The sequence below is a fragment of the Microbispora bryophytorum genome, assembly GCF_043197435.1.
In the GTDB taxonomy this organism is placed as follows: Bacteria; Actinomycetota; Actinomycetes; order Streptosporangiales; family Streptosporangiaceae; genus Microbispora; species Microbispora bryophytorum.
This window is the reverse complement of record NZ_JBICTF010000014.1, coordinates 173015-230094: the sequence shown is the minus strand read 5'-3', so window position 1 is coordinate 230094 and position 57080 is coordinate 173015. Positions and strand designations below refer to the sequence as shown.

General features: G+C 72.3%; 51 protein-coding genes (2 of these 51 running past the window's edge). 28 read left to right on the top strand and 23 right to left on the bottom strand.

What is annotated here, in order from left to right:
* The 4 genes from ACGFIB_RS34905 to ACGFIB_RS34890 all read left to right on the top strand — a co-directional run.
* Positions 1–215: the final stretch of a peptide ABC transporter substrate-binding protein gene (locus ACGFIB_RS34905; protein ID WP_357247358.1), read on the top strand. Its footprint begins 1390 nt before the window's first position; the window shows 215 of its 1605 coding nt (coding positions 1391–1605); the start codon falls outside the window, past its left edge; the stop codon is at positions 213–215.
* Positions 216–222: 7 nt separating this feature from the next.
* Entirely contained in the window at positions 223–1152 is a 930-nt protein-coding gene (locus ACGFIB_RS34900; RefSeq protein WP_357247360.1) for an ABC transporter permease, read from the top strand.
* Positions 1139–1978: an ABC transporter permease gene (locus ACGFIB_RS34895; RefSeq protein ID WP_142572637.1), complete on the top strand. Its 840-nt coding sequence runs from the start codon at positions 1139–1141 to the stop codon at positions 1976–1978. Before ACGFIB_RS34900 ends, ACGFIB_RS34895 begins: the two co-directional genes overlap by 14 nt.
* Before the next feature lie 130 nt (positions 1979–2108).
* On the top strand, positions 2109–4271 hold the full coding sequence (locus ACGFIB_RS34890; RefSeq protein ID WP_393377639.1) for a tetratricopeptide repeat protein: 2163 nt from the start codon (positions 2109–2111) through the stop codon (positions 4269–4271).
* A gap of 49 nt (positions 4272–4320) precedes the next feature.
* On the opposite strand, the gene ACGFIB_RS34885 is transcribed toward ACGFIB_RS34890, so the two are convergent.
* The 4 genes from ACGFIB_RS34885 to ACGFIB_RS34870 form a co-directional block, all read right to left on the bottom strand.
* Positions 4321–5601 (bottom strand): M20/M25/M40 family metallo-hydrolase, encoded by a 1281-nt coding sequence (locus ACGFIB_RS34885; protein WP_142572641.1) that lies wholly within the window; start codon positions 5599–5601, stop codon positions 4321–4323.
* Complete coding sequence (locus tag ACGFIB_RS34880) at positions 5598–7427, bottom strand: S9 family peptidase (protein WP_393377636.1); 1830 nt, start codon at positions 7425–7427, stop codon at positions 5598–5600. Before ACGFIB_RS34880 ends, ACGFIB_RS34885 begins: the two co-directional genes overlap by 4 nt.
* Complete coding sequence (locus ACGFIB_RS34875; protein WP_393377635.1) at positions 7424–8545, bottom strand: C39 family peptidase; 1122 nt, start codon at positions 8543–8545, stop codon at positions 7424–7426. Before ACGFIB_RS34875 ends, ACGFIB_RS34880 begins: the two co-directional genes overlap by 4 nt.
* Before the next feature lie 76 nt (positions 8546–8621).
* A complete protein-coding gene (locus ACGFIB_RS34870; RefSeq protein WP_393377633.1) occupies positions 8622–9743 on the bottom strand; it encodes a DUF5925 domain-containing protein in 1122 nt (373 codons plus the stop codon).
* A 163-nt stretch (positions 9744–9906) separates the two neighbouring features.
* On the opposite strand from ACGFIB_RS34870, the gene ACGFIB_RS34865 reads away from it, so the two are divergent.
* The 5 genes from ACGFIB_RS34865 to ACGFIB_RS34845 all read left to right on the top strand — a co-directional run bounded on the left by ACGFIB_RS34865 (position 9907) and on the right by ACGFIB_RS34845 (position 17776).
* A complete protein-coding gene (locus ACGFIB_RS34865; protein ID WP_393377630.1) occupies positions 9907–10692 on the top strand; it encodes a peptidoglycan recognition protein family protein in 786 nt (261 codons plus the stop codon).
* Between the two features lie 72 nt (positions 10693–10764).
* Positions 10765–12561: a methylmalonyl-CoA mutase subunit beta gene (locus ACGFIB_RS34860; RefSeq protein WP_393377628.1), complete on the top strand. Its 1797-nt coding sequence runs from the start codon at positions 10765–10767 to the stop codon at positions 12559–12561.
* On the top strand, positions 12558–14699 hold the full coding sequence (scpA, locus tag ACGFIB_RS34855; RefSeq protein WP_393377626.1) for a methylmalonyl-CoA mutase: 2142 nt from the start codon (positions 12558–12560) through the stop codon (positions 14697–14699). Before ACGFIB_RS34860 ends, scpA begins: the two co-directional genes overlap by 4 nt.
* The gene (gene meaB, locus ACGFIB_RS34850) at positions 14696–15700 is read left to right on the top strand and encodes a methylmalonyl Co-A mutase-associated GTPase MeaB (protein ID WP_393377623.1); all 1005 of its coding nucleotides are present in this window, start codon (positions 14696–14698) and stop codon (positions 15698–15700) included. The genes scpA and meaB overlap by 4 nt, the downstream gene beginning before the upstream one ends.
* Before the next feature lie 99 nt (positions 15701–15799).
* Positions 15800–17776, top strand: a complete 1977-nt coding sequence (locus tag ACGFIB_RS34845; protein ID WP_393377621.1) for a CehA/McbA family metallohydrolase — start codon at positions 15800–15802, stop codon at positions 17774–17776.
* Between the two features lie 18 nt (positions 17777–17794).
* Here the strand turns inward: ACGFIB_RS34845 and efeB are convergent, their stop codons facing one another.
* Genes efeB through efeU form a run of 3 tightly spaced genes read right to left on the bottom strand, consistent with a single transcriptional unit; the run spans position 17795 to position 21039 of the window.
* On the bottom strand, positions 17795–19048 hold the full coding sequence (gene efeB, locus ACGFIB_RS34840; protein ID WP_393377619.1) for an iron uptake transporter deferrochelatase/peroxidase subunit: 1254 nt from the start codon (positions 19046–19048) through the stop codon (positions 17795–17797).
* Complete coding sequence (gene efeO / locus ACGFIB_RS34835; protein ID WP_142572658.1) at positions 19045–20181, bottom strand: iron uptake system protein EfeO; 1137 nt, start codon at positions 20179–20181, stop codon at positions 19045–19047. The genes efeB and efeO overlap by 4 nt, the downstream gene beginning before the upstream one ends.
* Before the next feature lie 15 nt (positions 20182–20196).
* A complete protein-coding gene (gene efeU, locus ACGFIB_RS34830; RefSeq protein WP_357161626.1) occupies positions 20197–21039 on the bottom strand; it encodes an iron uptake transporter permease EfeU in 843 nt (280 codons plus the stop codon).
* A gap of 352 nt (positions 21040–21391) precedes the next feature.
* Between efeU and ACGFIB_RS34825 the strand changes: the two genes are divergently transcribed.
* Both ACGFIB_RS34825 and ACGFIB_RS34820 read left to right on the top strand, forming a co-directional pair.
* Positions 21392–22975 (top strand): ABC-F family ATP-binding cassette domain-containing protein, encoded by a 1584-nt coding sequence (locus ACGFIB_RS34825; protein WP_393377615.1) that lies wholly within the window; start codon positions 21392–21394, stop codon positions 22973–22975.
* Between the two features lie 43 nt (positions 22976–23018).
* Positions 23019–23996 carry a hypothetical protein gene (locus tag ACGFIB_RS34820; RefSeq protein ID WP_357247401.1) on the top strand — a complete coding sequence of 326 codons (978 nt, stop codon included), beginning with the start codon at positions 23019–23021 and terminating at the stop codon, positions 23994–23996.
* 72 nt (positions 23997–24068) lie between these two features.
* Here ACGFIB_RS34820 and ACGFIB_RS34815 read toward each other — a convergent pair whose 3' ends face one another.
* On the bottom strand, positions 24069–24326 hold the full coding sequence (locus ACGFIB_RS34815) for a TFIIB-type zinc ribbon-containing protein (protein WP_191053935.1): 258 nt from the start codon (positions 24324–24326) through the stop codon (positions 24069–24071).
* A gap of 19 nt (positions 24327–24345) precedes the next feature.
* Positions 24346–25191: a phosphotransferase family protein gene (locus ACGFIB_RS34810; protein ID WP_393377612.1), complete on the bottom strand. Its 846-nt coding sequence runs from the start codon at positions 25189–25191 to the stop codon at positions 24346–24348.
* A 22-nt stretch (positions 25192–25213) separates the two neighbouring features.
* Here ACGFIB_RS34810 and ACGFIB_RS34805 point away from each other — a divergent pair, with 22 nt between their 5' ends.
* Positions 25214–26107 (top strand): TIGR03619 family F420-dependent LLM class oxidoreductase, encoded by an 894-nt coding sequence (locus ACGFIB_RS34805; protein WP_191053937.1) that lies wholly within the window; start codon positions 25214–25216, stop codon positions 26105–26107.
* Here the strand turns inward: ACGFIB_RS34805 and ACGFIB_RS34800 are convergent.
* Both ACGFIB_RS34800 and ACGFIB_RS34795 read right to left on the bottom strand, forming a co-directional pair.
* Entirely contained in the window at positions 26013–26681 is a 669-nt protein-coding gene (locus tag ACGFIB_RS34800; protein ID WP_357247407.1) for a DedA family protein, read from the bottom strand. The two genes, ACGFIB_RS34805 and ACGFIB_RS34800, sit on opposite strands and share 95 nt — an antisense overlap.
* Positions 26674–27288, bottom strand: coding sequence for a class I SAM-dependent methyltransferase (locus tag ACGFIB_RS34795; RefSeq protein ID WP_357022586.1), 615 nt, complete (start codon positions 27286–27288; stop codon positions 26674–26676). Before ACGFIB_RS34795 ends, ACGFIB_RS34800 begins: the two co-directional genes overlap by 8 nt.
* Before the next feature lie 135 nt (positions 27289–27423).
* Here ACGFIB_RS34795 and ACGFIB_RS34790 point away from each other — a divergent pair, with 135 nt between their 5' ends.
* Both ACGFIB_RS34790 and ACGFIB_RS34785 read left to right on the top strand, forming a co-directional pair.
* Positions 27424–28689 (top strand): sensor histidine kinase, encoded by a 1266-nt coding sequence (locus ACGFIB_RS34790; RefSeq protein WP_393377608.1) that lies wholly within the window; start codon positions 27424–27426, stop codon positions 28687–28689.
* Entirely contained in the window at positions 28668–29327 is a 660-nt protein-coding gene (locus tag ACGFIB_RS34785) for a response regulator transcription factor (protein ID WP_357247413.1), read from the top strand. The genes ACGFIB_RS34790 and ACGFIB_RS34785 overlap by 22 nt, the downstream gene beginning before the upstream one ends.
* On the opposite strand, the gene ACGFIB_RS34780 is transcribed toward ACGFIB_RS34785, so the two are convergent.
* Positions 29324–30367: an LLM class flavin-dependent oxidoreductase gene (locus ACGFIB_RS34780; protein WP_393377606.1), complete on the bottom strand. Its 1044-nt coding sequence runs from the start codon at positions 30365–30367 to the stop codon at positions 29324–29326. The two genes, ACGFIB_RS34785 and ACGFIB_RS34780, sit on opposite strands and share 4 nt — an antisense overlap.
* A gap of 89 nt (positions 30368–30456) precedes the next feature.
* Between ACGFIB_RS34780 and ACGFIB_RS34775 the strand changes: the two genes are divergently transcribed.
* Positions 30457–31236, top strand: coding sequence for an HAD-IIA family hydrolase (locus ACGFIB_RS34775; RefSeq protein WP_142572683.1), 780 nt, complete (start codon positions 30457–30459; stop codon positions 31234–31236).
* A 42-nt stretch (positions 31237–31278) separates the two neighbouring features.
* Positions 31279–31914: a hypothetical protein gene (locus ACGFIB_RS34770; protein WP_393377603.1), complete on the top strand. Its 636-nt coding sequence runs from the start codon at positions 31279–31281 to the stop codon at positions 31912–31914.
* On the opposite strand, the gene ACGFIB_RS34765 is transcribed toward ACGFIB_RS34770, so the two are convergent.
* Positions 31911–32039, bottom strand: a complete 129-nt coding sequence (locus tag ACGFIB_RS34765) for a hypothetical protein (RefSeq protein ID WP_357247420.1) — start codon at positions 32037–32039, stop codon at positions 31911–31913. The two genes, ACGFIB_RS34770 and ACGFIB_RS34765, sit on opposite strands and share 4 nt — an antisense overlap.
* Before the next feature lie 7 nt (positions 32040–32046).
* Between ACGFIB_RS34765 and ACGFIB_RS34760 the strand changes: the two genes are divergently transcribed.
* Together ACGFIB_RS34760 and ACGFIB_RS34755 are read left to right on the top strand one after the other, a co-directional pair.
* On the top strand, positions 32047–32289 hold the full coding sequence (locus tag ACGFIB_RS34760) for a hypothetical protein (protein ID WP_030507053.1): 243 nt from the start codon (positions 32047–32049) through the stop codon (positions 32287–32289).
* Positions 32286–32729: a hypothetical protein gene (locus ACGFIB_RS34755; protein WP_393377600.1), complete on the top strand. Its 444-nt coding sequence runs from the start codon at positions 32286–32288 to the stop codon at positions 32727–32729. The genes ACGFIB_RS34760 and ACGFIB_RS34755 overlap by 4 nt, the downstream gene beginning before the upstream one ends.
* A 37-nt stretch (positions 32730–32766) precedes the next feature.
* Here ACGFIB_RS34755 and arfB read toward each other — a convergent pair whose 3' ends face one another.
* Positions 32767–33189, bottom strand: coding sequence for an alternative ribosome rescue aminoacyl-tRNA hydrolase ArfB (gene arfB, locus ACGFIB_RS34750; protein WP_393377597.1), 423 nt, complete (start codon positions 33187–33189; stop codon positions 32767–32769).
* A gap of 190 nt (positions 33190–33379) precedes the next feature.
* On the opposite strand from arfB, the gene ACGFIB_RS34745 reads away from it, so the two are divergent.
* The gene (locus tag ACGFIB_RS34745) at positions 33380–34213 is read left to right on the top strand and encodes a hypothetical protein (RefSeq protein WP_393377594.1); all 834 of its coding nucleotides are present in this window, start codon (positions 33380–33382) and stop codon (positions 34211–34213) included.
* 30 nt (positions 34214–34243) lie between these two features.
* Entirely contained in the window at positions 34244–34822 is a 579-nt protein-coding gene (locus ACGFIB_RS34740; RefSeq protein ID WP_357247432.1) for an HAD-IA family hydrolase, read from the top strand.
* Here the strand turns inward: ACGFIB_RS34740 and ACGFIB_RS34735 are convergent.
* A complete protein-coding gene (locus ACGFIB_RS34735; RefSeq protein ID WP_357247433.1) occupies positions 34803–36257 on the bottom strand; it encodes an MFS transporter in 1455 nt (484 codons plus the stop codon). The genes ACGFIB_RS34740 and ACGFIB_RS34735 overlap by 20 nt on opposite strands.
* Positions 36258–36411: 154 nt before the next feature.
* Between ACGFIB_RS34735 and lon the strand changes: the two genes are divergently transcribed.
* From lon to ACGFIB_RS34715, 4 genes are all read left to right on the top strand, one after another.
* Positions 36412–38775: an endopeptidase La gene (gene lon / locus ACGFIB_RS34730; RefSeq protein ID WP_393377591.1), complete on the top strand. Its 2364-nt coding sequence runs from the start codon at positions 36412–36414 to the stop codon at positions 38773–38775.
* A 106-nt stretch (positions 38776–38881) separates the two neighbouring features.
* Positions 38882–40021: a Fic family protein gene (locus ACGFIB_RS34725; RefSeq protein ID WP_357264067.1), complete on the top strand. Its 1140-nt coding sequence runs from the start codon at positions 38882–38884 to the stop codon at positions 40019–40021.
* 59 nt (positions 40022–40080) lie between these two features.
* The gene (locus ACGFIB_RS34720) at positions 40081–41616 is read left to right on the top strand and encodes an acyl-CoA synthetase (protein WP_393377589.1); all 1536 of its coding nucleotides are present in this window, start codon (positions 40081–40083) and stop codon (positions 41614–41616) included.
* 134 nt (positions 41617–41750) lie between these two features.
* Positions 41751–43055: a S1C family serine protease gene (locus ACGFIB_RS34715; RefSeq protein ID WP_357247442.1), complete on the top strand. Its 1305-nt coding sequence runs from the start codon at positions 41751–41753 to the stop codon at positions 43053–43055.
* A 51-nt stretch (positions 43056–43106) separates the two neighbouring features.
* On the opposite strand, the gene ACGFIB_RS34710 is transcribed toward ACGFIB_RS34715, so the two are convergent.
* The 7 genes from ACGFIB_RS34710 to ACGFIB_RS34680 all read right to left on the bottom strand — a co-directional run bounded on the left by ACGFIB_RS34710 (position 43107) and on the right by ACGFIB_RS34680 (position 51687).
* Positions 43107–43937, bottom strand: coding sequence for a carbohydrate ABC transporter permease (locus ACGFIB_RS34710; protein WP_393377586.1), 831 nt, complete (start codon positions 43935–43937; stop codon positions 43107–43109).
* Positions 43934–44896 (bottom strand): carbohydrate ABC transporter permease, encoded by a 963-nt coding sequence (locus ACGFIB_RS34705; protein WP_393377584.1) that lies wholly within the window; start codon positions 44894–44896, stop codon positions 43934–43936. Before ACGFIB_RS34705 ends, ACGFIB_RS34710 begins: the two co-directional genes overlap by 4 nt.
* Positions 44875–46149, bottom strand: coding sequence for an extracellular solute-binding protein (locus ACGFIB_RS34700; RefSeq protein WP_393377583.1), 1275 nt, complete (start codon positions 46147–46149; stop codon positions 44875–44877). Before ACGFIB_RS34700 ends, ACGFIB_RS34705 begins: the two co-directional genes overlap by 22 nt.
* Positions 46150–46309: 160 nt before the next feature.
* The gene (cydC, locus tag ACGFIB_RS34695; RefSeq protein ID WP_393377580.1) at positions 46310–48049 is read right to left on the bottom strand and encodes a thiol reductant ABC exporter subunit CydC; all 1740 of its coding nucleotides are present in this window, start codon (positions 48047–48049) and stop codon (positions 46310–46312) included.
* Complete coding sequence (cydD, locus tag ACGFIB_RS34690) at positions 48046–49728, bottom strand: thiol reductant ABC exporter subunit CydD (RefSeq protein ID WP_393377579.1); 1683 nt, start codon at positions 49726–49728, stop codon at positions 48046–48048. The genes cydC and cydD overlap by 4 nt, the downstream gene beginning before the upstream one ends.
* A gap of 10 nt (positions 49729–49738) precedes the next feature.
* A complete protein-coding gene (locus tag ACGFIB_RS34685; protein WP_142572706.1) occupies positions 49739–50485 on the bottom strand; it encodes a cytochrome d ubiquinol oxidase subunit II in 747 nt (248 codons plus the stop codon).
* A gap of 14 nt (positions 50486–50499) precedes the next feature.
* On the bottom strand, positions 50500–51687 hold the full coding sequence (locus ACGFIB_RS34680) for a cytochrome ubiquinol oxidase subunit I (RefSeq protein WP_393377576.1): 1188 nt from the start codon (positions 51685–51687) through the stop codon (positions 50500–50502).
* Positions 51688–51769: 82 nt separating this feature from the next.
* Between ACGFIB_RS34680 and ACGFIB_RS34675 the strand changes: the two genes are divergently transcribed.
* Positions 51770–52093, top strand: coding sequence for a PadR family transcriptional regulator (locus ACGFIB_RS34675; protein ID WP_142572710.1), 324 nt, complete (start codon positions 51770–51772; stop codon positions 52091–52093).
* Here the strand turns inward: ACGFIB_RS34675 and ACGFIB_RS34670 are convergent.
* Positions 52053–52769, bottom strand: coding sequence for a permease prefix domain 1-containing protein (locus ACGFIB_RS34670; RefSeq protein ID WP_357247465.1), 717 nt, complete (start codon positions 52767–52769; stop codon positions 52053–52055). The two genes, ACGFIB_RS34675 and ACGFIB_RS34670, sit on opposite strands and share 41 nt — an antisense overlap.
* 401 nt (positions 52770–53170) lie before the next feature.
* Here ACGFIB_RS34670 and ACGFIB_RS34665 point away from each other — a divergent pair, with 401 nt between their 5' ends.
* The 3 genes from ACGFIB_RS34665 to ACGFIB_RS34655 all read left to right on the top strand — a co-directional run.
* Positions 53171–53641, top strand: coding sequence for a universal stress protein (locus ACGFIB_RS34665; RefSeq protein ID WP_357247468.1), 471 nt, complete (start codon positions 53171–53173; stop codon positions 53639–53641).
* An 87-nt stretch (positions 53642–53728) separates the two neighbouring features.
* Positions 53729–54607 (top strand): universal stress protein, encoded by an 879-nt coding sequence (locus ACGFIB_RS34660; RefSeq protein WP_191053959.1) that lies wholly within the window; start codon positions 53729–53731, stop codon positions 54605–54607.
* A 192-nt stretch (positions 54608–54799) separates the two neighbouring features.
* Positions 54800–57080, top strand: the 5' portion of a protein-coding gene (locus ACGFIB_RS34655) for an ExeM/NucH family extracellular endonuclease (protein WP_393377571.1). Its footprint extends 155 nt past the window's final position; 2281 of the gene's 2436 nt are visible here — the first part of the coding sequence; the start codon lies at positions 54800–54802; its stop codon lies beyond the right edge, outside the window.

Genomic DNA, 57080 nt, shown 5'->3' with positions numbered 1-57080 from the left:
AGTTCGACGACCTGATCAAGCAGGCGAACTCCGCGCCCAGCCTGGACGCGAGCCTGCCGCTCTACCAGAAGGCCGAGGACGTCGCGCTGGCCGACATGCCGATGATCCCGCTGTGGAACTGGCAGAACCAGATCGGCTTCACCAGCCGGCTCAGCGGCGTCGACGTGACCCCGTACAGCAAGAACCTGTACACGATCACCGTGAAACAGGGGTGACACGAGGGTGAGGTACGCCGCGCAGCGCCTGGCCCAGGCGATCCCGGTGTTCTTCGCGACCACCTTCCTGATCTACGCGATGGTGTTCGTGCTGCCGGGCGACCCGATCCTGGCGCTCGCGGGCGACAAGCCGGTGCCCGAGCAGGTGCTCGCCGTGATGCGGGCGCGCTACCACCTCGACGAGCCGCTGCTCGTGCAGTACGGCCGCTACATGCTCGGGGTGTTCCAGGGCGACCTGGGGGAGACCTTCACCGGCCAGCCGGTGAGCGAGCTCCTCCAGGACCGGTGGGCGGTCACCGCGCAGCTCGCGCTGACCGCCTGGGTCTTCGAACTCGTCGTCGGCATCGGCCTCGGCGTCCTGGCCGGGCTGCGCCGCGGCGGGGCCGCCGACACGGCGGTCCTCGCCGGCACCACGTTCGTCATCGCGGTCCCGGTGTTCGTCGTCGGGTACACGGCCCAGATCCTGCTGGGCCTTAACCTGGGGCTGTTCCCGACGGCGGGGACCGAGGAGGGCTGGCCGGTCAGTTACCTGCTGCCCGGCATGGTCCTCGGCTCGTTCGGCCTGGCGTACGTGGCCCGGCTCACCCGCACCTCCCTCGTGGAGAACCTGCGCGCCGACTACGTCCGTACGGCGACCGCGAAGGGGCTGGCCCGGCGGCGGGTGGTGGGGCTGCACGCGTTGCGCAACTCGCTCATCCCGGTCGTGACCTACCTCGGCGTCGACTTCGGCAACCTCATGGCCGGGGCGGTCGTCACCGAGGGCATCTTCAACCTGCCCGGCATCGGCCAGCAGGTGTTCCAGTCCATCCAGCTTCAGGAGGGTCCCGTCGTCGTCGGCGTCGTCACCCTGCTCGTCATGATCTTCATTCTCGCCAACCTGGCCGTCGACCTGCTGTACGGCGTGCTCGACCCGAGGATCCGCCGTGCTCGCGCGTGACGCCTGGCTGGAACTGCGCGGCCGGGTGGTGTTCTGGTTCTCCGCGGCCGTCCTGCTGGTGGCCGTGGCGATGGCGGCCTTCCCCGGGCTGTTCGCCCACCTCGGCCCGAACGAGGCCTGCGACCTGCGCATGTCGAAGCGCGGCCCGGCGGGCGGAGCGCTGTTCGGGTACGACCTGCAGGGCTGCGACTACTGGTCCCAGGTCGTGCACGGCACCCGGGCGTCCATCGTGGTCGGCGTCTCGGTCACCGTCTTCGCCATGCTGATCTCCATCCTGCTGGGGCTGGTGGGCGGCTACTACGGGGGCGTCGCCGACGCGGTCATCTCCCGGCTCACCGACGTGTTCTTCGGCATCCCGTTCGTGCTGGGCGCGACCGTCGTGCTGGTCGCCTTCCCCGACCACGGGATATGGGCGATGACGCTGGTCCTCGTGCTGCTCGGCTGGACGACCATGACCCGGCTGATGCGCGGGCAGGTCATCGCCGTCAAGGACATGGACTTCGTCGCCGCCGCCCGCATGCTGGGCGCGAGCGACCGCAGGCTCATGATGCGCCACATCCTGCCCAACTCCGTCGCGCCGGTCATCGTCGTGGCCATGCTCAACGTCGGGAACGTCATCGCGGGGGAGGCGACCCTCGACTACCTCGGCGTCGGCCTGCAGTATCCCGACGTGTCGTGGGGCCTGCAGCTGAACATCGCCCAGACGTTCTTCGCCGAGCACCCCCACCTGCTGGTCTTCCCCGCGTTGTTCCTCACCGCGACCGTGCTGAGCTTCCTCATGCTCGGCGACGTCGTCCGCGACGCCCTCGACCCCCGCCTGCGCTGAGGCGTCACGTGGCAGCGAATGCCGGCTCATGCGTCAAGGCGTACGGGTATTTGCCGTCATTGCCGTGAATCGCTGCCTGCTTGTACGCGAAAAACATCATCTTTAACCTGGCATGGTGGACGCTGGACTGTTGCTGACGCTGATCGGGACGGCGGCCGGCGTGATAGCCGTAATACCGGCATTCCTGCAGCTGAGGCGTCATGACGCGGAAAAAGCGGTCAGAGTTGCAGATCGTACTGCTGTCGAAAGCACGGCGCTGCACCCGCGGACGATCCTCAGGCCACCCGTGGGGCGGCTGCCCAAAGTATTCAGAGATCGGGAGGCCGTGCGCCGGCGGCTTCAGCAGGTCGTGCGACGGCCCGACGGCAAGGTTCACCTGCTGTACGGCCTCGGCGGTTCGGGTAAGACGGCGATAGCCATCAAGACGGCCCAGGAAGCCGCCGGCAGAGGGCGGATGGTGTGGTGGGTTTCGGGGGTATCCGCGTCGGAATTCGTCACCTCCATGTTGCGCCTCGCGCGAGCACTTGGGGCGAGGGAAAGCGAAATCCAGGAGGTTCTGGCCGGGCGTGGAAACATGCCCGACCTCGTCTGGAAATATTTGGAGCAGCAGCAGAAGTGGCTGCTGGTCATCGACAATCTCGACGACATCCGGATCCTCGATGTGGCCGAGACCAAGGCGCGCGACGGGAACGGCTGGCTCCGCCCGACACGCAAGGGCGTGCTGCTCGTGACAAGCAGGCTGGGTGACTTGTCGCAATGGGGGACTTTCACCAAAGCGCATGAGATCGGGCCGCTCGACCCGCGCGATGCGGCACTGGTGCTACGGGACCTCGCGCCGCTGTCGGGTTCCTACGAGGAGGCCGAGAGGCTGGCCGGCAGACTGGGGTTCCTCCCACTGGCCCTACACCACGTCGGCTCGCTCCTGTCCTCCCCGTTCTCGCCGGAGCGAACTTTCGCGGCCTACTCGTCCTCCCTCAAGAGTGGCCTGGTCGCACTGATGAAACGAGGCGAGGATGATCGCGACGTTCTGGCCAGAACATGGGAAAAATCGCTTGACATGCTGACCACGCAGGGACGTAGCCAGGCGCGTCGGATACTGCGAACTCTGTCATGTTTCGCGCCTTCGATCCCGATTCCTGGCGTCATGCTGGATAATGGCATCCTGGCAGACCTGTGCGACGGGGACGTCGAAGCCGTGAGTGAGGGGATGCGGGCGCTCGAATCCGTCGGGCTCATCGACCTACCGGAAGAGCCGTCGGCTGAAAGCCTCGCGATCCAGGTCCATCCGCTCATCGCGGAGGCCAGCCGCCTCCATCTGGACGAGGGGCAGGAGACGACGCGCGTCACGAGAGTCTCCGTCGCGCTCGTCCTGCATGCCGTCGAGGGGCTGAAGATGGAGGACCCCCTCGACTGGCCCCGGTGGTTCGAGATCCTGCCCCACGCGATGTCCGTGCTGGAGCAGATCAGTCGGCGTCCGGCGAGCGAGCACCTGAGCGAGGCGGCGAAATGCGCGGCGCGCGCGGCTTCCGCTCTCATCTACGCGGGCCACTACACCACCGCGCTCGACGTCACGCGGGCCGCGCTATCCCATGCGAGGGCTCTCGGTGAACTCGATCCGGGGATCTTGGAAATCAGACACGAGCTGGCGGGGGCGCTGTATTTCACCGGACACGACGCCGATGCGGAGCGGGAATACCGCACTGTGGCCGAGGCCAGGTCCAAGACGTTCGGCGAAGAAGATCCGCAAACGCTGATCAGCCTGTTCCAGGTGGCGTATGTGCTGGCCGGCACAGAGCGGCTCGGAGAGGCCGAGGAGATCGCCCGACGAGTGTTCGACATCAGGCTGAAAGTGCTCGGACCTGGTGACTACTACACGTTGATCACGCGCCAACTACTGGACTACATAGCCTTCCGGCGGGGAAACTTCGAGGAATGCCGGCGACGGTGTATCGCGTTGGTCGATGATGCGCGCGGATTTCTCGGCAATGAGCATCCCATGACCTTCGGCGCGCAGCATCTCCTCGCACGCGTGCTCTTAGAGCAGGGGGAGTTGACGCAGGCCGAGGTGGAGCTGCGAGCGGTATTGGACATCGCTATCAGGACGGAGGGTGAGGGGCATCCCGGCACGTTAAGGGCCAGGCTGACATTGGCCCGCGCGCTCGCGATGTCGGGACGGAAGAAGGAAGCCGCCGTCGAACTCAACCGTGTTTTGGCCGTGACGAACGGACCGGTCGCGGAACCTCACCCTCTGTTCAGGGCGTATCAACTCGCAAGAGACGCCTTGGAGGGGTAACCCATAGCCTGAGGATCCCTGCTGATGCCGCGACCGGGCACGATCCGATCTACGAGGGCGCGACGAGCAGCCGGTCGAGGACGCGGACGCCGAACTCCAGGCCCTCGGCCGGAACGCGCTCGTCGAGACCGTGGAACATGCCGAAGTAGTCGAGGTCCGGCGGCAGCAGCAGCGGCGCGAAGCCGTACCCCCTGATGCCGATCCTGGCGAACCACTTGGCGTCGGTGCCGCCGGTCATGACGTACGGCACCGGCCTGCCGGCGGGGTCCTCGGCGAGCAGGGCGGCGGTGAGCTCGTCGAACAGGCCCTCGGCGGGGGAGGAGACGGCCTCCTCGAAGCTGACGAACTCACGGGTGATCTTCGGCCCGAGCAGCCGGTCGACGGTCTCCAGGAACTCCTCGCGCTGCCCCGGCAGGAACCGGCCGTCCACGTGGGCCTCGGCGGTGCCGGGGATGACGTTGACCTTGTATCCCGCGTCGAGCATCGTCGGGTTGGCCGAGTTGCGCAGCACGCCCTTGAACAGCGCCGCCGCCCGGGGGATCCGCTCGATCTCCGTCTCCAGCCGGTCGACGTCGATCGGCCGGCCGAGCGCCCGCGACAGCTCGTCGATCAGCCGGGCCACCTCGGGCGTCAGCCGTACGGGCCAGGGGTGGTCGGCGAGGCGGGCGAGGGCACGGGCGAGCTCGGCCACGGGGTTGTCGACGGCGGGCTTGGACCCGTGGCCGGGCACGCCGTGGGCCGTCAGGCGCATCCAGGCGGTGCCGCGCTCCCCGACGGCCACCGGGTAGACGCGGACGTCGCCCTCATACCAGGAGAAGCCGCCGGACTCGCTGATCGCCTCCGTGCAGCCCTCGAACAGGTCGCGGTGCCGCTCGATCGCGTGGCCCGCGCCGTACTCGCCGGTGGACTCCTCGTCGGCGAGGAAGGCCAGCACGAGGTCGCGCCTGGGGCGCACGCCCCTGCGCGCGTTCTCGCGGGCCCAGGCGAGGGTCATGGCGAGCGTGCCCTTCATGTCGACCGCGCCCCGGCCGTGCACGCAGCCGTCGGCGATCTCCCCGGAGAACGGGTGCGTACGCCACTCGGCCGGGTCGGCGGGCACGACGTCGAGGTGACCGTGCAGCAGCAGCGCGTCGGGGCTGTCGCCGGGGATGCGCGCCACCACGCTGGTGCGGCGCGGCGCCGACTCGAACACCACCGGCTCGATGCCGACCTCGGCGAGCAGGGACGCCACGTATTCGGCGGCCCGCCGCTCGCCCGGCCCGTCGCCGGACCCGTCGTTGGTGGTGTCGATCCGCAGCAGTTCCGAGCAGATCGTCGCGACCTCGCTCACGACACTCCACCTTCCAGCTTCAGGGGCGGGACCTCGGGAGTCGGAAAGCCGAAGACGATCCCGTAGAAGGCGAGCTCGGCCTCCAGCGCCCGGACGATGGTCTCCTCACGCCGCCAGCCGTGCTGTTCGCCCTCGAAGGTAAGGTATGCCCACTGGTGCCCGTGGCGGGCCAGCGCGGCGGCGAAACGCTCTGACTGCGCGGGATCGACCACCTTGTCTTCCAGGCCGTGCAGGAGCAGGGCCGGGCCGGACGCCCGTTTCGCGTGCAGTTCGGGGGACCTGTCCACGTAGCGCTGCCGGGTCTCGGGCAGCGGTCCGATCAGCCCGTCGAGGTAGCGCGACTCGAAGTCGTGCGTCTCGGCCGCCCAGTGCTCGGGGTCGGAGATGCCGTAGTGGGACACCGCGCCGCAGAAGACGTCGCTGTGGACGAGCGCGGCCATCGACGTCCAGCCGCCGGCGCTGCCGCCTCTGATCGCCACCTTCCCGGCCCGCCCGGTGTCCAGCAGCCACCGCGCCACCGTCTCGCAGTCGCGCACGTCCACCACGCCCCAGCTGTGGCGCAGCCGCTCGCGGTAGGCCCGGCCGTAGCCGGTGGAGCCGCCGTAGTTGACCTCGGCGACGCCGATGCCCCTGCTGGTGAAGTAGGCGATCTCCAGATCGAACACCGGCGGGGCCGAACTCGTCGGACCGCCGTGCACGAACACCACGTACGGCGCGGGCCCGCCGCCGGACGACGGGGCGTACAGGTGCGCGTGGACTCCCCCGACCGTCACCGCCTCGGGTGTGGGCAGCTCGGCGTCCCCGGGCACCGGCTTGCCGGAGGACAGCACCTCCCGCGCCCCGGTGTCCAGGTCGACCCGCACCACCTCGTACGGCCGGAGGGGTGAGGCCGCGACGCCCACGACGTGGGAGCCCCGGGCCGACAGGGCGGGCGCCCAGTGGGTGTAATCGCCGCCGACGTCCCTGAGGGAGCCTGCCGTCGCGGGGGCGTCGAGGACTCCCAGCCGCCGCTCGTCGGCCGTGCCGTACACGGAGGCGATCCGCCCGCCCGCGACGGCGAAGAACGTCGCGCCGATCTTCCAGGTGGCGTCGCCGAACTCCAGCGGCACCGGGGTCAGGTCGCGCGTCGTGCCGTCCAGCCCGACGAGGTGGATGTTCCACCAGCCGGTGGGGTCGGTGACGGCGTACAGGCTCCCGTCGTCGCGCCACTCGGCCTGGCAGGTGGACGCGCCGGACAGCAGGACGCGGTGGGGGCCGCCGTCCACGGATCCGACGCAGAGCTCGGTGGCGTCCCAGGGCATGTCCGGGTGGTTCCAGCCGATCCAGGCGAGCGACCGTCCGTCCGGCGAGACGCGCGGGTTCATCAGGAAATGATGGGTCTTCACCACGCTGCGCAGGGGGGAGCCGTCGAGGGGCACCGCGACGATGTCGCGCTCGCCGCTGCGCGCGTCGCCCCGCTCGCGCACGCACCACACCGCGTCGCCGTGGACGACGAGGTCGGCGTAGCGGGCGGGCTCCTCGGGGGTGAGCGGGACCGGCTCCTCGCCGGGGGAGCACAGGTGGATCCGGCCGTCCGCCCAGTCGGTGAACACCAGACGGCCCTCGTGCGCCCGCCAGGAGCGCCCGCCGTACTCCATGACCCGGTTCCTGGCGTTCCAGCCCGGCGGGAGCACGTCCTCGATCACGCCGTCGGCCCTGCGCCGCACCACGCAGCGGCGGCCGCCCTCGCGCGGGCGCGGCTCGTCCCACCAGACCTCGTCTCCCGAGATCTCCACCCACAGCGGGCGGTCGTCCACCCGTGCGACGTCGACGGCCCGAATGGTCACCAGTTCCCCCCGGAGTCTGGAAGCGGAGTGCCGGGGGGATGCACGATGTGCGCGATCCCCCCGCTGCTCGTGGCGCGCAGCCAGACGCTCTCGAACGCCGCGCGGGGATACACCCGCCGCACGCCGCCGTCGTCCGGCGCGGCCGGATCGTTCGCGATCACGTCGCCCTCGGCCGTGAATCCCGTGACGACCATGATGTGCCCGCCGGTGGAGTATCCGGCGCCCGGCAGCTCGTGATCGCGGAAGGCCTGCGAGGTGATCACCGGGATCCCGGCGGCGATGAACCGCTCCAGTTCGGCCAGCGAGCGCAGCCGCGTGACGAAGCCGTCCAGCCCGTACCGCCCGGCGTACGCGACGCCGAAGGGCCAGTTGCCGGTGCCCTGGTAGCTGTGGTCGTACATGTCGCGCGCGGCGTGGTCGACCGCCGGGCACGGGTCGCCGGGGGTCACCCAGGCGAGGTCGGCCGGGGCGGGCCCCAGCCCCCAGTAGCCCAGCACCATCGTGAACGCCGCGGGGCTGCACCACGACTCACCGCCGCCGTCCCACTGCGGATAGTGCCCCGTGTGGACCTTCTGCGAACGGCGCGGCACGTCGAGCTCGACGTGCCGCGACCCCGGCGGGCCGCCTCTGCCCGCCTGCCCCACGGCCGAGGCCATCACGGCGAGTGAGCGCACGCCGCCGCCATTGCCGTACAGGGTGGCGCGCACGCGGTACGACGTCACGGAGCGGGCGGCGACGAAGGTGTCGACGGCGACGTCCCCGTCGGCGTCCCCCTGGCCGGGCAGCGACGTGCGGTGGATGTCGGCGCCGGTCTCGGCCCAACGGCCCATGACGTACCACTTGGTCAGGTCGCCGGTGACCGCCCGCGCCTGGATCTCGATCTCCAGCCAGGCGCCGGGCGGCGCGGCGGCCGTCCACGACGGCACCAGTTCGGTGGCCGCGAAGCCGATCTCCCGCTCCGGCGACGTCCAGCGGATGTAGGGCCACTCCCGCTCGCCGCCGGGGGCGAACGGATCCAGATATTTCGTTGTCCCCGTCTCCCGAGCCTCGACGGACCACCGGTGGAGGACGACGGGGCTCACCTGGGGGCTCGGTCCGGCCGACAGCAGGGTGACCACCTCGCCGATTGTTGTTACCGCCCCGACCTGGCACATCGGATGGTTTACGTATCCGACACACGGGACGCTACGCCGGTCAGAGGTAGAGCCCCGTGGCGGGGGCGGGTTCGGCGGCGGCCGGGCGGCCGTCCCGCAGGGCGAACAGCTCGGCCAGGGTCGTCCCGCTCGCGCTCCCGCCCGTGCCCCCGGCGCCCAGCCACTGAGCCGCCTGGTCCGCCTCGAACCGGCCGACCTCGATCTGTGCCAGGCACCGCCCGGGCCGTACGACGGCCGGGTGGAGCCGGCTGAGGTCCTCGTTGGTCGTGATGGCCACGAGCACGTCCCTGCCCTGGCCGAGCAGCCCGTCGGTCAGGTTGAGCAGGCGTGACAGGCCCTGGCCCGTCGACTGCTTGGCCTCGGCGCGGATCAGCTCGTCGCAGTCCTCCAGGACGAGCAGCCGCCAGCGCGGCTCGTCGTCCTCGCCCGGACCGTCCCAGCCGACGGCGACGTCCATGAGATAGCCGGGGTCGTTGAACAGCAGCTCGGGGTCGAGCACGCAGTCGACCTGGCACCAGGGCGCCCACTCGCGGGCGAGCGTGCGCAGCAGCGTCGTCTTGCCGGTCCCGGGCGGGCCGTGCAGGAGGACCAGCCGGCCCGTCACGCCGGCCGCGGTGGTCGCCATGAGGGCGTCCAGGCGGCCGGCCGCGGCCCGGGGGTAGTTCCGCCTGATCTCCTGCCAGGACGAGGTCGTGATGGGCTTGGCGGAGCGGTGGGGGCCGTGGCTCGACCGCCACCAGAAGCCCATCCGCACGTGGTCGGCGTCGGGGGCCGCCTCCTCCGCGTCCCTGGTCGCCTGCTCCAGGACCGAGCCGGCCAGTTCCTCGCTGACCGCCGTGGCGGTGAGCGTCGCCGACCGGTTCGCGCCGCGGACCACCCGCAGCGTCCACCCCTCGCCCGCGACCAGCCGGGTCTCGTACCCGTCGGTGTGCTGGGCGACGCGCAGCAGCCGGCCGCCCTCGGCGGTCAGCGGGGCGTCGGCGCGGACCCGGCCGAGGCTGGTGGTGCGGGACCAGGGCTGCTCACCGGTGGCGAACGGCGACAGCGCCATGGCGTCGATCACGTCGGCCGGGCTGTCGGCGTCGTCGAGCCAGATCCGCATCGGCACCGGAGGTGGAGGCGTGGAGTGAGGAGAGAAGTCGACCTCCTTGAGAACGGACATACAGCGATGATCTCGACGAACGTCTCACTCTGTCGATTGGATTTATTTGGGTTATTCGATTTGCCTGCTGTTTAAGCCGTTTCATCTGGGCAAAAGTCAGTACCTATTGGGGCGTTACCGCTACGCTCGGTGTCCAGTCGTACGGTTTGCAACGGAGAGCACTGTGGCCATCGATCTCGTGTCTCGCGCTGCATGGGGCGCGCGTTCCCCCAGGGGCTCGTACTCGTCGCTGGCCTCCACGCGCGGCGTGAAGGTCCACTACACCGGCGGCCGCGTGGATCCCGGCATCGTCGGCGACCACGCCAAGTGCGTGGCCATGGTGAAGTCGATTCAGGACTTCCACATCGACGGCAACGGCTGGATCGACATCGGATACTCCATGGTGGCGTGTCCCCACCGGAAGGTCTTCGTCGGTCGCGGGCCGGGACACCTGCCGGCCGCCAACGGCCCCGGCCTGAACTCCGGCCACTACGCCGTGCTCGGACTCGTCGGCAACGCCGGCCTGGTCCAGCCGACCGACGGCATCCTGCACGCGATCCTCGACGCGGTGGAGTATCTGCGCGCCAAGGGCGGCGCGGGCAAGGAGATCAAGGGCCACCGCGACGGCTACTCCACCGACTGCCCCGGCGATCCGCTGTACGCCTGGGTCAAGAAGGGCGCGCCGCGTCCCGGCACCACCCAGCCGCAGCCCGATCCGGAACCGGAGCCGGAGCCACAGCCCACGCAGAAGTGGCCCGGCCGCCTGCTCAAATATCCGCCCATGATGCGCGGCGACGACGTGCGCGCCTGGCAGGCCCGGATGAAGGAGCTCGGCTACGACATCGTCGTCGACGGCGCGTACGGGCCGGACTCGAAGGACGTGTGCCGCAGGTTCCAGAAGGACCGCCACCTCGACGTGGACGGCATCGTCGGCCCCGACACCTGGAACGCCGCATTCGCCAAGTCATGAGGCACCCGGAGTTGTCCACAGACCGGCACCCCGTTGCCCCGAGACCGGGCCGGTGCATTTAGCATCCGGTTCATGACGGTGCCGCCTGTTGAACTCGACGATCTCGCCGATCCCGCAGCGGGGTTCCCGCAGGCCACGCGGGAGCAGTGGCGGACGCTCGCGGCCGAGGTGCTGCGCAGATCCGGCTGGGACGGGTCGCCGGGCGAGGCCGAGGCCGCCCTGACCACCACGACCTACGACGGGGTGGCGGTGGCCCCGCTGTACGACGCCGCGGACCTGCCGGCCGCGCCGCGGCCGACGCGCGCGCCGGGCCCGTGGGACGTGCGCCAGCGGCACGCCGACCCCGATCCGGCCGTGACCCGGGAGGCGATCCACGCCGACCTGGAGAACGGCGTCACGTCCCTGTGGCTCGATCTGAACGCGATCGATCCCGCCGCGCTGCCGGCCGTGCTCGACGGCGTCCTGCTCGACCTCGCCCCGGTCGTCCTCGACGCCGGCCCGCGTACGGCCGAGGCGGCGGAGGCGTTCCTGCGCCTGGCCGTCGAGGGGGCTGCGGGCAATCTGGGCGCCGACCCGATCGGGCTGGCGGCCCGCACCGGCGCGACCGTGGACACCGGCGCCGCCGTGGCGCTCGCCCGCCGCTGCGCCGTGGATCATCCGGGCCTGCGGGCGATCACCGTCGACGCGCTGCCGTACCACGACGCGGGCGGCGCCGACGCCGAGGAGCTCGGCTGCTCGGTCGCGACCGGCGTCGCCTACCTGCGGGCGCTGACCGGCGCCGGCCTGACGGCCGAGCAGGCGTTCGGGCAGCTCGAGTTCCGCTACGCCGCGACCGCCGACCAGTTCCTGACCATCGCCAAGCTCCGGGCCGCCCGGCGGCTGTGGGCGCGGGTCGCCGAGGTGGTCGGTGGGCCGGGAGCCCAGCTCCAGCACGCCGTCACCTCCTCGGCGATGATGACCGTCAGGGACCCCTGGGTGAACATGCTGCGCACGACGGTGGCCTGCTTCGCGGCCGGGGTGGGCGGGGCCGACGCGGTCACCGTCCAGCCGTTCGACGCCTGCCTCGGGCTGCCCGACGCGTTCGCCCGCCGCATCGCCCGCAACACCCAGGCGCTGCTGGTGGAGGAGGCGAACGTCGCCCGCGTGGCCGACCCGGCCGGCGGCTCCTGGTATGTGGAACGGCTCAGCGACGACCTCGCCGCCCGGGCCTGGGAGTGGTTCCGGGAGATCGAGCGGGCCGGCGGCATGGCGGCCGCGCTGGAGCGGCTGGTCCCCGAGCGGCTGGCGGCGACCCGGGCCGGGCGCGCGGACAACCTCGCCCACCGCCGCGACCCGATCACCGGGGTCAGCGAGTTCCCCGATCTGAAGGAGCGGCCGGTGTCCCGGCGGCCCGGCCCCGGGCTCGCCGCGACGTCCGGCGGCGCGCCGGGCAGGGGACTGCCGGTGACGCGCTACGCCGAGGAGTTCGAGGCGCTGCGCGACCTCGCGGACGCCCAGCCGAGCCGGCCCACGGTGTTCCTCGCCACGATCGGGCCGGTCGCCGCGCACACCGCGAGGGCGGCGTTCGCCGCCAACCTGTTCGCGGCGGGCGGTGTCGCGACCGTCACCAGCGGCCCGGGCACCGACCCGGCCGCGATCGCCGCGGCCTTCCGCGACTGCGGCACCCCCGTGGCCTGCCTGTGCTCCAGCGATCGGCTGTACGGCGAGCACGCCGCGGCGGTCGCCGCGGCGCTGCGGGAGGCCGGGGCACGCACGATCTGGCTGGCCGGAAAGGGGGAGTATGAGGGGGTGGACGCCACCCTGTACGCCGGCTGCGACGCGCTGGGAGTGCTCCGCGCGACGTTCGACGAGCTGGGAGTGGACCGATGATTCCGGATTTCTCGGAGATTGACCTGGGGTCGAGCGCCGCCGCCGCGGACATCCCGGACGGCCCGGCCTGGGAGACCCCTGTGTGGGAGACGCCGGAGGGCATCGCGGTCAAGCCGTTCTACACGGCGGCCGACCTGGAGGACGGCCCGTCCCTCGCGACCTACCCGGGCGTCGCGCCCTTCCTGCGCGGGCCGTACCCGACGATGTACGTCACCCAGCCGTGGACCGTCCGGCAGTACGCGGGGTTCTCCACCGCCGAGGAGTCCAACGCGTTCTACCGGCGCAACCTGGCCGCCGGGCAGAAGGGCCTGTCGGTCGCCTTCGACCTCGCGACCCACCGGGGCTACGACTCCGACCACCCGCGCGTCGCCGGCGACGTCGGCATGGCGGGCGTGGCGATCGACTCGATCTACGACATGCGGCAGCTGTTCGACGGGATCCCGCTCGACCGGATGAGCGTGTCGATGACCATGAACGGCGCGGTGCTGCCGATCCTGGCGCTCTACATCGTCGCGGCCGAGGAGCAGGGCGTCACGCCCGACAAGCTGGCGGGGACCATCCAGAACGACATCCTCAAGGAGTTCATGGTCCGCAACACCTACATCTACCCGCCGGACCCGTCGATGCGGATCATCTCCGACATCTTCGAGTACACCTCCGAGAAGATGCCGAAGTTCAACTCCATCTCGATCTCCGGCTACCACATCCAGGAGGCCGGGGCCACCTGCGACCTGGAGCTCGCCTACACGCTGGCCGACGGGCTGGAGTACCTGCGCGCCGGGGTCGCGGCGGGGCTGGACGTCGACGCGTTCGCGCCGCGCCTGTCGTTCTTCTGGTGCATCGGCATGAACTTCTTCATGGAGGTCGCCAAGCTCCGCGCCGCCCGGCTGCTGTGGGCCCGCCTGGTGAAGGGATTCGGCCCGCGCAACCCCAAGTCGCTGTCGCTGCGCACGCACAGCCAGACCTCCGGATGGTCGCTGACCGCGCAGGACGTGTTCAACAACGTCGTACGGACCTGCGTCGAGGCGATGGCGGCCACCCAGGGCCACACCCAGTCGCTGCACACCAACGCCCTGGACGAGGCGCTCGCGCTGCCGACCGACTTCTCGGCGCGGATCGCCCGCAACACCCAGCTGCTGCTCCAGCAGGAGTCGGGCACCTGCCGGGTGATCGACCCGTGGGGCGGCTCCTACTACGTCGAGCGGCTGACCCGGGAGCTGGCGCGGGCGGCATGGGGTCACATCCAGGAGGTCGAGCGGGCCGGCGGCATGGCCAGGGCCATCGACCAGGGGCTGCCCAAGATGCGCATCGAGGAGGCGGCGGCCCGCACCCAGGCCCGCATCGACTCCGGCAGGCAGCCGGTGATCGGCGTCAACAAGTACCGCCCCGAGTCCGACGAGCCGATCGAGGTGCTCAAGGTCGACAACACGGCCGTGCGCAACCAGCAGATCGACAAGCTCCGCAGGCTGCGCGAGGAGCGCTCGGCCGACGCCGTCGACGCCGCGCTGGAGGCGCTGACGAAGGGCGCGGCCGGCGGGGAGAACCTGCTGGAGCTCGCGGTGAGGGCCGCCAGGGCCAAGGCCACGGTCGGGGAGATCTCCGACGCGCTGGAGAAGGTCTTCGGACGGCACGCCGCGCAGATCCGTACGATATCGGGCGTGTACCGCGCGGAGGTGGGCGGCGGCGCGGACCGGGTCCGGGAGGCGTGCGCGCAGTTCGAGAAGGCGGAGGGCCGCCGGCCCCGGATCCTCGTCGCGAAGATGGGCCAGGACGGTCACGACCGGGGCCAGAAGGTGATCGCGAGCGCCTTCGCCGACCTCGGCTTCGACGTCGACGTCGGCCCGCTGTTCCAGACGCCGGAGGAGGTCGCCCGGCAGGCCGTCGAGGCCGACGTGCACGTGGTCGGGGTCTCCTCGCTGGCGGCCGGGCATATGACGCTGGTGCCCGCGCTGCGGCAGGCGCTCGCCGGCCTCGGCGCGGAGGACGTCATGATCGTGGTCGGCGGGGTGATCCCGCCGGGCGACGTCGAGGAGCTGCGCACCGCGGGCGCCTCGGCGATCTTCCTGCCCGGCACGGTGATCGCCGACGCCGCCCTGGAACTGCTGCGCGAGCTGTCCGCCCGGTTGGGCCACCGGTGACCGCACCGGTGATCGACGACTACGTCAAGGGCGTGCTGTCGGGCGACCGGCGGTGGACCGCCCGGGCCATCACGCTGGTGGAGTCGACCAGGGCCGATCACCGGGAGATGGCGCAGCGGCTGCTGGTCGAGCTCACCCCGCATGCCGGCAGGGCCCGCAGGGTGGGCGTGTCCGGGGTGCCAGGGGTCGGCAAGTCGACCTTCATCGAGGCCCTCGGCACCCATCTCACCGGGCAGGGGCACCGGGTCGCCGTGCTGGCCGTGGACCCCTCGTCGCGGCGCTCGGGCGGCAGCATCCTGGGGGACAAGACCCGGATGGCCAGGCTGTCGGCCGATCCGAACGCCTTCATCCGGCCGTCCCCCACGGCCGGGACGCTCGGCGGCGTGGCGACGGCCACCCGCGAGGCCATCGTCGTCGTGGAGGCGGCGGGCTACGACATCGTGCTCGTCGAGACGGTCGGGGTCGGCCAGTCGGAGACCGCTGTCGCCGACATGGTCGACACCTTCCTCCTGCTCACCCTCGCCCGCACGGGGGACCAGCTCCAGGGGATCAAGAAGGGCGTGCTGGAGCTGGCCGACATCGTCGCGGTGAACAAGGCCGACGGGGAGCACGAGACGGCCGCGCGCAAGGCGGCGCGCGAGCTGTCCGGGGCGCTGCGGCTGCTGCGCTCGGTCACGCCCGTGCTGACCTGCAGCGGCCTCACCGGCGCCGGGCTGGAGGAGTTGTGGGCGCAGGTCGTGCGCCACCAGGAGGGCGCGGACCTCGCCGCCAGGCGCAGCCGCCAGCAGGTCGAGTGGACGTGGGCGCTGGTCAGGGAGCGGCTGCTGGCCATGCTCCGCGACGCCACCGGTGAGATCGCGCCGGAGATCGAACGACAGGTCCTCGACGGCACCCTCACCCCGGCGCTGGCCGCCGACCGGATCCTGGCGGCCTTCCTGGCCACCGAAGACCAGGCGGACGCCTCTCATGACACCCGGGGGATCACCTTTCCTCCCGGGTGAGACAGATCGCTACCCGTGTGACCGGGAATGCACTGTTGCACGTTTTCCCAGGCCGAAATCGTGCCACCATGTGGCCGCTTTCGATTACGGGGAGGTGCGATGAACCACGATCCGATGATGCCGCCGCAGGTGGAACGCGCTCTGCGGGAGTACCGGGCGTTACTGTCCGTACATGGGATCACCTGGGGAGAGCCGCCGCTGGGCTACGTCCGGATGATGCCGTTCCTGCGGTTTCCCGAGGCGGCCGACCGGATGACCGTTAGGCCCGATCTCGACGCGGAGTTCCGCGACACGCTGGCCGGTGAGGTCCCCCGGGGCCTGGTGGCGCTGCGGCTGACCGCGGACGGCCCCCGCATGAAGCAGCGCATCGAGCACCGCCTGGAGCACGGCCCGGCCCGGCCGCTGCTGTCGCCGGGGCCGGCGCCCGTCATCCTGCTGGTCGACTCCGCGCTGCCGCACCCGGTGGAGGTGACGGCCGACGGCGTGCCGTACGGGATCGCGGCGGGCGGAGCCAGGCTCATCGACGTGACGACCGCGACCATGCTCACGGTGGACGGCGAGGAGGTGGACCTGTCGGGGCTGACCCGGCCCGCCCCGGCCGCGCGGCTGCGGCTGCGCGCGGGCTTCCCGTGCCGGTGGAGCGTCACGTCGGCCGACGGCCATGGGTGGTATCCGGAGGGAGTGCCGGAACGGCGCGACAACGACGACAGGCCGTTCTTCCACGGCGACGACATCGTGCTCGCCGTGCCCTGCGAGCCGGTCACGATCCGGGTCACGCGCGGCATGGAGTACGGCGTCGCCGAGACGACGGTCGTCCCGAGGACGGGGGAGGAGACGCTGGTCGGGCTCACGCCGCAGCGGCTGTACGACGCCGCCGCCCGCGGCTGGTACGGCGCCGACCTGCACGTCCACATGAACTGGGCGGGCGACCTGGTCGCCGTTCCCGCGGAGGCGGCCGCCGCGCAGCTCGGCGAGGACCTGCACGTGCTCAACCTCGTCGCCGGCAACGTCGCGGGGGACCGGGTTTACGACCGGGAGGCGCTCCAGCACTGGGCCGGGCGCGACCTGCCGTGGTCGGACGCCGGGCACGTGGCCCGCATGGGCGTGGAGTATCGCAACGACCTGTTCGGGCACGTCCACGTCTTCGGGGTGGCCGCGCCGCCCGCCGTCTACCACACGGGCTTCGGCGCCGACGCCGACTGGCCGCCCAACGCGGCGGTCTGCGGCGACCTGCGGGAGCCGCGCGCGGTCCTGGGGTACGCCCACCCCTTCCACGGCCCGGTCTCCTCCCCGGAGGACGTAGCCGCGAACGGGACCAGGAACTGCACCGGCCGCGCCCTGGTGGTCGACGCCGCCCTCGGCATGGTCGACGGGGTGGAGGTGCTGCACTTCAGCGACCTGTCGACCGCGCCGGGGACGGCCGAGGTCTACCGGAGGCTGGTCGGCGCGGGCAACCGGCTCGCCGCGCTCGCCGGGACCGACACCATGCTGTCGTTCACCCGCCAGGACACGGTCTCCAGCCCGCCCGGCTGGGAGCGTGTCTACGCCCGGGTGGACGGGCCGCTCAGCGCCGAGACGTTCGCCGAGGCCGTACGGCGGGGGCGCACGTTCGCCACCACCGGCCCCTGGCTGGAGCTCACGGTGGACGACCTGGGGCCGGGGGAGACGCTCAGTCTGGAGGGCGGCGAGACGGTCGCGATCCGGGCCAGGGCCGTCGGGCCGGAGGTGGAGCACATGGAGATCAGGACCGCGGCCGGCGTGCTCGCCGAGGGGCCGGGCCATGAGATCACCGCGTCGCTGCCGGTGACGGACGCCACCTACGTGGTGGCCGTGGTCCGCGGCGGCCCCCATCCGCGCTCCCCGCGCGGGCGCGCCTACGCCCACACCAGCCCGGTCTACCTCGACGTGCGGGGACGGCACGTGGCCAGGCAGGAGGACGTGCGCTGGTGCCTGCGATGGCTCGACCTGCTCGACGAGCTGGTCAGGGCCGGAGCCCGGCTGCGGACCCGGGCGCAGCTGCGCGACCACCTCGACCTGATCGAGAAGGCCAGGGCGGTGTACGAGTCGCGCCTGTGATCGCGGCGGCGGAGGGCGTCAGGCGAACAGCGTGCGGCCCCAGTAGTCGCCGCCGTCGGCCACTCCGGGCGGGCAGGCGAACACGCCACTGGAGACGTGCTTGATGTACTCGTTCAGCGCGTCCTTCTGGGACAGCATCCGCTGGATGGGAACGAACTGCGTGCGGGGGTCGCGCTGGTAGGCCATGAAGAACAGACCGGCGTCGAGCCGCCCGAGGCCGTCGGATCCGTCCACGAAGTTGTAGCCGCGCCGCAGCAGCCGCGCGCCGCCGTGGGCGTCGGGGTGCGCGAGCCGTACGTGCGCGTTGCCGGCGATCACCGGCGCGCCGTCCGGGCCCTTCCTGGCGAAGTCCGGCGCGTCGAATTCCCCGTGCCCGGTGAGCGGCGCGCCCTTGCCCTTGTCGCGGCCGAAGATGGCCTCCTGCTCGGCCAGCGGGGCGCGGTCCCAGGTCTCGATGTGCATCCGGATCTTGCGGGTGACCAGGTAGGCGCCGCCGTCCATCCAGGCCGGGCCGTCGCCGGGCGCGGCCCACAGGTGGTCGCGCAGCATGGCGGTGTCTTCGAGCTTGAGGTTGTTGGTGCCGTCCTTGAAGCCCATGAGGTTGCGCGGCGTCGTCTGCGCCCGCGAGGTGGACGAGGTGCGCCCGAAGCCGAGTTGCGAGTAGCGCACGGAGACCTTGCCGAAGCCGATCCTCGCGAGATTGCGGATGGCGTGCACCGCCACCTGCGGGTCGTGCGCGCACGCCTGCACGCAGATGTCCCCGCCGGAGATCTCGGGCTGCAGGTCCTCGCCGGGGAAGGCGGGCAGGTCGGCGAGCGCGGGCGGCCTGCGGTCGCCGAGGCCGAACCGGTCGTCGAACAGCGACGGACCGAAGCCGACGGTCAGCGTCAGGCCGGAGGCGGGCAGGCCGAGCGCCTCGCCGGTGTCGTCCGGGGGCGCCTCGGGCGCCCCGCCCACGGCGCCGAACGTGCCGGCGTCCTCGCCCTGGGTCATCCGGGCCGCGGCGGCGGTCCACTCCTGGAGCAGCTCCACCAGCTCGGCCCTGCTCTTCGTGATCACGTCGAACGCCACGAAGTGCAGCCGGTCCTGGGCGGGGGTGGTGACGCCCGCCTGGTGCGGGCCGTAGAAGGGCACGGGGTCGGAGGCCGAGGCCGCGTGGGCCACCGGCTCCTCGATGAAGGACCGGCCGGCGACCGCCCCGGCCCCGACGGCGGCCACACCGGCCGCGCCGAGGCCGAACAGCCGCCTGCGGCTGATCCCCGCGCCGCTCATCCGGCCACCACCGACGCCACCTTGCTGATCGGCTCGGCCAGGGCGTTGATCGCGTCGGACAGCGCCCTGAGGTCGTCCTTGGACAGGTCCGTGTGCAGCTTCCAGCCGTCGCCGCTGCGGTGGGCGGCGAGCGCGTTCTCGGCGTCGGCGAACTTCGCGTCGAGTGTCTTCACCAGCTCGGCGTCGCGCTCCTCGAGCACCGGGCGCAGCGCCTGGACCGCGGCCTTCGAGCCCTGCAGGTTGGCGTCGAAGTCCCACAGGTCCGTGTGCGAGTAGCGGTCCTCCTCGCCGGTGATCTTGCCGGTGGCGACCTCGTCGAGCAGTCCCTTGGCGCCGTTGGCGAGCTGCACGGGAGACAGGTCGACCGTCGCGGACTTCGTCACGATGGTGTTCACGTCGGTCATCAGCTTGTCGGCGATCGGACCGTCGCCGCCGACGTCCTTCTTGACCCACAGGTCCTTCTCGATGCGGTGGAAGCCGGTCCACTCCGCGCCGTCGGCCACGTCGTTCTCCCGCGCGTCGATGGCCGGGTCGAGGTCGCCGAAGACCTCGGCGACCGGCTCGATCCGCTCCCAGTAGGTGCGGGCGACCGGGTAGAGCTCCTTGGCCTTGGCCACGTCGCCGGCCTTGACGGCCTCGGTGAATTCCTTGGTCTTGTCGAGCAGCGTGTCGGACTGGCTCTCGATGTAGCGCTTGTAGCCGGCCACGGCCTCGGCGAGCTTGGCGTCGCCGGTCAGCGGCTTGTGCTCGCCGCTGACCTTGAGGGGGCCGCGGATGCCCTTGCCGGTCATCCCGGGCTTGCAGGCGGTCTCGTACACGCCCGCGGGAAGCTCCACCACGATGTCGCGGGTCAGGCCGGGCACGATGTTCTCGACCTCGCCCATGACCCGGTCGCCCGTCGCGTACACGTAGAACTCGGTGACCTTCGAGCCGTTGTTGGTGATCGAGAAGGTCGAGGTGCCGGCGGCCAGGTCGGACTTCGCCACCTTGCACTCGGTGTCGGTGGCGGCCACGGTGATCTTCCCGTCGCCGGCCGCGGTCGCCTCGGTCGTGGTGCCGGAGCCCGTGGACGAGCATGCGGTGAGACCGGCGAGGGTCAGCACGGCGGCGGCCAGGACGGTGGGGGTGCGCATTTCGGTGGACTCCGGTCAGGAAGCGGGTTGGGGAGACTTGGGGGCGGGGCGCGCCGGCGTCTTGGCCGCGGGCCGCAGGAACAGGATGAGGACGGGAATCAGGTAGGCGGCCCAGGCGACGGCCTCCAACACGCTGGGCTGCGGGGTGATGTTGAACATCCCGCTCAGCAGCGTCGAGTACCAGGCGCTGGGGTCGAGCACGCCGCTGATGTCGAAGGCGTAGGTGTTCAGGCCGGGCACCAGTCCCGACTCCTGCAGGTCGTGCACGCCGTACTTGAAGATCCCTGCGGCCACCAGGACCAGCAGCAGGCCCGTCCAGGTGAAGAACTTCGTGAGGTTGATCCGCAGGGCGCTGCGGTAGAGCCCCCAGCCCAGCGCGACGGCGGTGAGCAGCCCGAGCGAGATGCCGATCAGCGGGCTCGCGCTGCTGGTCGCGCCCTGGACGGCGGCGAACCACAGCAGGGCGGTCTCCAGCCCCTCGCGGGCGACCGACAGGAACGCCACCACGACCACGGCGGTGCCGCCGAGCTCCAGGGCCGTGCCCATCTTCTCCCGCAACTCGCCCGACATCTTGCGGGCCGCCGTGCGCATCCAGAAGACCATGAAGGTGACGAAGACGGTCGCCGCCAGGGATGTCACGGCGTCGAACATCTCCTGCTGCTGGGTGGCGAGGTGGGCCGCGGTGAAGGTCAGCAGCGCGCCGAATCCGATGGACAGGAGGACGGCGACGCCGACGCCGGCCCAGACCATGGGCAGCCGCTCGCGGCGGTCGCTCTTGACGAGGAAGGCCACCAGGATGGAGACCACGAGTGTGGCCTCCAGGCCCTCGCGAAGGCCGATGAGGTAACTCGCTAACACATCGTCCTCCGGACGGTCGGTAAGCCTAACCTAACTTAGGGCAGGTTCACCTTACCGACAAGGTCCCGAACCTGTGGAGCGGGGTAGGTCTTTTGTCACCCCCAGGGACGGGTGGGACTACGGCCGATCAATTCGATGGCGTCCCTTCCCCGTCCCGCGTTATGGTGACCGACGTCCTGCCGCCGCACCCTGGAGGGTCACTTGAAGCTCTGAGGTCTCGACACCGCGCCCACGGCCGCCATCGGTGGTCCGGCGCAGCGACCTCAGGCAGACCCTCGCCTCGCGGCCCGTGCCCGCGGTGTCTCCACGGTTAGTTCGCCGTTTCGCCCTTGGGGATACCTGGAGCCGCCTTATGTCTCATTCCATTGTCTGTACGGATCTGTCGTTCTCCTGGCCCGACGGGACGTCCGTCTTCGAGCGGCTCGATTTCGCGTTCGGCGCCGGCCGGACCGGGCTCATCGGCGTCAACGGCAGCGGCAAATCCACCCTGCTCAAGATGATCGCCGGAGAGCTGACCCCGGTGAGCGGCTCGGTGTCGGTCACCGGGCGGCTGGGCTACCTGCCGCAGAACCTTCCGCTCGGCGCGAGCCGTACGGTGTCCGACCTGCTGGGGATCACACCCGCGAGACAGGCGCTGCACGCGATCGAGCGGGGCGACCCGAGCGAGGCGAACTTCGACGCGGTGGTCTGGGACGTCGAGGAGCGCGCCCGCGCCGAGCTCGACCGTCTCGGGCTCGCGGGGGTGGACCTCGACCGGACGGTCGCGACGCTCTCGGGCGGTGAGACCGTCATGGTCGGGCTCGCCGCGCGCTTCCTCGCCGAGCCCGACGTGCTGCTGCTCGACGAGCCGACCAACAACCTCGACCTCGACGCGCGGCGGCGCCTGTACGACGCCGTCTCGTCGTGGACCAGGACCCTGGTCGTCGTCAGCCACGACCGCACGCTGCTCGACCTGGTGGACCAGATCGCCGACCTGCCCGCCCGCCGCACCTTCGGCGGCACGCTCAGCGAGTACGAGGAGGTGCTCGCGGTCGAGCGGGATGCCGCCGAGCGGATGGTCCGCGCGGCCGAGGGCGACCTGCGCCGCCAGCGGCGCGAGCTGGCCGAGGCGCAGACCAAGCTGGCGCGGCGGGTGCGCTACGGCAACAAGATGTACGAGCAGAAGCGCGAGCCGAAGATCATCATGCAGGAGCGCAAGCGCCAGGCGCAGGTCTCGGCGGGCAAGCACCGCACGATGCACGAGGAGAAGGTGGCGGCCGCCCGCGAGCGGCTGGCCGAGGCGGAGGAGGCGGTGCGCGACGACGCCGAGATCCGGGTGGAGCTGCCCGCCACCGAGGTGCCGGCCGGGCGCACCGTGCTCGAACTGGAGGGCCTGCGCACGGCCGCCGGGCCGATCGGCGACCTGGTCGTCCGCGGCCCGGAGCGGATCGCCCTGCTGGGGCCGAACGGCTCGGGCAAGACGACCCTGCTGCGCACGATCCTGGGGGAGATCCCGCCGGGTGAGGGCTCGGTCCGGCGAGGCGTGCCTGTGCGCTACCTGCCGCAGCGGCTCGACGTGCTCGACGACGCGCTCAGCCTGGTCGACAACGTCCGGGCGGTCGCGCCCACGGCGTCGGTCAACGCCGTCAGGGCCGGGCTCGCCCGGTTCCTGTTCCGGGGCGCGCGGGCCGAACGGCCGGCCGGCACGCTCTCGGGAGGTGAGAGGTTCCGCGCCGTGCTGGCCTCGCTGTTGCTGGCCGAGCCCGCGCCGCGGCTCCTGCTGCTGGACGAGCCGACCAACAACCTCGACCTGGCCAGCGTGCGCCGGCTCGCGCAGGCGCTGTCGGCCTACCGGGGAGCGCTCGTGGTGGCCTCCCACGACCTGCCGTTCCTGGAGTCGCTCGGCATCACCCGGTGGCTCGCCCTGGGCCCGGAGGGGGCGGCGTCGTCGGCGTGAATCCGTGTTGACAGCGTGCGCTTACCGGCTGACAGTGTTTCGCGTGATCACCCCCCGGACCTTCTCACGCACCGTCCCCGTCGGCGCCGTCGCCCTGCTGGCCGCCTCCGTCACCCTCTCGGCCTGCACGGCGACGCCCGGCGGATCGGGTAAGGCCGCCTCCGGCGAGGAGTCGGCGCCGTCCGCCGCCGGCACCACCGCCGCCGCCGGCCCGCCGGCGTTGACGCCGGAGGCGTACCGCGGCGCCCTCGCCGCCGCCGGCCGCCCGGCCCGCACGGCGCTCGCCGCCATCGCCAAGGCACGGACCTTCCGGTCGCTCCACCAGCGCATCGACCGGGCGCAAAGCGCTCTGGAGTCCGCGCTGGCGCGGCTCGGCGGCCTGCGGCCTCCCGCGGACGTCGCCCCCGAGCACGCCGACTACGTCGCGGCGCTGCGCGGCCTGAACGGCAGGCTCGGCGCGCTCGACGAGGACGTGAGTTCCCATGTCCTGTGCAACGGGACGGCCGTGCTGGCGGGGCTCGGCCGGTCGGGCGAGTTCAAGGACTTCAGGGCGTCGGCGGGCGACCTCGTGAAGGCCGGCGACTACCCGGTGGTCCAGATCAGGCCGCCGGCCCAGGCCAGTCGCCGCCTCGGCAACGGCGCGACGGTGCTGTCGGCGATCCGCGGCGGCCGGGGCAGCCTGAGCGTGAAGAACGGCGGCACGCAGGACGGCGTCGTGACCCTCGTGCGCGCAGGGCGCAAGGCGGTCAGCTTCTACGTGCGCAAGCGGTCGACCGCGAAGATCTCCGACATCAAGGACGGCACCTACCGCGTCTACTTCACCACCGGTGTGGACTACGACAGGGGCACCCGTGCCTTCACCAGGAACTGCGGCTTCTCCAAGTTCGACGACGCGCTGAAATTCCAGACCGTCTACTCCGGGTACAGCGTCAGGTGGAGCGACTGGACGCTCACCCTCGACGCCGTGTTCGGCGGGAACGCCACCACGAGCGAGGTGGACCCGGACGCCTTCCCGGGATGACCGGGCAGCCGCACGCCGCAGGCCGCGACCCGGGTCCGGGCCGCGGCCTGCGGCGAAGCCTTCACAAAGGGATCAGCTGGAGAACAGCATGCCGACCCAGCTGTTGCGACGGTGGCCGTGGTGACCTCCGTGGTGGCCGCCCCAGACGGGGCCTCCGTGCGCCGGCGGCGGAGGAGCGTAGTGCTGCTGGGCCCACTGCGACTCCATCCGGGCCAGCGTCTCCAGCTCGCCGTAGTCCAGGAAGATCCCGCGGCAGTTGTCGCACTGCTCGATGTGAACCCCGTTGCGGTCCAACGTCCGCATCCGGCCACGGCACTTGGGGCACTCCATGTGACGAACTCTCCCTCGGTCAGGTCTCGGCCTCCGTGGCCGCGACGATCCTCCTACAGGCGGACACCAGGGCCTCGGCGGCGTCGTCGGGAGGTTCCCCCGCCCGCGCCGCCGTGGCCACCGCCGTCGCGGCCAGTTGGACGGTCAACGCCCGGGCCGGCGCGTCGAGTTCCCGCCACGGGTCGTCCGTGGAGACGGCGGTCCCGCCCGCCGAGAGGTAGGCGGTCAGGAAGCGCTCCCAGTCCCGCGGGTCGAGCAGGCCGGCGGCATACCAGGCGGCCGGGCGGGCCAGGTCCCACGCGGGGTCGCCCGCGCCCAGGTCGTCGGGGTCGATCAGCAGCCACACGCCGTCGTGCCGGACGATCTGGCCGAGGTGCCAGTCGCCGTGCGTGAGCGTGCCGCCCGCACGGTCCGGGGGCAGCGTCGCGTACGCCGCCCGGATGGGCGCGGCGACCGGGCCGGGGACACCGGCCGCGGCCAGGTCGGCCATCGCCCTGGGCAGCCGTGACGGGCCCCCCGCGGGCGGCAGCTCCGGGGGCGCCGTCCGGGAGTGCAGCAGGGCGAGCAGCCGGCCGCCCTCCTCCCACGGGGTGGTCCCGGCGTCGACGTCGTCGATGGTCAGGGCGTCGCCGGCGGGCCAGATCGTGACGAGCCTGCCGTCCAGCCGTTCGAGGCCGAGGGGAGGCAGCATGACGCCGGGCAGGTTCGCGGCGGCCTCGAGGCGGGCACGCAGGGCGCGTTCGTCGGTGTCCGGGGGGTGGGCCTTGACGACGACGTCGCCGGCCCGGACCACGAGCACGCGGGTCTGCTTGAGCACCGTCACCGGTCCGTCGCGGCGCGCCAGCCGCGCCAGTTCCTCGATCACGGGGACACCTTAGGGTGCGGTTATGAGGATTGGGTTTTCCGTGCCGGTGTCGGGTTCGTGGGCGACGCCGGAGAACATGAGACGCGTCGCGCGCCGCGCGGACGAACTCGGCTACCACGGGCTGTGGACGTTCCAGCGCCTGCTCTATCCCGTCGGCAACCCGATGGGACCGGTCTACCGGAGCGTGCACGACCCCGTCGTCGCGCTCGCGTACCTGGCCGGCGTCACGGAGCGGGTACGGCTCGGAGTGGCCGTGCTCAACCTGCCCTTCGTCTCCCCGGTCCTGATGGCCAAGCAGCTCGCCTCCCTGCAGCAGGTGTCCGGCGGCAGGCTCGACGTGGGCCTGGGGCTCGGCTGGCTGCCCGAGGAGTTCGCGGCGTCCGGCGTGCCGATGGAGCGACGCGGCAGGCGCGGCGAGGAGTACGTCGGCCTGCTGCGGCGGCTGTGGACCGAGGACGTCGTCGAGCACAGGGGCGAGTTCTACGAGGTGCCGCGCTCGCACCAGGACCCGAAACCGGCCGTGCCGCCGCCGGTGATGCTCGGCGGCACGGCCCGGGTGGCGCTGGAGCGGGCCGGGCGGATCGCCGACGGCTGGATCAGCTCCAGCCGGGCCGATCTGGACACGATCGACCAGCAGATCGCCATCGTGAAGGAGGCGGCGCGGCAGGCGGGCCGCGACCCCGGCGCGCTGCGCTTCGTCGTCCGCGGCGTCACCCGCGCCCTCGCGTCGGAGGAGGGCCCGCTGACCGGGTCGTACGACAAGATCCGGCGGGACGTCGAGGCGCTCGAGGCCAAGGGCGTGACCGAGGTCTTCCACGACCTCAACTTCGATCCGGAGATCGGCAACCCCGAGGCCGACCCCCGCGAATCCATGCGCCGCGCCGAGGAGGCACTCGAAGCCCTCGCTCCCCGGTGAGCTCCACGGTCGCCAGGGCCACGACGAGGACGGCCCCAACGGCGAGCAGCCCGGCGACGGCCAGGTGAGCGGTCAACGCGTCGACGAGGTCGGGGACGAACCGGCTGAGGGTCACGAGGGTCGTCGCCCACGCCGCCGCCGTGGGCACGCTGACGCGGGCGAAAGCCGCGTACGGCACGCCCGTCCAGCCCGTGAGCCTCGGGACCAGGGTGCGGGCGGCGCCGAGCCACTGACCGCCCGCGACGGCCCAGGCGCCTCTCCTCGCCACCATGCGGCCGGCCCGCGCCCACGCGGCGGGCGCGAACCGGCCGACCAGAGGGTGGATGGCGGCGGCGCCCTCGCGCCTGCGGCCCTGGACGTAGGACAGCTGCGCGCCGGCGACGGCGGCCGCCACGGCCACGGCGAGTGTCCCGGCGAACGGCAGCGCGCCGAGGCGGGTGAGGCAGCCGAGGGCCACCAGCACGCTCGTCCCCGGCAGCGCCACGCCGGCGAGCGTGCCGGCCTCGGCGACGATCAGCATCGCCGCGACCGCGAGCACGAGGGGGGCGGGAAGCCGGCCGAGCAGCTCAACCACGGCTGACCGGCCTCCGGCAGACGTACGCCAGGCCGGGCGGCACGTTGCGCCAGACCGGCCCGGTCGTGAGCACCTCGTCGAAGGCGGCGCGCAGGCGCCGCCGGAAACGCCGCGCACGGGCCAGCGGCACCGCGGGCAGGTAGGTCACCGTGGTGAACGCCCCCGTCGGGAGCAGCACCCGCCCGACCTCACCGAGGATCGACTCCTGCACGTCCTCGGGGAAGAGCGTCCACGGCAGCGTGCTGACCACGGCGTCGACCCGGGAGACTCCCCGTTCGTCCAGCAGCGCGCCGAGGCGGGCCGCGTCGCCCTGCAGCACGTCCAGCCAGGGCCGGGCACGTCGCAGGTGCGCCACCATCCCCGGGTCGATCTCGACGGCGAGCTGGCGGGAGCCGGGGGCGAGCCGTTCCCGGATGGCCTCGCTGATCGCGCCGGTGCCCGGGCCGAGCTCCACGACCACGGCGGGGCCGGTCGTCGGGACGACGGCGGTGAGCGCCTGCGCGAGCGAGCGCGAGCTCGGGGCCACGGCTCCCACGACGCCCTGCCGGCGCAGCGCCACGCCCGCGAACGCTCGCAGATCGGAGACCTGCTGGACTGTCTCGTTCATGCGGCTCATCAGACCGGTGCGGGACCCGCACCCGCCAGCCGCCCCGGCCTACCTGTGGAGGTATGGCCGGCCCTACCTCCACAGGTGGGCCTGGCCGTCTTCGACCAGGCCCGGACGGCCTCTAGGGTGGGTCGGGTGCGCCTCAACGGCTCGTGGCAGGCCGTCGCCCGAAAGGACCTGCTGGCGACCTCGCTGCCTTGGCGCGCCCTCGCCTACCTGGTGACGGGCGCGGTCGTCGGTGTGGTCGTGCTGGCGTCGCTGGTCGTCTCGCTGACCGCCGGGGCGTTGCTCACCGTCTTCCTGGTGGGCGTGCCGCTGCTGGCGGTCCCGGTGGTCGCCGCCGTGCCGCTGGGCGCGCTCGAACGCCGGCGGCTGCGGATCATGGGCGCCGAGCCCGCGCCGAGCCCCCACCGCCCCGCCGGGCGGGGTCCGCGCGGCTGGCTCGGTACGCGCCTGCGGGAGCAGGCGACGTGGCGGGCCCTCGCCTACACGGGCCTGCTGGCCGTCGTGCTCGGCCCGGTCGAGCTGATCGCCGTCACGTACGGCCTCGTGGTGCCGCTCGTGATGATCTGCGCCCCGATCAGCGTGGCGGAGGCGGGGCACATCGTGCTGCTGAAGTTCTGGCCGCTCGGCTCGCTCACCGAGGCGTTCGCCGCCGCGCTCCTGGGGGTCGCGGTGCTCGTGGCGGCGGCCTACCCGATCACCGCCCTCGCGACCGCGCACGCCCTGCTGGCCCGGTTGCTGCTCACGCCCGGGAAAGCGGAGCCGGGCGAGCGGCTCGCCGAGCTGACCCGCTCCCGGAGCCGCCTGGTCGAGGCGTTCGAGGTCGAGCGGCGGCGCATCGAGCGCGATCTGCACGACGGCGCGCAGCAGCGGCTGGTCGCGCTGACCATGACGCTCGGCCTGGCCAAGGTCTCCCCGCCGGCGGAGGCGGCCGAGCTCGTGGCCAGGGCGCACCAGGAGGCGAAGCTCGCCCTCGCGGAGATCCGCGACCTGATCCGCGGCATCCATCCCCGCATCCTCGCCGACCGCGGACTGCCCGCCGCGGTCGCGGAGCTGGCCGACCGGTCGCCCGTCCCGGTCGAGGTCGACGTGGCCGTCCCCCGGCTGCCGGAAGCGGTGGAGTCGGTCGCCTACTTCGTCGTCAGCGAGGGCCTGGCCAACGTGGCCAAGCACAGCGGAGCCGAGCAGGCCCGGGTGCGGGGACGGCTCGACGGCCGGCTGCTCACCGTCGAGATCCGGGACGACGGAGTGGGCGGCGCGGACGTCACCGCCGGCACCGGGCTCGCCGGGCTCGCCGACCGCGTCTCCGCGGTCGAGGGCAGGCTGATGCTGTCGAGCCCGCCGGGCGGCCCCACCCTGCTGCGCGCGGAGATCGAATGCCTGCCGGCCCTTCCCTGACCGTCGTCATCGCCGAGGACGGCGTGCTGCTCCGCGAGGGACTGGCCACGCTGCTGGCCCGGTTCGGCCACCGGGTGGCCGCCACCGCCGGCGACGCCGAGGCGCTGGTGAAGGCGGTGGAGGAGCACGCCCCCGACATCGTCGTCACCGACGTGCGGATGCCGCCCGGCTTCTCCGACGAGGGGCTGCGGGCCGCCGTGGCGTTGCGCGCCGCCCACCCAGGGCTCGCCGTCCTGGTGCTGAGCCAGTACGTCGAGCAGACATACGCGACCGAGCTGCTGGACTCCGGGGACGGCACCGGCGTGGGCTACCTCCTCAAGGACCGGATCGGGGAGGTCGAGGAGTTCGTGGACGCCCTGACCACCGTCGCCGACGGGGGGACGGTGGTGGACCCGGAGGTCGTGCGTCAGCTCCTGCGCCGCCGCCGCGACCCGCTGCGGCGGCTCACCCCACGGGAGAGGGAGGTGCTCGCGTTGATGGCGGAGGGCAGGTCGAACGCCGCGATCGCCCGCGCGCTGGTGGTGTCGGAGGCCGTCGTCGGCAAGCACATCGGGAACATCCTCGCCAAGCTCGACCTGCCTCCCGACGAGGACGCCCATCGCCGCGTGCTCGCCGTCGTCGCCTTCCTGCGCGGCTAGATCATCCCGTACGTCCGGGCGATCAGCTCGTAGGAGCGCAGGCGCGCCGCGCCGCCGTGGACCTGCGTGGTGATCATCAACTCGTCGGCCCCGGTGCGTTTGCGCAGCTCCTCCAGCCCGTCCCGCACGGTCTGCGGGTCGCCGTGCACCACCGTCGACAGCCGATCGCGGACGAACTCCCGCTCCATCGGGGTGTACGGGTAGGCCTGCGCCTCCTCGGGAGTGGGTGTGCGGCCGGGCCGCCCGTGCCGCAGGCGCAGCCACGACAGCGCGCCCGGCATGACCTGGCGCAGCGCCTCCTCGTCGGTGTCGGCCGCGACGGCCGCCACCCCGATCAGCGCGTACGGCCGGTCGAGGACCTCCGAGGGCCGGAACGAGGAGCGGTAGAGGTCGAGCGCGGGCTCGGTGTTGCCGGCGCTGAAGTGGTGGGCGAAGGCGAACGGCAGCCCGAGCAGCCCGGCCAGCCTGGCGCTGAACCCGCTGGAGCCGAGCAGCCAGATCGGCGGCCGGTCGTCACCTCGCGGCACCGCCTGGATCTTCGCGTACGGGTGGCCGGGCGGGAACGAGCCGTCGAGGAAGCCGGTCAGCTCGGCCACCTGCTGGGGGAACTCGTCGGGGTCCACCTCGGCCGAGCGGCGCAGGGCGTTCGCCGTGGCCATGTCGGTGCCAGGGGCGCGGCCGAGGCCGAGGTCGATGCGGCCGGGGTGCAGCGCGTGCAGCGTGCCGAACTGCTCGGCGATCACCAGCGGGGCGTGGTTGGGCAGCATCACGCCGCCCGAGCCGATCCGGATCGAACTGGTCGCCGCCGCGAGGTGCGCGATGATCACGGCCGGAGAGGAACTGGCGACTCCGGGCATGCCGTGGTGCTCGGCGACCCAGATGCGGTGGTAGCCCCACTCCTCGGCCCGGCGGGCCAGCTCGGTGGCGTCGCGCAGCGCCTCGGAGGGCGTGGAGCCCTCGCCGACGGTCGCGAGCTCCAGGATCGACAGTGGCGCCTCGGCCGCCCCACGCGGCACCCCGCGGATGTTGTCCTCGCTCATGTCACCCCTAACCTGAGGTCGCATCCGGATATTTCCGGACACAACAAGAGATGTGCTTCGTCACACCGTCACCTGCCATGCTTGGACACATGAGCGAGCGAAAGCCCATCGAGTCGTGGCTGTCCGACATGGACGGGGTGCTGGTCCACGAGGGGCAGCCGGTGCCGGGTGCCGACGAGTTCATCAGGCGGCTGAAGGAGTCGGGGAAGCGGTTCCTCGTCCTGACGAACAACTCGATCTACACCCCCCGAGACCTGTCCGTACGGTTGCGCGCGGCCGGGCTGGAGGTGCCGCCGGAGGCGATCTGGACCTCCGCGCTGGCCACCGCCAAGTTCCTCGCCGACCAGAGGCCCGAGGGCTCGGCGTACGTGATCGGCGAGGCAGGGCTGACCACGGCCCTGCACGAGGCCGGCTACGTGCTGACCGACCTCGACCCCGACTACGTGGTGCTGGGCGAGACCCGCACCTACAGCTTCACGTCGATAACGCGGGCGATCCGGCTGATCGACAACGGCGCCCGCTTCATCGCGACCAACCCCGACCCCGTCGGCCCCTCGACCGAGGGCTCGCTGCCGGCCTGCGGCGCGGTGGCCGCGATGATCACCAAGGCGACCGGAGTGGAGCCGTACTTCGTCGGCAAGCCCAACCCGATGATGATGCGCAGCGCGCTCAACCAGATCGACGCGCACAGCGAGACCACCGCGATGATCGGCGACCGGATGGACACCGACGTCGTCTGCGGCATCGAGGCCGGCCTCCACACGATCCTGGTGCTCACCGGCGTCACGCAGAAGGACCAGATCGACCGGTATCCGTTCCGGCCCACGCAGGTGGTCAACTCCGTGGCCGACCTCATCGACCTGGTCTGAACCTGACGCGTTTCGTCAGGTACGGGTGCAATGCTGGCCGGCATGAACCATCGCGTCTACCTGGAACTCGGCCCCAAGAAGGTCTTCGCCTGCTCGATCGACTGGCCGGGCTGGTGCCGCATCGGCAGGACGGAGGAGGCGGCGCTCGACACGCTCGTGGACTACACGCCGCGCTTCCGGACGATCGCCGAGCGGGCGGGGCTGGAGTTCGCGCCGGGGGACCCGGCGGTCGTCGAGCGGGTCAGGGGCGACAGGACGACGGACTTCGGCGCGATCTCCGCCATCCCGGACTTCGACCGGGAGCCGGTGGAGGCGCCGGAGGCCGCGCGTGCCGTCGCCCTCGCCCGGGCGGCCTGGGCGGTGCTCGCCGAGGTGGCCGCGGCCTCCCCCGAGGAGCTGCGCAAGGGCCCCAGGGGCGGCGGCAGGGACAGGGACAAGATGGTCGCCCACGTCGTGGAGGCCGAGCGCGCGTACGCCCGCAAGATCGGCGTGCGGCACAAGCCCTTCAAGGACGAGGCCGGCCTGACCGCCATGCGCGACGACATCGCGGGAGCGCTCGCGCGGCCCGCGCCGGCCTTTCCTCCCGGCGGTGCGGGCTGGCCCGTCCGGTACGCCGCGCGCCGCATCATTTGGCACGTGGTCGACCACATCTGGGAGATGGAAGACCGCCGGACCTAGGCGAGGGCGCCGGCGGCGGCGTCCTCGGGGACGCGCACGCCCCGGCCGGGTGAGCTCGTGGAGCAGGCGGTGCGCGCGTACACGATCGGCTGAGACCAGGCCGGCCTCTCCGCGAAGTGGTACATTGTTACCATGGTAACAGTGCAGCGGACGCAGACCGGCCTTCGCGTCGAGCGCAACACCTTGAAGGTGCTCAAGGGCCTGGCCGAATACTTGGACATGTCCCTCGGCGACCTCGTGGAGGGAATCGTCCTGCACGCCTTCGAGGGCAAGTCGCCGTTCGGGCCGGAGACCCTCGCGAAGATCGGGCAGCTCAAGGAGGTCTACGGCCTGACGCTGACGGCCGCCGACGCCCACCGGCTGGAGGAGAGGTGAGTGCCGGGCCGCGGCGTCGCCGCCTCACCGGCAGGCTCCGGGTCGCGCTCGCGCCCGCCGAGGCCTTCCGGCTGTTCACCCCGTACGGCGAGCGGGACTGGGTGGAGGGATGGGAGCCGCGGTTCCCGGAACAGGTCGCGGACGACACGGCGCCCGGCACGGTCTTCCAGACCCATGGGCACGGGGCGACCACCACGTGGATCGTCCTGCACCGTGAGCCCGGCCGGTCGGTCTCCTACGCGCGCGTGTGCGAGGGGGTCCACGCCGGCACCGTCGGCGTGACGCTCGCCCAGGCGGAGCGCGGCCACAGTGACGTGACGGTCACCTACGACCTCACCCCGCTCACCGCCGTGGCCGAGGCCGACCTGGCCGCCTTCGCCGCCGGCTACCCGGCGTTCCTCCGCTCCTGGGAGGACGCCATCGCCGCCCATCTCGGATAGCCGGGCATCGGGCACCTGCGCGACAGCGCGGCCCGGCTCAGTCCTCCGTACGGCGCAGGCGCTTGAGGCCGGAGCGGTGTTTCTTGGCCGCCAGGCGGCGCTCGACGGCGCCCTTGGACGGCTTGGTGGGACGGCGCCGCTTGGGCGGCGGCGCGATCGCGTCGCGGAGAAGGGCGGCCAGCCGTTCCCGCGCCGCCTCCCGGTTGCGCAGCTGCGAGCGCTGCTCGGAGGCCACAATCGTGATCACGCCGTCCACGAGGCGGGCGGCGAGCCGTTCGAGCGCGCGCGCCCTGAGCGCCGGGCCGAGGGCGGTGGTGCGCGCGAGGTCGAAGCTCAGCTCGACCCGGCTGTCGGTGGTGTTGACGCCCTGGCCGCCCGGGCCGGACGAGCGGGAGAAGCGCCAGGCGAGCTCCGCCTCGGGCACGACGATCGAGTCGCGCACGTGCAACGGGCCTGACATCGGTTCTCTCCTTTGGCATACGGATTCGGTGTGCGGACGGGACGACCAACTTATCGGGGGAGATATGACCGCCGCTCTCCATTTATCACCGTAAACGCGGCCGGTGGGTTGTCGCGGTCCATGGCGTCGTGCACAGTGGCCCCCGTATTCCAGGCGACCGTATTCCAAGCGACAGGGACGGGCGGGGAGCATGACCTCGATCGTGGGCGTCCACGGCATCGGCAAGTACCACTACTACGAGGACGCCGGCGGGTCGGCGGGCGGCGCGGCCGAGGCGATGCGGGCCAAGTGGAACGCCTACCTGCACCAGGGACTCACCGGCCGGGCGGACGGCGCCGGCGACTACTTCGCCGAGATCGCCTACTACGCCCACCACCTGCACAGCGGGCCGCCGGCGCCGCCGCGCCAGATGGCGGTGCCGGCCAAGCTGGTCCTCGCCGACTGGGCGGTCCAGCTCGGCGGTCCGTTCCGCGACGCGGCGGGGGAGTCGCTCACCGGTCTCGCGCACCGGCTGGCCGGGTGGCTGCTCGCGAGGATGGGCCCGCAGGCGGTGCGCTTCGCCCAGGACTTCTGCCCGGAGGTGGCCGCCTATCTCGGCGGCGGCGACCCGCGCGTGCGGGCCCGCGAGGCGGTGGCCGACGTCGTCCGCAGGCGCCGCCCCCGGGTGGTCGTCGCCCACTCCCTCGGCAGCGTCGTGGCCTACGAGGCGCTGTGGGCGCACCCCGATCTCCAGGTCGAGTTACTGGTGACGCTGGGCAGCCCGCTCGGCATGCGCGACGTCGTCTTCGAGCGGCTCGCGCCGGTCCCGGTGCGGGGCCGGGGAGCGCGCCCGCCAGGGGTGCGCCGCTGGATCAACATCGCCGACAAGGACGACATCGCCGCGATCCCGGCCATGCTGGCGTCGTGCTTCGACGGCGTCGATCGGGACGTCTCCTGCGACATCGACTGGCTCGATTTCCACACCGTGCGCAACTACCTGCGCTGCGGGAGCGCCAACGAGTTCCTCAGGACCTACGTGACCTGAGTTCCGCACACCGGTTATGATCGTACGACCATGAAGACTGTGCTTTTCGACTACGGCAACGTCGTGTCGCTTCCCCAGGCCCCCGAAGACGTCGCGCGCATGGCGGGAGGTGATCGGGGGTTCGAGGACCGCTACTGGCAGGTGCGGCTCGACTTCGACCGGGGCTCGCTCGACCCGGCCGCCTACTGGTCGCACGTGTACGGCAGGCCGATGGCCGGTGCGGATCTGGACGCGGTCGTCGCGCTCGACGTGGCGAGCTGGTCGCGGCCGAACGAGGAGACCGTGGGGATCGTCGACGAGCTGGCCGGGGCCGGGGTGCCCATGGCGCTGCTGTCCAACATGCCGGTCTGCGTCGCCGAGGGCATCGACGGGCTGCCGTTCATGCGGCCGATCGGCCCGCGGTTCTACAGCGGCCGGATGGGGCTGGTGAAGCCGGAGCCGGAGATCTTCCACGAGACCGTGGCCTGGCTCGGGGTCGCCCCCGGAGACCTCGTCTTCGTGGACGACCGGCCGGAGAACGTCGCGGCGGCCGAGCGGGCCGGGCTCGCCGCCGTCCACTTCCGCGACGCGGCCGCCCTGCGTGAGGATCTCAAGGCGCTTCTGGTTTGAGCTTCAGCGGGGGAGCCTCGACCGGGCAGCCGGGGGCGGGCGGTTCGGGCGCGGTCGCGAGGACGTTCGTCCTGATCGTGACGAACGTGACGACCGCCGCGACGGCCATCATGGCCGCGCCGACCAGCATCGCCGTGTGGAACCCCTGGGTGAACGCCGCCGGCGAGTCGTAGGCGTCCCCCGTCAGCCCCACCAACGGCGGGACGGCGGCGACGGCCAGGAGGCCGCCCGTCCTGGCCAAGGCGTTGTTGATCCCGCTCGCGACGCCCGCGTACCGCTCCTCCGCAGTGGACAGCACGGTCGCGGTGAGCGGGGCGACGGCGGCGGACAGGCCGAGCCCGAACACGACCGCCGAGGGCAGCACGTCGGCTAAATAGGACGAGTCCGGACCGATACGGCTCATCAGCAGCAGTCCGGCCGCGCACAGGAAGATCCCCGCCGTCATGGGGAGGCGGGGCCCCACCCGCTTCGCCAGTTCGCCGGCCCGGGGCGACAGCAGCAGCATGAGGATCGTGACCGGGAGCATCGCCGACCCGGCGGCGATGGGAGACAGGCCGGCCGACACCTGGAGCTGGACGACCAGCAGGAAGAACACCAGGCCCATCGCCGCGTACATGACCAGCGTGACGACGTTGACCGCGGTGAACTCGCGCGAGGCGAACACGCCCACGGGAACGAGGGACCGGGGGGAGCGCCGGATCTCCACCACCACGAAGCAGGCGGCCAGGACGAGCCCTGCGGCCAGCGGCAGCAGCCCGTCGCCCGCGAGGATCAGGCCGTACGTCAGGCCGGCCAGCGCGGGGGCGGCGAGGACGGTCCCGAGCACGTCGAAGCGGCCGTGCGGCCCGGCGGCCCGGGTCTCGGGCACGTGCCGGGCGGCGACGCCGACCACGACGGCCGCGAGCGGAAGGTTGAGCAGGAAGACCCACCGCCAGCCGGCCGTCTCGACGAGCCAGCCGCCGAGCAGCGGCCCGAGGGCGGCGGCCACGCCGCCCAGCCCCGACCAGGCGCCGACGGCGCGCGGGCGGTCGTCCGGCGCGTAGCTCGCCTGGATGATCGCCAGCGACCCGGGGATGAGCAGGGCCCCGCCGATTCCCTGGAGCGCGCGGGCGAGCACGAGCACGGACGTGTTCGGCGCGGCCCCGCACAGGGCGGAGGCCAGGGCGAACCAGACCACCCCGGCGACGAAGATCTTCCGCCTGCCGAGCCGGTCGCCCAGCGATCCGCCCAGCAGGATCAGGGCGGCCATGGTGAGCGTGTACGCGTTCACGGTCCACTGGAGGCCGGACATCCCGGCGTGGAGGTCGCGCCCGAGGGTCGGAAGGGCCACATTGACCACGGTGCCGTCGAGCGTGGCCATGCCCGACCCGAGGACCGTGGTGAGCAGCACCCACCGGCCCGGAGCCGAGCGAAGCCGGATGTTTCCGGATGTCATGGACGCCATCATGCGTTACCCGGAGGAGTGATTGCGTCGTCGCGATCTGGTGGATTACATGATTACGATCGCTCACAGCGAACTGACGCAGAACAGGGAACAGGATCGGACTCCTGTTAGTTGAGCCGACATAACTCAACCTAGTGGAGTGCTGATGTCCCAGATCCTTCCCGTCCTCCCGCTCGACGACGAGGTCGTCCTGCCCGGCATGGTCGTGCCCCTCGATCTGTCGGCCTCCGAGGTCCGCGCCGCCATCGACGCCGCCCGCGCCAACGGCGAGAGCACGGTCCTGCTGGTGCCCCGCATAGACGGCCGCTACGGCCCGGTGGGCGTGAGCGCCGTCGTGGAACAGGTCGGCCGCCTGCCGGGCGGGGAGCCCGCGGCCGTGGTCCGCGGCGTCGACCGCATGCGCGTCGGCACCGGCACCACCGGCCCGGGTGCGGCGCTGTGGGTCGAGGCGACCGTGCTGGAGCCGGTCACGGCCGGGCCGAGGGCCGAGGAGCTGGTCAAGGAGTACAAGGCCCTCACCACCACGATCCTGCAGAAGCGGGGCGCGTGGCAGGTGGTCGACGCGGTCAACCAGATCGCGGACCCCGCCGTCCTCGCCGACAGCGCGGGATACGCCCCCTGGCTGCAGACGCCGCAGAAGCTGCTGCTGCTGGAGACCGCCGACCCGGCCGAGCGGCTGGACAAGCTGGTCGGCTGGGCCCGCGACCACCTCGCCGAGCTGGACGTCGCGGAGACCATCCGCAAGGACGTCCAGGAGGGCATGGAGAAGCAGCAGCGCGAGTTCCTGCTCCGCCAGCAGCTCGCGGCCGTGCGCAAGGAGCTCGCCGACCTCAACGGGGACCCCTCCGACGAGGAGGAGGACTACCGCGCCCGCATCGAGGCCGCCGACCTGCCTGGGAAGGTCAGGGAGGCCGCGCTCAAGGAGGTCGACAAGCTGGAGCGGGCCTCCGACCAGTCGCCCGAGAGCGGCTGGATCCGCACCTGGCTCGACACCGTGCTCGACATCCCGTGGAACGTCCACACGACCGACGAGTACGACATCGCCGGGGCCCGCGCCGTGCTCGACACCGACCACACGGGTCTGGACGACGTGAAGGACCGCATCGTGGAATACCTCGCGGTGCGCAAGCGCCGGGCCGACCAGGGCCTCGGCGTGGTCGGCGGCCGCCGCAGCGGCGCCGTCCTCGCGCTGGCCGGCCCTCCCGGAGTCGGCAAGACCTCGCTCGGCGAGTCGGTCGCCCGCGCCATGGGTCGCAGATTCGTCCGCGTCTCCCTCGGCGGCGTCCGCGACGAGGCGGAGATCCGCGGTCACCGGCGCACGTACGTGGGAGCGCTGCCCGGCCGGATCGTGCGCGCCATCCGCGAGGCGGGCTCGATGAACCCGGTCGTGCTGCTCGACGAGATCGACAAGGTCGGCGCCGACTACCGGGGCGACCCGACGGCCGCGCTGCTCGAGGTGCTCGACCCGGCGCAGAACCACACGTTCCGCGACCACTACCTGGAGGTCGAGCTCGACCTGAGCGACGTGCTGTTCCTCGCCACGGCCAACGTGCTGGAGCAGGTGCCCGGCCCGCTGCTCGACCGCATGGAGATCGTCACGCTCGACGGCTACACCGAGGACGAGAAGGTCGCCATCGCCCGCGACCACCTGCTCCCGCGCAACCTGGACAAGGCCGGCCTCACCGCCGACGACGTGACGGTGGAGGAGGGGGCGCTGCGCCGCCTGGCCGGCGAGTACACCCGCGAGGCCGGCGTCCGCTCTCTGGAGCGCTCGGTCGCCCGGGTCCTGCGCAAGGTGACGGCGAAGGTCGCCCTCGGCGAGACGGCTCTCCCGGTGACGGTCACGGCCGACGGCCTGGTCTCCTATCTGGGCCGGCCGCGCCACGTGCCCGAGTCGTCCCTGCCGGAGGCCCGGCAGCGTACGGGGGTGCCGGGCGTCGCGACCGGCCTCGCGGTGACCGGCGCGGGCGGCGACGTCCTCTACGTCGAGGCGTCGCTGGCCGACCCGGAGACCGGGGCGACCGGTGTGACCCTGACCGGTCAGCTGGGCGACGTGATGAAGGAGTCGGCGCAGATCGCGCTGTCCTTCCTGCGGTCGCGCGGCGCCGAGCTGGAGCTGCCGGTCGGGTCGCTCAAGGACAGGTCGGTGCACATCCACGTGCCCGCGGGCGCGGTGCCGAAGGACGGCCCGTCTGCCGGTGTCACGATGACCACCGCCCTGGCCTCGCTGCTGTCGGGCCGCCCGGTCCGCGCCGACGTGGCGATGACCGGCGAGGTGTCCCTCACCGGGCGGGTGCTGCCCATCGGCGGGGTCAAGCAGAAGCTGCTGGCCGCCCACCGGGCGGCCATCACCACCGTGCTCATCCCGGCACGCAACGAGCCCGACCTGGACGACGTCCCGGCCGAGGTGCTGGCCGACCTCACCGTCCACGCGGTGAGCGACGTCCGCGAGGTCCTCGACCTGGCCCTCACCCCGGCGACGGTCGCCCAGCAGCGGGCGGTCGCCTGACCCTTCCGCGCACACGGCCCGCGTCTCCGCATCGGAGACGCGGGCCATATGTGGACGAATCATTCAGTCACTTGACCAGATGATTCGTCCATGCTGTCATGGCCTCATGTTGTACGCCACACCGGCACTGGACGCCGTGGACGAGAAGGTGCTCGCCGAGATCGAGGAGATGCGGCGCGACCTGAAATACCGGCTGGCCGAGGCCCACCGCTGGGACGGCCTGCTGCGGCGGCAACTGCAGGCGCGGGCGATCCAGGGGTCCAACTCCATCGAGGGCTACCACGCCAGCGTCGAGGACATCGAGTCGATCATGTCCGGCGAGGACCCGCTGGAGACGTCGGCGGCCGTGGCACGGGAGATCGCCGGCTACCGGCAGGCGCTCACCTACATCGGCACCCTCTCACGGGCGTGGGCCTTCCACTACGACGCGGGCCTGCTCCACGCGCTCAACTTCATGATGATCGGTCACCACGCGGACAAGACGCCGGGCACGGCGCGCCCCGGCGGGATCTATGTGCGGAACTCCGCGACGGGCGAGGTGGTCTACGAGGGTCCGGACCACGAGCAGGTCCCCGGCCTGCTGGCGGAGCTGGTCGAGTGGCTCAACGAGGGCGACCTCGACGCGCCCAGCTACGTCCGCGCCGCAATGGCGCACCTCAACCTCGTCAAGATCCACCCGTGGCGCGACGGGAACGGCCGCATGTCACGGGCGCTGCAGACGCTCGTGCTCGGACGCGACCGGATCACCACGCCGGAGTTCGCCTCGATCGAGGAGTGGCTGGGCGAGGGCCGCACCACCTACGACTACTACGACGTGCTGGGCGAGGTGGGACGTATCCGGTGGAGCCCGCACCGGGACACCCTCTCGTGGGTGCGGTTCGTGCTGCGCTGCCACCACATGCAGGCGCAGCGGGTGGGGCGCCGGCTCGCCGAGGCGGGCGAGGTGTGGCTGCTGCTGGAGGAGCGGACCGGGGCGCAGGGCCTGCATCCGCGCACGGTCTCGGCGCTCTACCAGGTGTTCGTCTCCAGGCGGCTGCGCCGGGGCATGTACCAGGCCGACGAGGGGCTGAGCCAGGGCCAGGCCGCCCGCGATCTGCGCGAGCTGGCGGCCGCCGGATGGCTCCAGCCGTACGGCGAGACAAAGGGCCGCTTCTACGCGCCGGGGCCGAACATGACGGAGATCAAGGCCGCGTTCGCCGAGCGGGCCAGGCCGCTGCGTGACCCCTACCGGGCGCTGGAGAGCTGACTGGAGGCGTCGGGAGCTCGCGCCTACCGCGCCGAAAGCAAACCGAGTAACGTTCGGTTATGCACCCTGGGGCGATCGCGGCGGTGACACCGGACAAGCCTGCGGTGATCATGGCGGGCTCCGGCCGCGTGATCACCTTTCGCGAACTCGACGAGGAATCCAACCGGCTGGCCCATCTGCTGCGGGCCGCGGGCCTGAAGCCCGGCGACCACATCGCCTTCATGCTGGAGAACCATCCGCTCTTCCTCGTGATCGCGTGGGCCGCGCACCGCTCGGGCCTGTACTACACCGCCATCAGCTCCCGGCTCCAGGCCGACGAGCTGACGTACATCGTGGACAACTGCGGGGCGCGGGTCTTCATCTCGTCGGCGAAGCTCGCCGGCGTCGCGAGCGCCGTCACCGAGGCCACGCCCGGAGTCGAGCTGCGGCTCATGGTCGACGGCCTCGCCCCGGGCTTCGCCTCCTACGAGGAGGCCGTGGCGGGGCGGCCCGTCACGCCGCTCGACGACGAGTGCCAGGGCGCCGACATGCTCTACTCGTCGGGCACCACGGGACGCCCCAAGGGGGTCAAGCCGCCGCTCAGCCGGGCGCCGCTGGAGGCCCCGGGGGCCTTGGTGCAGCTCATCCAGTTCCTGTTCGCGCCCTCTGCCGACAGCGTCTACCTGTCGCCCGCGCCGCTCTACCACGCCGCTCCACTGCGTTTCAGCATGTCCTTCCAGCGCCTCGGCGCGACCGTGGTGGTGATGGAGAGGTTCGACCCCGAGGAGGCGCTGGCGCTCGTCGAGCGGCACCGGGTCACCCACGCGCAGTGGGTGCCGACGATGTTCGTCAAGATGCTCAAGCTGCCCGAGGAGGTGCGCCGGCGCTACGACCTGTCGTCGCTGGGCTGCGCCGTCCACGCCGCCGCGCCCTGCCCCGTCGAGGTCAAGGAGCGGATGATGGAGTGGTGGGGGCCGATCGTCCACGAGTACTACGCGGGCACGGAGGGAAACTGCTTCCTGTACGCGGGCCCGGAGGACTGGCTCGCCCACAAGGGCACGGTGGGCCGGCCGCTGCTCGGGGTCACCCACGTCCTCGACGACGACGGCGCCGAGCTGCCGCCCGGCGAGCACGGCACGGTCTACTTCTCCGACGGACCGAAGTTCGAGTATCACGGCGACCCCGGGAAGACCGCGTCGGTCCAGGACCCCAGGGGCCGCGGCTGGACCACGCTGGGGGACATCGGCTACCTGGACGAGGACGGGTTCCTCTACCTCACCGACCGGCGCTCGTACATGATCATCTCGGGTGGGGTGAACATCTACCCGCAGGAGGCCGAGAACGTGCTGGCGATGCATCCCAAGGTGGCCGACGTGGCCGTCTTCGGGGTGCCGGACCCCGAGATGGGCGAGCAGGTCAAGGCCGTCGTGCAGCCGGCGGACCGGGCGGGCGCCGGTCCCGCCCTGGAGGCCGAGCTGATCGCCTACTGCCGGGAACGCCTGGCCCACTACAAGTGCCCGAAGTCGGTCGACTTCCGGGACGAGCTGCCCCGCCACCCCACGGGCAAGCTGTACAAGCGCCTGCTCAGGGACGAGTACTGGCCTCGGACGAGCTGACATAAAGTACGCGTAGGGCGCTCGGAGATCCCTACTGCTGATCGCTTAGCGTGACCTTATCGCCGATGCGTCATCGTATTACGTGTACCGGCGGATCGCCGGGATCACCGGCGAATCCATTGAGGGGGATGGCGATGAGCTCACACGAGCACGTTCCCGGCAACGAGAACACCGAGATACTCCCCGGTCACGGCTGGAGCCAGTTCGGCAGCACCCCGCCGCAGCACGGGCAGTACACCGGGGCGTACCAGTCGTACGGCGCCTACGGGAGCGGCTCCTATGACACGGGGCAGTTTCCGCCGCCGGCGGCGCGCAAGGGCACGCTGACCACCCGTCAGAAGGCGGGCGCGGGCCTCGCGCTCGTGGCCGTGGCACTGGGCGGCGGGGTCACCGGGGCCCTCGTCGCGAACAGCGTGAACGGCGGGCAGACGGTGATCGCGAGCCCGGTGGTCAAGGGAGTGTCCAACGCCTCGACCAACACGATCGCCGCGGTGGCCAAGGCGATCATGCCGTCGGTGGTGTCCATCGAGGTGAAGACCGCCACGGCCGGCGGCGAGGGGTCCGGTGTCATCCTGTCGGCCGACGGGCTGATCCTGACGAACAACCACGTGGTGGGCATCGGTGGCGCGGGCGGGGGCGGCGGCACGGTCACCGTGAAGTTCAGCGACGGCAAGACCGCCAGCGCCATCGTCAAGGGCACCGACCCCACCACGGACCTCGCGGTCATCCAGGCGCAGGGCGTGTCCGGCCTGACCCCCGCCTCCCTCGGCGACAGCGACAAGCTTCAGGTCGGCGACGCGGTCCTCGCGATCGGCAGCCCGCTCGGCCTGGAGGGATCGGTCACCTCCGGCATCGTGAGCGCCCTCGACCGCACGCTGACCGAGGCCCCCGAAGAGCAGCAGCAGCCGCAGTTCCCCTGGGGCATGGAACAGCAGCAGCCGCAGAGCCAGGGCACCACGATCGGCGGCATGATCCAGACCGACGCCGCGATCAACCCCGGCAACTCGGGCGGCGCGCTGGTCAACGCCTCCGGGCAGGTCGTCGGCGTCAACACGGCGATCGCCACGTCGGGCTCCAGCTCGGGCAACATCGGCGTCGGCTTCGCGATCCCCATCAACACCGCGAAGCTCGTCTCCGACCAGCTCATCAAGACGGGCAAGGCGACGCACGCCTTCCTCGGTGTGAGCGTGGCCGACGCCGTCGGCGGCGCCTCCGGCGCGGTGGTCAGCTCGATCACGGCCGGCAGCCCGGCGGAGAAGGCCGGTCTCAAGGAGGGCGACCTGATCACCAGGATCAACGAGAAGGTGGTGGACAGCGCGGAGGCGCTGGTCGGCACCATCCGCGGCTCCCGCCCCGGCGACAAGGTGACCATCACCTTCACCCGTGACGGCAAGGAGAGCACCATCACCGCCGCGCTCGCGGAGCAGGCGGCGGGCTGACGGTTCGCGATCGTCGCCGGCGGGCCTCCGGGGGGACGGCCCGCCGGCGATCTACTTGCTCATCCCGGCGGTCATCCCGGCGATGATCTGCCTGGTCGCCAGGACGAACAGCACGAAGAGCGGCGCCGTGGCGAGGACCAGCCCGGCGAACAGCGCCGACCAGTCGGTCGTGTACTCGCCGAAGAACTGCGACAGCCCGCGCGGGATGGTGAACCTCTCGTCGGAGCGCAGCAGCACCAGCGGGTAGAGGAACTCATGCCACAGCGGCACGAACTGGAACAGCATCACCGACGCCAGCGCGGGCCGCACCAGCGGCAGCATGATCTGCCCGAAGATCCGGAACTCGCCGGCCCCGTCGAGCCGGGCCGCCTCGTCCAGCTCGCCGGGCAGGGAACGGTAGAACGCCGACAGCACGAACACGCAGAACGGCACCCCGGACGCGGCGTACAGCAGCGTGAGCCCGAGCAGCGAGTCGATCAGGCCCATGGAGTCCATGAGATAGAAGATCGGCACGAGGCCCAGGCGGATCGGCAGCATCAGCCCCGCCAGGAAGTACGCCCCGAGCACCCGGTTGCCGGCGAAATCGTAGCGGGCCAGCGGATAGGACGCCAGCGCGGAGACCGCCGTGCCGAGCAGCACCGCGCCGCAGGTGACGACCAGCGAGTTCAGCAGGTAGGCGCCGAACGACGCCTCCGTCCACACCCGGCCGTAACTGCGCAGCGTGGGGGACGCCGGCAGCCCCAGCGGCGCGGTGAGGATCTCGCTCGTGGGCCGCAGCGAGTTGAGCACCATGACGACCAGCGGCAGCAGCGCGACGACCGCGTAGCCCCACAGCAGCAGGTGGACGGCCACGCGCCCGGGAGCCCGGCGCCGGGCCGTCACAGCAGTCGCCTCTCCCGGCGGCGGAAGTACGAGCCGGCCAGCAGCGACACTCCGAAGATGAACACGAACATCAGCACGGCGAGCGCCGACGACCGCCCGATGGCCTCCGTGCCGCCCTCCACGAACGCGACCCGGTAGAACAGCAGGCCCAGCACGTCGGTCGAGCCCGCCGGGGACCCGGTCGACCCGGCCATCGCGTAGACCAGCCCGAAGGCGTTGAAGTTGCCGATGAACGTCAGCACGCTCACCACACCGATCGCCGGGGTGAGCAGCGGCAGCGTCACGCGCCGGAACGCCTGCCGGGCCGAGGCGCCGTCGACCCGGGCCGCCTCGTGGTATTCGGCGGGGATTCCGGCGAGGGCGGCGGAGAACAGCAGCATGGGGAAGCCCACCCACTGCCACGCGTTGACCACGATGACGATCGGCAGCGCCGTACGCGTGTCACCCAGCCAGGGCAGGGCCCACGAGTCCAGCCCGGCCGCGTCGAGCAGCGAGTTGACCGGGCCGAACGTCGGGTTGAGCAGCAGGCTCCACAGGTAGCCGACGACCAGCGGATCCACCAGGTAGGGCGTGGTGAACGCGGCCTGCAGGAATCGCTTGCCGCGCCCGTACCGGTGGAGCAGCAGGGCGAACAGCAGCCCGAGCGTGTTCTGGATCAGCATCGTCCCGGCGAAGAACAGCGCGTTGTGCCCGAACGCCCGCCACAGCTGCTGGTCGTAGGGGTAGACGCCGAACAGGTCCCGGTAGTTGCCGAGCCCGGCGAAGCCCGCCTGCCGGATCCCGCGCCACTCGAAGAAGCTGTAGTCGAGCGCGGTGACCAGCGGATAGACGATGAAGACCGAGTAGAGCAGGAGCGCCGGCAGCAGGAAGACGGCCAGCACCCGCCACCGCGGCACGTACCTGCGGCCGGCGCCGGTGCGTGCCGCGCGGCGCGCGCTCAGTCTCCCGGTTTGAACCACTGCTCGACGCCCTTCTGCAGGCTTTCGGCGACCGCCTTCGGCTCGGTCTGGCCGATCAGCATCTTCTGCACCTCGTCCCGGAAGACCGCGTCGCCGTTCGGCTGGCCGTACCGGAAGTCGACGAGCAGCGTGTACGGCGCGCCGTTGGCGGCGTAGTTCTTCGCCATCTCGGCCAGCAGCGGGTCCGACGGCGTGACCCCGGGGACCGCGGACAGCTGCTTGAGCTCGCTCGCGTAGAGCTGCCCGAACTCCGGCGTCGCCATCCACCTGACCAGTTCGAGCGCCTCGGCCTGGTGGACCGACCCGGCGTTGACGCCGAACGAGCCGTCGGCCCAGCCCGGGGTGACCGGCGTGGTCACCGGGGAGCCGGGCGGCGGCGGCACCGGGAAGGCGCCGACCTCCAGGCTCGGGTTGGCCGCGAGCACGGGCGCCAGGTCGAAGCTGCCCGTGGGGTACATCGCGGCCTTCCCGGTGGCGAACAGCGCCTGGACGTCGGGGATCTTGACGGCCACCACGTTCTTGGGGAAGTACGGCTCCAGGTCCTTGAGTAGCGTGATCGAGGCCGTGAAGTCGGGGTCGGTGAACTTCTTGGCGCCGCTCAGCAGCGCGTCCCGGAATCTGGCGCTGCCGTAGCGGGCGTTGCCGAAGATCTCGTGGACGATCGGCAGCGTCCAGGTCGCGTCGGGCCCGGCCGCGACGGCGAACGGCGTGATCCCGGCCGCCTTCAGCCTCCCGGCCGCCGCGATCATGTCGTCCCAGGTGGCGGGGGGCCGGATGCCGTTGTCGCCGAACAGCTTCTTGTTGTAGAGCACCTGGAGCGTCTGGTAGGCGAACGGCACGCCGTAGATCTTGCCGTCCTTGTGGCCCTTCGCGCCTTCCAGCAGCTTGGCGTCGAAGCCGGACAGGGCCTCGACCCTGCCGTCCAGCGGCACCAGCCGGCCCGCCTCGACCAGAGGCTGGAGCCCGCCGTAGGCCCGCAACTGGGCGACGTCGGGCCCGGCGGAGCCGGACAGGCCGGTGGCCAGGATGGTGTTGTACTCGGTGGCCTGGAACGGCTTGAACTCGACGTGGATCTTCGGGTGCGACTTCTCGAACGTGGCGAGGATCTTCTCGTACGCCTTGACGTCCTCCACCCGCCACGACCACAGGCTCAGTGTGACCTTGTCGCCGTCCGCCTCGCCGCCCCCGGGAGCGCATGCCGCCAGCGCCACCGCGAGCACGCCGATCGCTCCCGCGATCCACCTCTTGATCATCGGAAACCTCCGAGGAACCCCCGCCTCCGGGCGGATTCGCACTGTGTAGGTAAATGCCATACAGGGCCATCGTGTTGTCTGAAAATTACTTACATCTGACAAGATCCGCAATGCCTTCTTCACAGAAGGTTGACGCGAACAGGCGGCGGGGCGAGAGCGTTCAGCCGTGGGGGCGGGTGAGGGCCTCGGACTCCCACAGGTCGCGGTAGTAACCCGGCGCGGCGACGAGGTCGGCGTGCGCGCCGCGCTGGGTGACCCTGCCGCCCTCCAGCACGACGATCTCGTCGACCTGCTCCAGGCCGCGCAGCCGGTGGGTGACCAGCAGCATGGTGCGGCCCCGGGTGGCGTCCAGCAGGTCGGCCATCAGCAGATCGGCCGTCTCCTCGTCAAGGGCCTCGGCCGGCTCGTCCAGCAGCAGCACCGGCGGGTCGTACAGCAGGGCCCGGGCCAGCGCGAGCCGCTGGAGCTGGCCGCCGGAGACGGTGCGGCCGTCCTCGCCGAGCACCGTGTCCCAGCCGGTGCGCTCGGTCCAGGCGTCCAGGCGGGCCCGCCGTACGGCCGCCTCGATGTCCTCGGTGGACGCCTGGGGCCCGGCCAGGCGCAGGTTGTCGCCGACCGTGGCCTGAAAGACGTACGGGTCCTGGGTGAGGCCCGTGACGAGCGCACGCACGTCGTCGGAGGACAGGCGCCGCACGTCGACCCCGTCGAGCCGGATCGCGCCCGACTCGATCTCCACGGTCCGCATCAGCGCCGACAGCAGAGTGCTCTTGCCCGCGCCGCTCGGGCCGACCACCGCGACGCGGCGGCCCGGCGTCAGCGTCAGGCTCACGCCGTTCAGCGCGGGCTCGCGCCCGCCGTGGCGCACCACGAGGTCGTCGACCTCGACCGTCAGCGGCGGCTCGGGCGCAGGCGCCGGGTCGGCGGGCTCGCGCACCGCCGGGGGAGTGGCGGCGGTCTCCCCGAGCCTGCGCAGCGCCGCGACCACTCCCGCGAACCGCTCCCCCGCCGCGGCCAGCGGCAGCGCGGGCTCGAAGGCGACCAGCGAGGTCAGGGCGGCCACGGCGGTCGCGACCCGGTCGAGACCGGCGGCCTGGGCCGTCAGGACCACGGCGACGACGGTCAGCCCCTGCGTGAGCATGCCGAGGCCGAGCGCGGCGGCGTTGATCCGGGCCTGCCCCCGCTCCAGCCGGGACAGCCGCCCGTCGGCGTCCATCGCCGCCGACAGGGCCCGGTCACGCGCGCCGTACGCCGCGAGGTCGGCCGCGCCGTGGACGAGGTCGGCCACCCGGGCGGCCAGGTCGGCGCGGGCCGGGGCGATCCGGGCCGACCAGCGCCGCGCGGCGGCGGCCGTGCCCGCGGGCAGCAGCACCCCGGCGACGAGCAGTCCGGCGGCGAGCGCGAACGCGGCGGCGGGCAGCAGGAAGCCCGCGACGACGACGGCGACGACGCCGGTGATCAGCGCGGCGACGGCGGGCAGCAGGCAGCGGACGAGCAGGTCCTGCACGGCGTCGGTGTCGTCCACCATGCGGCTGAGCAGGTCGGCCCCGCGCTGCGGCAGCGGCCCGGCGGGGATCAGCGCCCGGTAGAGACGCTCGCGGGTGCCCGCCTGGGCCCGCAGCGCGACGTCGTGCCCGGCCAGGCGCTCGCCGTACCGGAACACGCCGCGGGTGGTCGCGAACGCACGCACGGCCACGATCGCGACCGACAGCGCGGCCAGGGGCGGCTGCTCGGCGGCCCGCGTGATCAGCCAGGCGGCCGACGCGATGAGCGCGACCCCTGCGAGGTCGGCCGCCGCCGCGGCGAGCGCGGCGAGCACGAGCCGCCGGCCCATGCCGGTGCCGGTGACCACCGACAGCGGTGAAGCCGTGGTCGTCACCGTGGTCGTCTGCGCGCGGCTCATCGGGCCTCCCCGCCCTGCGCGGGAACCTGGGGGACGAGGGCGCCGCCGTCGAGGCGGACGACCCGGTCGGCCAGGTCGATCATCGCCGGGCGGTGCGCGACGATGATCGCCGTGCGCCCCTCGGCCAGCCTGCGCGTGGCCGCCACGATCGCCGCCTCGCTCCTGCCGTCGAGCCGCGCGGTGGGCTCGTCCAGCAGCAGCACCTGGGCGGCGGGGCGGCAGAAGGCCCTGGCCAGGGCGACCCGCTGGCGCTGGCCCGCCGACAGGTTCGCGCCGCGCTCGCCGAGCGGGGTGTCGTACCCTTGCGGCAGGGCGCCGGCGAACTCGGCCACCTGCGCCGCCTCGGCGGCGGCCCTGATCACCGCCGCGTCCGTGTTCAGCGGACCGTCGGCCGAACCGAGCGCGATGTTGTCGGCCACCGACGTCGCGAACAGGTGCGGGCGCTGCGGCACGAAGGCGAGCCGCCGCCGCCACTCGTCGAGGTCGAGGCCGGCCAGATCCGTCCCGTCCGCGAGCACCCGCCCCTCCGAGGGCGTCACGAACCCGAGCAGCAGGTGCAGCAGCGTGCTCTTGCCCGCGCCGCTCGGGCCCACGATCGCCACCCGCTCACCCGGCCGGATGACCAGCGAGAGGCGGTCGAGGGCGGTCTCCTCGCGGCCCGGGTAGCGCACGGTGACGTCCTCCAGCCGGATCTCCGGCGGCCCGCCGGCGGGCGCGGCCCGCCCGGCGCCCGTGCTGGCGGCGGCCTGCCCGGTCTCCTGCTGCGGATTCACGACCGCGAACACCTCGTCGGCGGCGGCGACGCCCTCCATGGCGGCGTGGAAGCGGGTGCCCATCGCGCGCAGCGGCAGGTACGCCTCCGGGGCCAGCAGCAGCACGAGCAGCGCCGTGCGCAGGTCGAGCGAGCCCGACAGCAGCCGCAGCCCCACCGGCACCGCCACCAGCGCCAGCGACAGCGACGCCACGAGTTCGAGCACCAGCGACGACAGGAACGCCACCCGCAGCGTGCGCATGGTCGCGGCGCGGTGGGCCTCGGCCACCTCGCGGATCACCGACGCCTGGTAGCGGGCCCGGCCGAAGGCCCGCAGCGTGGGCAGGCCGCGTACGACGTCGAGGAAGTGGCCGCCGAGGCGGGCCAGCGCGCGCCACTGCCGTTCCGTCACGGTCTTGGTGGTCCATCCGACCAGCGCCCCGAAGATCGGGATCAGCGGCAGCGTGAGCACCACGATCACGGCGGTGGCCAGATCGGCCACGAAGAGCCGGACCACGACCGCGAGCGGCACGACCCCGGCCACGGCGACCGCCGGCAGGTAGCCCGTCAGGTAGGGGTCGAGCGCGTCCAGTCCCCGGCCCGCGAGCGTCACCAGCTCACCCGACCGGTACGCCGGTCCGAGACCCTCCACCCGGCCGAGGAGCAGCCGCCGCAGGGCCGACTTGAGCGCGGTGGCCGCGCGGCCCGCGAGCACTCCCTGCGCCCATCCGAGCAGCCCGCGGCAGGCGACGACGAGCGCCAGCGGGAGCAGAACGGCGGCCGCGAACCGGCCGGACAGCACCCCGGCCAGCAGCTCCGCCTGCACGAGCACGAGCAGCCCGGCCGCCACCGCCGCCGCCAGACAGCAGGCGAGATGGACGCGGACGCTCCGCTCCGCGCGGGCCAGCCGGAGGAGATCCCTGTGCAACGGTCCCCCATCAGAAGAACGTCGGCAGCGCGCCCCTGGAGAAGGTGCGCCATACCCATACTTGCGCGCCCACGAGGATGGGGGCGGCCGGGACCACCATGACACTGAGCACAGTCAGTGTCTGATCCGGGGCGGCGTTGCCGAGCATGTGGCCGGCCGCGGCCGCCATGACCAGGACCGCGGGCGCGGCGGCGGCGCAGGCCGACAACAGCAGCGCCCGCCCGCTCCCGCGCGGGCCGTCCTGCAGCCGCCAGGCCGCGAAGGTGCGGCCGTGCCAGGCGAGCAGCGCGAGCAGCGCCAGACCTCCCGCCACGGCCGGGACGTCGAGTGGCGAGGCGGGCAGACCGCGCGCGACGGCCACGAGGATCGCGCCCCAGGCGAGCGCCAGCCCCGTCGAGCCCGCCCACAGCGCGCCGTCCCACGCCAGCCGCCAGGCGGCGCCGTCGGCCCTGCGGCGGAACCACAGCCCCGCGTCGCGCACGATCCAGGCCAGCAGCAGGACGACGACGAGGGGATACAGGCGGCTCAGCGCCCGGCCGTCCAGCACCGGGAACGCGCCGAACAGCACACCGGCGAGCGCGACCAGCCACACCTCGTTGGCGAGCACGAACGGCGCCATCGCGCCGACGAGGCGGTCGCGGTCGGCGGGGGAGCGGCCCAGCACGGGCAGCAGCGCGCCGAGCCCGATGTCGAAGCCCTCAAGGGCGAAGTAGCCGGCCAGCAGGACGGCGAACGTCAGGAACCAGAAGATGTCCATGGGGAGCGTGTCCTCTACAGCGAGTGGGCGGGGACGGGCTCCGCGGTGACGGGAAGGTCCGCGGCGCCGAGCGCGACCCGTCCCGGGCCGCGCCGTACGGCGCGGGCGATGAGGACGTAGTCGACGAGGGCGAGCAACCCGAGCACGCCCGCGAACCCCGCGAAGGAGGCGGTGATGTCCGCCCGGGTCAGCCCGGGGGTGAGGGCGTCGGCCACGGAGAGCTTGCCGTACACCATCCAGGGCTGGCGGCCGACCTCGCGGACGAGCCAGCCGGCGATCGCCGCGACGAACGGCAGCGGGGTCATGACCATGAGGAGCGGGTGCAGCCAGCGGGAGCGGGCCAGCACGTCGCGGATGAGCAGCGGCGCCAGTACGAACATCACGGCGAACTGGACGAGCTGCCCGATCGTGATCATCAGTCCGAGCGCGGTGCCGGGGACCGCCCCGTGGAACTTGTCCGGCTGGACGTCGCCGACCGGCCCGAACTGGGCGTAGCCGAACCCCACGGTGAACAGCGACCCGACGAAGGCGGTCAGCACGCCGACGCGCAGGGACCGGGTGAAGAACTCCCGCTCGGGAGTGCGCCGGAACAGGTGGTAGGCGCTGGCGCCCATCACGACGAACCCGCCGGCCCAGAGGCCGGCGCTCAGCACGTGGGGGAGCGCGAAGACGAGGGTCGGGTTGGTGAACAGGGCGCCGAAGTCGCGCAGCACAAGCCGTCCGCCCTCCTCCGCCGAGCCCGCCGGGTTCTGCAGGAAGGAGTTGGCGACCATGATGAACAGCGCCGAGGCGTACGCCGTCAGCGTCACCAGCCAGATGCAGGCCATATGGAGCCCGCGCGGCAGCCGGTGCCAGCCGAAGATCCACAGGCCCAGGAACGTGGACTCCAGGAAGAAGGCCAGCAGCGTCTCCATGGCCAGCGGCGCGCCGAACACGTCGCCCGCGTAGCGCGAAAGCCCGCTCCAGCTCATCCCGAACTGGAACTCCATCACGAGCCCGGTGACGATGCCGAGCGCGTAGTTGATCACGTAGATCTGCCCCCAGAAGCGGGTCATCCGCTCGTGCAGGGGGTTCCCGCCGATGGCGTACCGGGTGTGCATGATCGCCACCAGCGGGGCCAGCCCGAGCGTGAGCACGACGAACAGGAAGTGGAGGCTTCCCGTCACGGCGAACTGCGTCCGGGCGAGGTCGACGACGTCCATTGATTCTCCATGGGTAGGCTGTCTACATATAGACAGCCTACATATAGACTCGACGCATGAGTAACCGGGATAGGCTGCGGGCGTGAACGCCGACGCGCTCCGGGGCCATATGGACGCCCTGCTGCTGTCCGTGCTGGAGCATGAGCCGCTGCACGGCTACGCGATCATCGAGGCGCTGCGGGAGCGCAGCGGCGGGGAACTCGACGTGCCGACGGGTACGGTCTACCCCGCGCTGCGCAGGCTGGAGCGGGCCGGGCTGCTCGCCGGCGAGTGGGCCTCCGACGGGGGGCGCAAACGGCGGACCTACCGCCTCACCGACGCCGGGCGCAAGGCGCTGACAGGGGAGCGGTCGGCCTGGCGGTCGTTCACGACCGCGATAGGGAGCGTTCTCGATCCACTGCGCTGAGCGCGCGGACCGCCCTCGTGCAGCGCAGGCAGTGCGCCGCGCTGTACAGCATCCACCCGGCGAGCGCGTAGCTGATCAGGGACACGGCCACCCCGGGCAGGTAGCCGGAGAACCCCACCGGGCCCTGCGCTCCCGCCGCCAGCGTGAGGCCCATCACCGCGATCAGCGGCGTCTGGATCCAGACGAACAACCCGAGACCTCGGGTGACCAGCGCGGGGCGGCGGACAAGCCGTGCCCCGCGGCCGAGCGCGAGCAGCGCGAGGCCGCCTATCACGCCCACGCCGAGCTGGAGCAGGTCCACCGTCCTGGCCAGCGGCCCGAACCACACCGGCTTGATCTCGGCGACATGCGGGCTCTCGGGGAAGATCCGCCAGATCACCGCCCACATGAACGCGATGAGCGGCACGCTGAGGAACAGCAGCGCGGCCGTGCGGCGGCCCTGGCTCACCGTCAGCTCCCCCTGGAAGCCCGGTGCGACCTCGGGCACGGTCCCGAAGTCGGCGACCGCCAGCCGTTCGGCCTCGTCCCGGGGGAGACCCTCGCCCTCGTACGCCTCGGCCGCGTCGAGCAGGCTGTCGCGCGCCTCGGTCAGCAGGTCGCGCCTGGCGCCGCCCGGGCCCCGCAGCGCATGGCGCATCGACGCGACGTACTCGTCGATCGGGCCCGCGTTCCCCATCGTCCCTCCCCGGTCTGTGGCAAGCGTACGGCCGGGAGCCCGGGGGCGCATCAGGGTGATCCCTGACCCTGGCCCAAGGTCCCGTACGGGCGGAGCCGTACGGCACTGCCGCCGCGGGCCGCCGTGCGCTGTGCTTGAGTATGTGGAGCGGGCAACGAGACGGCCAGCGGGCGTCTACGGATCGGCAAAGGGGGGGAGCGGCATCGCTCCGGTTCGCAGATACCCTGTCCTCAGGTGAGACCGGCCCCCCAAAACATGGCCCTGTCCCTCCTGTGGCTGGAGGTGCCGGCCTTCTTTGTGGGTACAGGGATGCTCGTGGGCGGTGTCTTCTGACCGTTTCGCCGCGGCAACCCCCTGTTAACCCCGGTCGGCGAGACTGAGAGCGGAGAGCGAGGCGGAACGTGAACCAGCCGAAGATCGTGGTGGGCATCAACGGGTCGATGGCGTCGCAGGCCGCACTGCGGTGGGCCGCCGCCGAGGGTTCGCTGCGCGGCGCGCAGGTCGAGGCGGTGTACGCCTGGGAGTGGATGGGCGGGCTGCACGCCCACTACGCGCCGATCGCGAGCCGCACCTCACGGGAGGACGAGCACAGAACCGCGCTGGACGTGGCCGGTCAGGCCGTCGCCGAGCTCGGTGAGCGCCACGTCGAGCCGGTGGTCGTCGAGGGCTCGCCGGCGCAGGTCCTGCTGCGCGCGACCGAGGGCGCCGATCTGCTGGTGCTGGGCGCGCACGAGGCCGAGTCCGAGCCTTACCCCGTGCTCAATCCGGTCGTCTCCGCCTGCCTGCTGCGGGCCAGATGCCCGGTCGTCGTCGTGCTGCCCGGAATGGAGCACGACCGCCGTCCGGAAGTGCTCGCCGGCAGCCGGTCCTGACCCGGCCTCCGCCAGGGGCCGGATGTCCTTCCGGTCTCGGGACTTTCCGCCCTGCCGGACCGCACGGCCCGGGCGGAGCATGAGGGTATGGACCCCAACAGCCCGGCCGGCGGCCCGGCCGCCACCCGGGGCATCGTGGTGGGATACGACGGCTCCGACTTCGCCATGCAGGCGCTCGACTGGGCGATGGACGAGGCCGAGTTCAGGGACTCGCCCATCACCGTCTGCCACGCCTGGCAGTCGCCGTACGGCGCGGGTGACGAGGAGGCGCGCAAGTCGCTGCACCAGGCGGCCGAGCACGTGCTGTGGCACGGCGCGGAATGCGCCCGGCAGTGCACGAGCGGCGTCCGCGTGCGGGAGGACCTGTTCGAGGGGCCGGCCTCCGACCGGCTCGTCGCGCTGTCGGAGACGGCCGACCTCGTCGTCGTGGGGTCGCGCGGCCTGAGCGGCGCGGCCCGCCGCGTGATGGGGTCGGTCGCGGGGCACGTCGCGGCGCACGCGCTCTGCCCGGTGATCGTGGTCCGCGGCACGGGATCGCTGCCGCATCGCAGGAACCCCGGCCCCGTCGTCGTCGGCGTCGGCGGGGGCGACGACCACGTCCTCGCCTTCGCCTACCGCGAGGCGGCCCTGCGCCGGCTGTCGCTGATCGCGGTGCACGCGTGGCGCTACCCGGCCGCCGCCTGGAGCGCGGGCATGGCGCCCATGGTGATGTCCGACGTCCCCGGCCGGGAGGCCGTCGAGGCCCTGGAACGCGCCGTGGAGCCCTGGCGGGCGCGGTATCCGGACGTGCGCACCCTGCTCCAGCCCGTCGAGGGGTCCGTGCTCGACGTCCTGGCCGGCACCTCACCCGGTGCGACCATGCTGGTCGTCGGCGCGACCCGCGCCCGTGGGGTGCTCGGCAGGCTCGGGACGGTCACCCGGCCGCTGATCGACGCGGTCACCTGCCCGGTGGCCGTCGTCCATTGATGTCGTCCGCTGATGTCGTCCACTGACGACCGGGGGACCGGTCCGGATGGGAGCGATCCATCCCGGACCGCGATGCGCAAGGGCAGCACGCCAACGGTTGCGAAGCCAGGCGATCGGCAAATTCATACAAGTTTGCGGTAAAGACACTTATTGGTCCTGGTGTCGCTGAGGTCTACCCCTAAAGTCCGGGACATGCGTGCTCTTTCCCGGGCCTTTCCCGATGACCACCCCGGTGGCCGCGACCTGAGACGTGGCGCGAGCCGCGGCGGCCGTGTGATCGCCGCGCTCGCCGCCGCCGGTCTCCTGGCCGCCGGGGTCGCGGTCGCGTCGCCGGCGCCCGCGTCCGCCGAGCCGGGCGCCGTGGTGATCAGCCAGGTGTACGGGGGCGGCGGCAACTCCGGCGCCCCCTACACCAACGACTACGTCGAACTGTTCAACCGCGGCACCGCCACGATCTCGCTGGACGGCTGGTCCCTCCAGTACACGAGTGCCACCGGGACCGGACAGTTCGGCTCCCAGAAGCAGGACCTGTCGGGCTCGCTCGCCCCCGGCGGGTATCACCTGGTCCAGCTGTCCGCCGGATCGACGCCGAGCGGTGCGCTGCCCTCCGCCGACACCACCGGAACGCTCAGCCTGAGCGCCACGGCCGGCAAGGTCGCCCTGGTCCGCTCGGCCGCCGGCCTCGCCTGCAACGGAGGCTCCTCGCCCTGCGCACCGGAGCAGGCCGCGCAGATCGCCGACCTCGTCGGGTACGGCACGGCCAACTACTTCGAGGGCACGGCGGCGGCCCCGGGCCTGAGCAACTCCACCGCCGCGGTGCGCGCCGGCGGCGGCTGCGCGGACACCGACGACAACGCCGCGGACTTCGCCGCGGGCACGCCCGCGCCGCGCAACGCCGCGACGCCCCCGGCTCCCTGCGGAGCCGTCTCCCCGTCCCCGTCCGCTTCGCCGTCCGCCTCGCCGACCCCGTCGCCCTCACCCACGCCCACCGGCGACCCGTGCGAGGTGCCGGCGAACCGGCAGATCGCCGAGGTCCAGGGCAGCGGCGACACCTCCCCGCTCGCCGGGCAGACCGTCCGGGCCGAGGGCGTGGTGACCGGCGACTTCCAGGCCGCGAACCAGCTCAGCGGGTTCTACTTCCAGGACCCGACGCCCGACGCCGACCCGGCCACATCCGACGGCCTGTTCGCGTTCGCCCGGGCGACCCTGAAGGACGTCAAGGTCGGTGACCGCGTGCTCGTCACCGGCCGGGTCACCGAGTTCAACGGGCTCACCGAGCTGTCCCCCGTCACGGCCGTGGACGTCTGCGGCACCGGGACGATCACGCCGAAGGCCTACGACCTGCCGCGCGCCGACGGCGCCGCCTTCGAGCCGTACGAGAACGTGCTCGTGACCTTCCCCGAGCCGCTGACCGTGACCGACCACTACAACCTCGGCCGATACGGCGAGGTGACGGTCTCCGCCGGCGGCAGGCTCTTCCAGCCGACGGACCGGCCCGGCGTGGACCCCGCGCTCGACGCCCGCAGGTCGCTGCTGATCGACGACGGCTCCAGCACCGAGAACCCCGCCGCCATCCCGTACACGACGCCGCGGGCCGTCCGGCTGGGCGACACCGCCGTGGGCATGACCGGCGTGCTGACCTACGGCTTCGGGGACTACCTGCTGGAGCCCACCGAGCAGATCACCTTCCTGCCCGCCAACCCGCGGCTGCCCGCCCCCTCTCCGGTGGGCGGCAACGTTCGCGTCGCCAGTCTCAACACGCTCAACTGGTTCACGACGCTCGGATCGCGCGGCGCGAACACCGCCGAGGAGCAGCAGCGGCAGCTCAAGAAGATCGTCGCCACGCTCAAGGGTCTCAACGCCGACGTCGTCGGGCTCATGGAGGTCGAGAACAACGGGCAGACCGCGCTCAACGCGCTGGTCGACGCCCTGAACGCCGAGGTGGGCGCGGGCACGTACGCCGCCCTGACCCACCCCTTCCCGGGCACCGACGCCATCCACGTCGCCGCGATCTACAAGCCGGCGAAGCTGAGCCTCGTCGGGCAGACGCGCTCCTCGACCGATCCGGTCTTCCGGCGGCCGCCGCTGATCCAGACCTTCCGCCGGGCGGGCGGCGGTCAGCCGTTCACGCTGCTCGTCAACCACTTCAAGTCCAAGGGCTGTGACGAGGAGGCCGACGGCGGCGACACCGACCAGGGCGACGGGCAGAGCTGCTACAACGCCGAGCGCGTACGGCAGGCCAAGGCCGTGCTCGGTCTCATCGACTCGATGGACCTGCCGAACCCGCTGGTGATCGGGGACCTCAACGCGTACGGCGAGGAGGACCCGATCCACACCCTGGAGACGGGCGGCCTGACCAGCCTGTCCAAGCGGTTCGTCCCCGCGGCGCAGCGCTACAGCTACCTGTTCGACGGGCTGTCGGGCGAGCTGGACCACGCGATGGCCGGCAAGCAGCTGGTCAAGCGGGTGAGCG

What these genes read in the sequence shown, in the direction of transcription:
- ACGFIB_RS34685 (WP_142572706.1), bottom strand. Translation starts at nt 50,485, where the DNA reads ATGGACATCTTCTGGTTCCTGACGTTCGCCGTCCTGCTGGCCGGCTAC.
- ACGFIB_RS34785 (WP_357247413.1), top strand. Translation starts at nt 28,668, where the DNA reads ATGCCTGCCGGCCCTTCCCTGACCGTCGTCATCGCCGAGGACGGCGTG.
- ACGFIB_RS34825 (WP_393377615.1), top strand. Translation starts at nt 21,392, where the DNA reads ATGTCTCATTCCATTGTCTGTACGGATCTGTCGTTCTCCTGGCCCGAC.
- ACGFIB_RS34795 (WP_357022586.1), bottom strand. Translation starts at nt 27,288, where the DNA reads ATGAACGAGACAGTCCAGCAGGTCTCCGATCTGCGAGCGTTCGCGGGC.
- ACGFIB_RS34780 (WP_393377606.1), bottom strand. Translation starts at nt 30,367, where the DNA reads ATGAGCGAGGACAACATCCGCGGGGTGCCGCGTGGGGCGGCCGAGGCG.
- ACGFIB_RS34715 (WP_357247442.1), top strand. Translation starts at nt 41,751, where the DNA reads ATGAGCTCACACGAGCACGTTCCCGGCAACGAGAACACCGAGATACTC.
- cydC (WP_393377580.1), bottom strand. Translation starts at nt 48,049, where the DNA reads ATGAGCCGCGCGCAGACGACCACGGTGACGACCACGGCTTCACCGCTG.
- ACGFIB_RS34845 (WP_393377621.1), top strand. Translation starts at nt 15,800, where the DNA reads ATGAACCACGATCCGATGATGCCGCCGCAGGTGGAACGCGCTCTGCGG.
- ACGFIB_RS34745 (WP_393377594.1), top strand. Translation starts at nt 33,380, where the DNA reads ATGACCTCGATCGTGGGCGTCCACGGCATCGGCAAGTACCACTACTAC.
- ACGFIB_RS34805 (WP_191053937.1), top strand. Translation starts at nt 25,214, where the DNA reads ATGAGGATTGGGTTTTCCGTGCCGGTGTCGGGTTCGTGGGCGACGCCG.
- ACGFIB_RS34775 (WP_142572683.1), top strand. Translation starts at nt 30,457, where the DNA reads ATGAGCGAGCGAAAGCCCATCGAGTCGTGGCTGTCCGACATGGACGGG.
- ACGFIB_RS34870 (WP_393377633.1), bottom strand. Translation starts at nt 9,743, where the DNA reads ATGTCCGTTCTCAAGGAGGTCGACTTCTCTCCTCACTCCACGCCTCCA.
- ACGFIB_RS34700 (WP_393377583.1), bottom strand. Translation starts at nt 46,149, where the DNA reads ATGATCAAGAGGTGGATCGCGGGAGCGATCGGCGTGCTCGCGGTGGCG.
- ACGFIB_RS34670 (WP_357247465.1), bottom strand. Translation starts at nt 52,769, where the DNA reads ATGGGGAACGCGGGCCCGATCGACGAGTACGTCGCGTCGATGCGCCAT.
- efeB (WP_393377619.1), bottom strand. Translation starts at nt 19,048, where the DNA reads ATGAGCGGCGCGGGGATCAGCCGCAGGCGGCTGTTCGGCCTCGGCGCG.
- ACGFIB_RS34740 (WP_357247432.1), top strand. Translation starts at nt 34,244, where the DNA reads ATGAAGACTGTGCTTTTCGACTACGGCAACGTCGTGTCGCTTCCCCAG.
- scpA (WP_393377626.1), top strand. Translation starts at nt 12,558, where the DNA reads ATGATTCCGGATTTCTCGGAGATTGACCTGGGGTCGAGCGCCGCCGCC.
- ACGFIB_RS34725 (WP_357264067.1), top strand. Translation starts at nt 38,882, where the DNA reads ATGTTGTACGCCACACCGGCACTGGACGCCGTGGACGAGAAGGTGCTC.
- ACGFIB_RS34660 (WP_191053959.1), top strand. Translation starts at nt 53,729, where the DNA reads ATGGACCCCAACAGCCCGGCCGGCGGCCCGGCCGCCACCCGGGGCATC.
- arfB (WP_393377597.1), bottom strand. Translation starts at nt 33,189, where the DNA reads ATGTCAGGCCCGTTGCACGTGCGCGACTCGATCGTCGTGCCCGAGGCG.
- ACGFIB_RS34815 (WP_191053935.1), bottom strand. Translation starts at nt 24,326, where the DNA reads ATGGAGTGCCCCAAGTGCCGTGGCCGGATGCGGACGTTGGACCGCAAC.
- efeO (WP_142572658.1), bottom strand. Translation starts at nt 20,181, where the DNA reads ATGCGCACCCCCACCGTCCTGGCCGCCGCCGTGCTGACCCTCGCCGGT.
- ACGFIB_RS34735 (WP_357247433.1), bottom strand. Translation starts at nt 36,257, where the DNA reads ATGACATCCGGAAACATCCGGCTTCGCTCGGCTCCGGGCCGGTGGGTG.
- ACGFIB_RS34860 (WP_393377628.1), top strand. Translation starts at nt 10,765, where the DNA reads ATGACGGTGCCGCCTGTTGAACTCGACGATCTCGCCGATCCCGCAGCG.
- ACGFIB_RS34680 (WP_393377576.1), bottom strand. Translation starts at nt 51,687, where the DNA reads ATGGACGTCGTCGACCTCGCCCGGACGCAGTTCGCCGTGACGGGAAGC.
- ACGFIB_RS34760 (WP_030507053.1), top strand. Translation starts at nt 32,047, where the DNA reads ATGGTAACAGTGCAGCGGACGCAGACCGGCCTTCGCGTCGAGCGCAAC.
- ACGFIB_RS34770 (WP_393377603.1), top strand. Translation starts at nt 31,279, where the DNA reads ATGAACCATCGCGTCTACCTGGAACTCGGCCCCAAGAAGGTCTTCGCC.
- ACGFIB_RS34720 (WP_393377589.1), top strand. Translation starts at nt 40,081, where the DNA reads ATGCACCCTGGGGCGATCGCGGCGGTGACACCGGACAAGCCTGCGGTG.
- ACGFIB_RS34765 (WP_357247420.1), bottom strand. Translation starts at nt 32,039, where the DNA reads ATGTACCACTTCGCGGAGAGGCCGGCCTGGTCTCAGCCGATCGTGTAC.
- lon (WP_393377591.1), top strand. Translation starts at nt 36,412, where the DNA reads ATGTCCCAGATCCTTCCCGTCCTCCCGCTCGACGACGAGGTCGTCCTG.